This is a genomic window from Bacillus sp. 522_BSPC (genome assembly GCF_001076885.1).
Lineage (GTDB): Bacteria > Bacillota > Bacilli > Bacillales > Cytobacillaceae > Niallia > Niallia hominis.
This window is the reverse complement of record NZ_JVDT01000036.1, coordinates 1-42,098: the sequence shown is the minus strand read 5'-3', so window position 1 is coordinate 42,098 and position 42,098 is coordinate 1. Positions and strand designations below refer to the sequence as shown.

General features: G+C 33.8%; 42 protein-coding genes. 8 read left to right on the top strand and 34 right to left on the bottom strand.

From position 1 onward, the window contains the following. Window positions 1-99 precede the first annotated feature (99 nt). Both ADJ83_RS03305 and ilvA read right to left on the bottom strand, forming a co-directional pair. The gene (locus tag ADJ83_RS03305; RefSeq protein WP_031538135.1) at window positions 100-942 is read right to left on the bottom strand and encodes a DegV family protein; all 843 of its coding nucleotides are present in this window, start codon (window positions 940-942) and stop codon (window positions 100-102) included. A gap of 314 nt (window positions 943-1,256) precedes the next feature. Further along, window positions 1,257-2,522 (bottom strand): threonine ammonia-lyase IlvA, encoded by a 1,266-nt coding sequence (gene ilvA, locus ADJ83_RS03300; protein ID WP_031538136.1) that lies wholly within the window; start codon window positions 2,520-2,522, stop codon window positions 1,257-1,259. 200 nt (window positions 2,523-2,722) lie between these two features. Between ilvA and trhA the strand changes: the two genes are divergently transcribed. Further along, window positions 2,723-3,361, top strand: a complete 639-nt coding sequence (trhA, locus tag ADJ83_RS03295; protein ID WP_031538137.1) for a PAQR family membrane homeostasis protein TrhA — start codon at window positions 2,723-2,725, stop codon at window positions 3,359-3,361. A 68-nt stretch (window positions 3,362-3,429) separates the two neighbouring features. On the opposite strand, the gene ADJ83_RS03290 is transcribed toward trhA, so the two are convergent. From ADJ83_RS03290 to ADJ83_RS03260, 7 genes are all read right to left on the bottom strand, one after another. Next, the gene (locus ADJ83_RS03290) at window positions 3,430-3,921 is read right to left on the bottom strand and encodes a dihydrofolate reductase (RefSeq protein ID WP_031538138.1); all 492 of its coding nucleotides are present in this window, start codon (window positions 3,919-3,921) and stop codon (window positions 3,430-3,432) included. After that, on the bottom strand, window positions 3,918-4,712 hold the full coding sequence (locus tag ADJ83_RS03285; protein ID WP_031538139.1) for a thymidylate synthase: 795 nt from the start codon (window positions 4,710-4,712) through the stop codon (window positions 3,918-3,920). Before ADJ83_RS03285 ends, ADJ83_RS03290 begins: the two co-directional genes overlap by 4 nt. A gap of 40 nt (window positions 4,713-4,752) precedes the next feature. Beyond that, window positions 4,753-5,460 carry an anthrax toxin lethal factor-related metalloendopeptidase gene (locus ADJ83_RS03280; RefSeq protein ID WP_031538140.1) on the bottom strand — a complete coding sequence of 236 codons (708 nt, stop codon included), beginning with the start codon at window positions 5,458-5,460 and terminating at the stop codon, window positions 4,753-4,755. 226 nt (window positions 5,461-5,686) lie between these two features. Continuing rightward, a complete protein-coding gene (locus ADJ83_RS03275; protein WP_031538142.1) occupies window positions 5,687-6,265 on the bottom strand; it encodes a TerD family protein in 579 nt (192 codons plus the stop codon). Window positions 6,266-6,335: 70 nt separating this feature from the next. Further along, entirely contained in the window at window positions 6,336-6,947 is a 612-nt protein-coding gene (locus tag ADJ83_RS03270; RefSeq protein ID WP_031538143.1) for a TerD family protein, read from the bottom strand. Window positions 6,948-7,228: 281 nt separating this feature from the next. Further along, window positions 7,229-8,332, bottom strand: coding sequence for a toxic anion resistance protein (locus ADJ83_RS03265; RefSeq protein WP_396953873.1), 1,104 nt, complete (start codon window positions 8,330-8,332; stop codon window positions 7,229-7,231). Window positions 8,333-8,335: 3 nt separating this feature from the next. Continuing rightward, window positions 8,336-9,979 carry a YceG family protein gene (locus ADJ83_RS03260; protein WP_031538145.1) on the bottom strand — a complete coding sequence of 548 codons (1,644 nt, stop codon included), beginning with the start codon at window positions 9,977-9,979 and terminating at the stop codon, window positions 8,336-8,338. A gap of 233 nt (window positions 9,980-10,212) precedes the next feature. On the opposite strand from ADJ83_RS03260, the gene ADJ83_RS03255 reads away from it, so the two are divergent. Then, window positions 10,213-10,470 carry a hypothetical protein gene (locus tag ADJ83_RS03255; RefSeq protein WP_031538146.1) on the top strand — a complete coding sequence of 86 codons (258 nt, stop codon included), beginning with the start codon at window positions 10,213-10,215 and terminating at the stop codon, window positions 10,468-10,470. A gap of 136 nt (window positions 10,471-10,606) precedes the next feature. Here the strand turns inward: ADJ83_RS03255 and ADJ83_RS03250 are convergent, their stop codons facing one another. The 14 genes from ADJ83_RS03250 to ADJ83_RS03185 all read right to left on the bottom strand — a co-directional run bounded on the left by ADJ83_RS03250 (window position 10,607) and on the right by ADJ83_RS03185 (window position 27,188). Continuing rightward, on the bottom strand, window positions 10,607-11,401 hold the full coding sequence (locus ADJ83_RS03250; RefSeq protein ID WP_031538147.1) for an HAD family hydrolase: 795 nt from the start codon (window positions 11,399-11,401) through the stop codon (window positions 10,607-10,609). After that, window positions 11,398-12,516, bottom strand: coding sequence for a cysteine protease StiP family protein (locus ADJ83_RS03245; protein WP_031538148.1), 1,119 nt, complete (start codon window positions 12,514-12,516; stop codon window positions 11,398-11,400). Before ADJ83_RS03245 ends, ADJ83_RS03250 begins: the two co-directional genes overlap by 4 nt. 3 nt (window positions 12,517-12,519) lie before the next feature. Next, on the bottom strand, window positions 12,520-13,878 hold the full coding sequence (locus ADJ83_RS03240) for a phosphoribosyltransferase family protein (RefSeq protein WP_109767877.1): 1,359 nt from the start codon (window positions 13,876-13,878) through the stop codon (window positions 12,520-12,522). After that, entirely contained in the window at window positions 13,817-15,016 is a 1,200-nt protein-coding gene (locus tag ADJ83_RS03235; RefSeq protein ID WP_031538150.1) for an HpcH/HpaI aldolase/citrate lyase family protein, read from the bottom strand. Before ADJ83_RS03235 ends, ADJ83_RS03240 begins: the two co-directional genes overlap by 62 nt. Window positions 15,017-15,411: 395 nt before the next feature. Continuing rightward, entirely contained in the window at window positions 15,412-16,191 is a 780-nt protein-coding gene (locus ADJ83_RS03230; RefSeq protein ID WP_031538152.1) for a TerC family protein, read from the bottom strand. A gap of 34 nt (window positions 16,192-16,225) precedes the next feature. Then, window positions 16,226-16,807, bottom strand: coding sequence for a TerD family protein (locus ADJ83_RS03225; protein WP_031538153.1), 582 nt, complete (start codon window positions 16,805-16,807; stop codon window positions 16,226-16,228). Window positions 16,808-16,919: 112 nt separating this feature from the next. Then, window positions 16,920-17,510, bottom strand: a complete 591-nt coding sequence (locus ADJ83_RS03220) for a YpjP family protein (RefSeq protein ID WP_031538154.1) — start codon at window positions 17,508-17,510, stop codon at window positions 16,920-16,922. Between the two features lie 129 nt (window positions 17,511-17,639). Continuing rightward, window positions 17,640-18,416 (bottom strand): class I SAM-dependent methyltransferase, encoded by a 777-nt coding sequence (locus tag ADJ83_RS03215; RefSeq protein ID WP_031538155.1) that lies wholly within the window; start codon window positions 18,414-18,416, stop codon window positions 17,640-17,642. Between the two features lie 298 nt (window positions 18,417-18,714). Next, complete coding sequence (locus ADJ83_RS03210) at window positions 18,715-19,149, bottom strand: BrxA/BrxB family bacilliredoxin (protein ID WP_031538156.1); 435 nt, start codon at window positions 19,147-19,149, stop codon at window positions 18,715-18,717. A 97-nt stretch (window positions 19,150-19,246) separates the two neighbouring features. Further along, the gene (locus ADJ83_RS03205; RefSeq protein WP_031538157.1) at window positions 19,247-20,368 is read right to left on the bottom strand and encodes a conserved virulence factor C family protein; all 1,122 of its coding nucleotides are present in this window, start codon (window positions 20,366-20,368) and stop codon (window positions 19,247-19,249) included. Window positions 20,369-20,572: 204 nt separating this feature from the next. Next, complete coding sequence (locus ADJ83_RS03200) at window positions 20,573-22,459, bottom strand: ABC-F family ATP-binding cassette domain-containing protein (RefSeq protein WP_031538158.1); 1,887 nt, start codon at window positions 22,457-22,459, stop codon at window positions 20,573-20,575. Next, the gene (locus tag ADJ83_RS03195) at window positions 22,440-23,054 is read right to left on the bottom strand and encodes an HD domain-containing protein (RefSeq protein ID WP_048716868.1); all 615 of its coding nucleotides are present in this window, start codon (window positions 23,052-23,054) and stop codon (window positions 22,440-22,442) included. The genes ADJ83_RS03200 and ADJ83_RS03195 overlap by 20 nt, the downstream gene beginning before the upstream one ends. A gap of 193 nt (window positions 23,055-23,247) precedes the next feature. Beyond that, window positions 23,248-24,108 carry an amidohydrolase family protein gene (locus ADJ83_RS03190; RefSeq protein WP_031538160.1) on the bottom strand — a complete coding sequence of 287 codons (861 nt, stop codon included), beginning with the start codon at window positions 24,106-24,108 and terminating at the stop codon, window positions 23,248-23,250. 17 nt (window positions 24,109-24,125) lie between these two features. After that, complete coding sequence (locus ADJ83_RS03185; protein ID WP_231512565.1) at window positions 24,126-27,188, bottom strand: GNAT family N-acetyltransferase; 3,063 nt, start codon at window positions 27,186-27,188, stop codon at window positions 24,126-24,128. A 325-nt stretch (window positions 27,189-27,513) separates the two neighbouring features. On the opposite strand from ADJ83_RS03185, the gene ADJ83_RS03175 reads away from it, so the two are divergent. After that, window positions 27,514-28,107, top strand: coding sequence for a MerR family transcriptional regulator (locus ADJ83_RS03175; protein WP_031538163.1), 594 nt, complete (start codon window positions 27,514-27,516; stop codon window positions 28,105-28,107). Between the two features lie 92 nt (window positions 28,108-28,199). Here the strand turns inward: ADJ83_RS03175 and ADJ83_RS03170 are convergent, their stop codons facing one another. From ADJ83_RS03170 to ADJ83_RS03160, 3 genes are all read right to left on the bottom strand, one after another. Beyond that, on the bottom strand, window positions 28,200-28,682 hold the full coding sequence (locus tag ADJ83_RS03170) for a glutathione peroxidase (RefSeq protein ID WP_031538164.1): 483 nt from the start codon (window positions 28,680-28,682) through the stop codon (window positions 28,200-28,202). A gap of 12 nt (window positions 28,683-28,694) precedes the next feature. Continuing rightward, window positions 28,695-29,231: a hypothetical protein gene (locus ADJ83_RS03165; RefSeq protein WP_031538165.1), complete on the bottom strand. Its 537-nt coding sequence runs from the start codon at window positions 29,229-29,231 to the stop codon at window positions 28,695-28,697. A 122-nt stretch (window positions 29,232-29,353) separates the two neighbouring features. Beyond that, window positions 29,354-31,042, bottom strand: coding sequence for a formate--tetrahydrofolate ligase (locus tag ADJ83_RS03160; RefSeq protein ID WP_031538166.1), 1,689 nt, complete (start codon window positions 31,040-31,042; stop codon window positions 29,354-29,356). A gap of 334 nt (window positions 31,043-31,376) precedes the next feature. Between ADJ83_RS03160 and metA the strand changes: the two genes are divergently transcribed. Further along, entirely contained in the window at window positions 31,377-32,285 is a 909-nt protein-coding gene (metA, locus tag ADJ83_RS03155) for a homoserine O-acetyltransferase MetA (protein WP_031538167.1), read from the top strand. A 93-nt stretch (window positions 32,286-32,378) separates the two neighbouring features. Here the strand turns inward: metA and ADJ83_RS03150 are convergent, their stop codons facing one another. Continuing rightward, a complete protein-coding gene (locus tag ADJ83_RS03150) occupies window positions 32,379-33,083 on the bottom strand; it encodes an AIM24 family protein (RefSeq protein ID WP_031538169.1) in 705 nt (234 codons plus the stop codon). A gap of 198 nt (window positions 33,084-33,281) precedes the next feature. Between ADJ83_RS03150 and ADJ83_RS03145 the strand changes: the two genes are divergently transcribed. Then, entirely contained in the window at window positions 33,282-33,494 is a 213-nt protein-coding gene (locus tag ADJ83_RS03145) for a DUF3892 domain-containing protein (protein ID WP_031538170.1), read from the top strand. Window positions 33,495-33,574: 80 nt separating this feature from the next. On the opposite strand, the gene mntR is transcribed toward ADJ83_RS03145, so the two are convergent. The 5 genes from mntR to ADJ83_RS03120 form a co-directional block, all read right to left on the bottom strand. Further along, the gene (gene mntR / locus ADJ83_RS03140; RefSeq protein ID WP_031538171.1) at window positions 33,575-34,000 is read right to left on the bottom strand and encodes a transcriptional regulator MntR; all 426 of its coding nucleotides are present in this window, start codon (window positions 33,998-34,000) and stop codon (window positions 33,575-33,577) included. A 341-nt stretch (window positions 34,001-34,341) separates the two neighbouring features. Beyond that, the gene (locus ADJ83_RS03135) at window positions 34,342-36,492 is read right to left on the bottom strand and encodes a type IA DNA topoisomerase (protein ID WP_031538172.1); all 2,151 of its coding nucleotides are present in this window, start codon (window positions 36,490-36,492) and stop codon (window positions 34,342-34,344) included. Between the two features lie 334 nt (window positions 36,493-36,826). Continuing rightward, window positions 36,827-37,816, bottom strand: a complete 990-nt coding sequence (locus ADJ83_RS03130) for an aromatic acid exporter family protein (protein WP_231512564.1) — start codon at window positions 37,814-37,816, stop codon at window positions 36,827-36,829. After that, complete coding sequence (locus ADJ83_RS03125) at window positions 37,816-38,115, bottom strand: hypothetical protein (RefSeq protein WP_048716859.1); 300 nt, start codon at window positions 38,113-38,115, stop codon at window positions 37,816-37,818. Before ADJ83_RS03125 ends, ADJ83_RS03130 begins: the two co-directional genes overlap by 1 nt. A gap of 296 nt (window positions 38,116-38,411) precedes the next feature. Then, on the bottom strand, window positions 38,412-38,699 hold the full coding sequence (locus ADJ83_RS03120; protein WP_031538175.1) for a hypothetical protein: 288 nt from the start codon (window positions 38,697-38,699) through the stop codon (window positions 38,412-38,414). A 397-nt stretch (window positions 38,700-39,096) separates the two neighbouring features. On the opposite strand from ADJ83_RS03120, the gene cspD reads away from it, so the two are divergent. Further along, entirely contained in the window at window positions 39,097-39,297 is a 201-nt protein-coding gene (gene cspD / locus ADJ83_RS03115) for a cold-shock protein CspD (RefSeq protein WP_009332654.1), read from the top strand. A 148-nt stretch (window positions 39,298-39,445) separates the two neighbouring features. On the opposite strand, the gene ADJ83_RS03110 is transcribed toward cspD, so the two are convergent. Next, window positions 39,446-39,631 carry a zinc-finger domain-containing protein gene (locus ADJ83_RS03110; protein ID WP_031538176.1) on the bottom strand — a complete coding sequence of 62 codons (186 nt, stop codon included), beginning with the start codon at window positions 39,629-39,631 and terminating at the stop codon, window positions 39,446-39,448. Window positions 39,632-39,661: 30 nt separating this feature from the next. Further along, window positions 39,662-40,321, bottom strand: a complete 660-nt coding sequence (locus ADJ83_RS03105; RefSeq protein ID WP_031538177.1) for a reverse transcriptase-like protein — start codon at window positions 40,319-40,321, stop codon at window positions 39,662-39,664. A gap of 351 nt (window positions 40,322-40,672) precedes the next feature. Between ADJ83_RS03105 and ADJ83_RS03100 the strand changes: the two genes are divergently transcribed. Further along, a complete protein-coding gene (locus tag ADJ83_RS03100; protein WP_031538178.1) occupies window positions 40,673-41,062 on the top strand; it encodes a reverse transcriptase-like protein in 390 nt (129 codons plus the stop codon). A 16-nt stretch (window positions 41,063-41,078) separates the two neighbouring features. Then, window positions 41,079-42,011, top strand: coding sequence for a DMT family transporter (locus ADJ83_RS03095; RefSeq protein ID WP_031538179.1), 933 nt, complete (start codon window positions 41,079-41,081; stop codon window positions 42,009-42,011). The last annotated feature ends 87 nt before the right edge of the window (window positions 42,012-42,098 follow it).

Here is a 42,098-nt window from a genome sequence, read left to right as displayed (position 1 = left end):
TTAAATTACATTATAGTTCGTGTTTGTTGTTGATTGAAATACTTTTGTCCCAGCCTCTTTTATAAATGCATCTAAAATCTTATCAAGTTGGTAAGATTGCTATTCAATATAGTAGCTGAAACCAATAGCTCCGGGTCCTGTATGTGTTGAAATAACAGGTGTAGTATAATCTATATCCACTTTATTAAATCCAGTGGCCTTTTCTATTGCTTCCTTCAATTTAATGGCAACTTCAAGACTACCAGCATGTGTAATTCCTACACTTTTAATTTTCTTGCCAAGACTGTCTTCTACAAATGCACCTACTAAATACTTTACTGCTTGGGAGCGACTTCTAACTTTTGCAATAGGTGTATATACACCTTCCTCAAGCGTCGCGATTGGCTTAATATTTAGTAAAGAGCCTAGAAAAGCTTTTCCTTTTCCAATTCTTCCGCCCTTCATTAAATTCTCTAATGTATCGACTACTACAAAAAGTTTCGTATGCTTTTTCACATGATTTAATCTTTGCAATATTTCCGCTACATTATGTCCATTTTGCACCATTTTTGCAGCTTCTAATACTTGAAAAGATAACCCCTTTGAAATAAACTCAGAGTCTACTACAAAGACACTCGCCTTTGTTAATTGGCTCGCACTTTTAGCTGATTCTACCGTCCCACTCATACCGCCTGTCATATGAATGGATATAATATCATACCCTTTATCAGCAAGTTCATCATATTTTTCAATGAAAGTGCCAACAGAAGGCTGTGAAGTTTTAGGCAATTCATCTGATTCCATCATTTTATCAATAAATTCAGCAGGGGTAATATCAACCCTATCCAAATATGATTTATTATTAATATAAATTGATAAAGATATTACCTCAATTTCATATTTTTCTAATATTTCCTTCGATAAATCAACTGTTGAATCTGTTACAATTTTAATTTTTTTCATTTCACACGTCCCTATTTGTCATTCATTTTTTCATTAAAACGCTTACTTTATTATACATTTATTTTTTAGGATTTTCCTATGCTCACTCTATTGATTTTATTTTTTGAGCATATACTATTCACTATACCACAAATTATACTTTTCGTAACCTGTGAATTTTATCACATATCCTTGATGTTTCTTTAAGAATAAAATATGTGTACGCATTTAGAAAATTATTTCTACTTGTCCTTGTTTCATGTTAAAAATAGTTAAAAAAATGGCCATGCATGATTAAATTTCTCACGCATGGCCATTACCGATTACTTTAGATGTTAGACGAGCAAATGAAATAAATTAGAATCTCTATTCACTTCCGTGTAAGGAAAACCTTTTTTATCCATTCTTTCAATTAGTCCTTTATAGTCATCCCTATTCTTCAGCTCTAAGCCAACAAGCGCTGGACCATTCTCTTTATTATTCTTTTTGGCATATTCAAACCGGACAATATCATCATCGGGTCCTAACACATCATCTAAAAATTCTCTAAGCGCACCTGCTCTTTGGGGGAAATTTACAATGAAGTGATATAACAATCCCTCATATAGTAGAGAACGTTCTTTAATATCCTGCATACGATCAATATCGTTATTTCCACCGCTAATTACAAGTACAATGTTTTTCCCTTTTATCTTTTCTTTATATAAATCGAGGGCAGCAACTGGCAAAGCTCCTGCTGGTTCGGCAACGATAGCATGCTCATTATATAAAGAAAGAATAGACGTACAAACTTTTCCCTCAGGCACTAAAACAATATCATCAACATAATCTCTACAGATTTCAAAATTCTTTTGTCCAACACTTTTGACTGCTGCACCATCAACAAATTTATCAATCTTATTTAGTGTTACTACCTTATTTCTAATTAAGGCTTCTTTCATCGAAGGTGCACCAGCTGGCTCCACACCAATCATTTGAGTTAATGGAGAAACGCTTTTCATGTATGTACTTAATCCTGCCATTAAACCGCCGCCACCAATGCTTGCAAAAACATAATCAATTGGAACATCAATATCATTCATCATTTCAATGGCCATCGTTCCTTGCCCTGCAATGACATTCTCATCATTAAATGGATGAATAAATGCTCTTTCTTCTGCTTCTGCACAAGCAACTGCTTCTACATAGGAATCATCAAATGTATCACCAGTTAAAATAATCTCCACATTTTCCTTCCCAAACATTTTAACCTGCGTAACCTTTTGTTTAGGCGTTGTAGCTGGCATGAAAATTTTCCCATGAACATTTAAATAACGACAAGAATATGCTACACCTTGAGCATGGTTTCCTGCACTTGCACAAACAACACCATTTTTCATTTTTTCTATTTCTAGCATCTTCATCGAATAAAATGCACCCCTTAATTTAAAGGAACGCACATGCTGTAGATCTTCCCTTTTTAAATAAACATTGCAATCATATTTTTCAGATAATCGATAATTTTTTTGTAAGGGAGTATGGGCTACTATGTCTTTAATTCCTTGGTATGCAATAATAATATCCTCCAATTGCACCCATTTTTTCATTACATTTTGTTCCATTTCCACACCCTCATTTCTAACCATTTTAATTCGTACATTATACCATGAATTTTTCGCTTTCTCCTAATAAAATTTTAAATTTTCTTTTTTTTCATATATTTTGATTGCGTAGAATTTTTCCCAATAAATTCATCGCTGTATTTGTTTGTTTTTATGGAAGTAATACCTTACAATGAAAGAATAAGGAGTGACTTTCATTTATGAATTTTTCAATAAAAGATTTTTCGCTAAAAGAAGAGATAGCCAACAGTATAACCCATGGTATTGGATTACTTATGAGCATTCCCGCTTTAGTAATGCTTATTTTAAATGCAGCTGAAACTGCTAACCCATGGAGAATTGTAAGTTTTTCCATTTTTGGTGCTTCCATGATTATCCTCTATCTATGCTCCACATTATTGCATAGTATTACCCATGAAAAAGTAAAGGATTTTTTCGAGATATTGGATCATTCATCCATCTATCTTCTAATCGCAGGAACATATACTCCCTTTGTTTTAGTTGCCATTCGTGGTAGCTTAGGCTGGACCCTTTTTGGGATTGTTTGGGCATTAGCTATTATTGGGATTGTCTTTAAATGTTACTATGTCAAAAAATATATTGTAACATCAACAATCCTCTATGTTATTATGGGCTGGCTAATTGTGATGGCAATCGTGCCACTTTATCATGCAATTGGAATGACTGGTTTCCTGTTTCTCATTGGAGGTGGCCTGCTTTATACTGTTGGTAGTGTATTTTATGTCATGCAAAAAATCCCCTACTTTCATGCCATTTGGCATATTTTTGTTTTAGCTGGCAGTGCTTTAATGTATTTTTGTGTATATCTCTATGTTTAATTAATATAAAAGATTACTACAATCTTTCTATAAGAAAAAGGAAGGCGAATTCGCCTTCCTTTTTCTTATTATTCCGCTCTTTCATAGACATAAAACACATGAGGATACAAGTTTTTGTCATTTACTATCCCTTTTTGTTCACTTACAAGTTTCCATTCATGCCAATTTAAAGCAGGAAAAAAGGTATTTCCTTCAAATTCATGGTCGATTCGTGTAATGTATAATCGGTCTGTTTCGCTTAATGTTTCTGCAAAAAGCTCAGCACCACCAATTACAAATATTTCTTCCTCCTGATGGGCTTTACTCCATTTATAAAATTCATCAATCGAATAGAATATTGTACATCCTTCACAAATATACCCTTGATTTCTCGTAATAACGACATTTTCACGATTTGGAAGATTTCTGCCGATTGAGTCCCTTGTTTTTCTCCCCATCACAATTGGATGCCCTGTCGTTATTTTTTTGAAATACTTTAAATCCTCTGGCAAATGCCATGGCAATTGATTATTCAAACCAATAACATTATTTCTATCCATTGCAACAATTAAGGAAATCATACACTGACCACCCCTTTAATATGGGGATGTGCTTCATAATTAACGATTTCAAAATCTTCATATTTAAAGGAAAAAATATCTTTTACGTCTTTATTCATTTTCAACTGTGGTAATGTCTTTGGATCTCTCGTTAACTGAAGTTTTACCTGCTCAACATGATTTGTATAGATATGAACATCTCCAAAGGAATGAATAAATTCTCCTACCTCTAAATCACAAACTTGGGCGATCATATGTGTAAGCAGAGCGTAAGAAGCAATATTAAAAGGCACTCCAAGAAATACATCTGCTGAACGCTGGTACAGTTGACAAGATAATTTACCATCTGCAACATAAAATTGAAAAAGACAATGACATGGTGGCAAAGCCATTTTCTCCATGTCCCCAACGTTCCATGCACTAATAATTAATCTTCTAGAATCTGGATTTGTCTTGATTGCATGAATCAATTCAGATATTTGGTCAATTGTGTTCCCTTCTCTTGTCGTCCAAGAGCGCCATTGATGTCCATAAACTGGGCCTAAGTTACCTTGCTCATCTGCCCATTCATTCCAAATTCGAACATTATGATCTTGTAAATATTTCACATTTGTATCGCCATTTAAAAACCAAAGCAACTCATAAATTATGGAACGTAAATGCAGCTTTTTCGTTGTAATTAATGGAAATCCTTCTGAAAGATCAAACCTCATTTGATATCCAAAGGTACTAATAGTTCCAGTTCCAGTTCGATCTTCTTTTTTTACACCATTTGTTAAAACATGCTTACATAGATCTAAATATTGTCTCATTTTATACACCCTTTATATTAAATTGCGATTCCCTACAAGCTTATTGTATTGTAGCGATATACTGATATGTTTTCGGAGCTAGTTGCGAAAGTGTTTCCTTTTCCTTTCCTCCCATATAAAACATGGCAAATGTTTCTGCGAAATATTCTTCTGCATATTGAAGAAAGTATTGTCTATTAGGAAATAACTTCCCTTTTTCCTCGTTCCAAACTAATCTATATGCTTCTGTTTTGCTCGCATTGTTTAGAACTTTATAATCAATGGAATGAGCCAATTCATGATATTCTAAATTAACAGAGCTGTGCCCTTGTCCCTTTTCACTCGCACCTATTTTTACAAGAACCACTTTCCCGCCACCAATACCAGGAACATCATCCCACGTCTTTTGAGAGGTGTAGCCCCTTGGAATAATTCCAGCAAATTTCTGTGCTGTCTTATTATCTGTTAATTTTCCAGTAAATAATTTTACTTTTATTCCCCTAGATTGCACCTTATTTAATAGAGTAGAAGGCAATTGATTTAATCTTTCAATTATTGCAGCTGCTTCTTCTTGATCATAAGATTCTTCTGGCAAAATTATCATATTTCCTAAGTTTTCTTTTGCTTCTAGGGATAAATTCGCCTTAATAATGGTTAGTTCAGATAAGTTTTTTAAGTATATTTCATTATTCGGAAGCTGGGAGTTTCCCATCAAAATGCTCGTTGCTGCTATCATACATAATGGTGCTATTCTTTTGAGCCATCTCATCCATATCCCCCACAACTAATCTCTCTATGTTCTTTCTAAAAATAAGAAAGAGAGGAGAAACCTATTCTACTAAAATTATAGCATAGGTTAGGAATCTCAAAAACTAGATAAAATTACCTAAATTCTTCATAAAAAAATCCAAAAGAATGGATAGAAGAATCTTTTTGCAATTCTTCTACTTTCATTCTTTTGGGATATGACTCTTTTTAAAGACTTACAATTCTAGTTAAACTTCTAATCCATAATTACGGCACAGGGCGGCAAGTCCTCCTGAAAATCCACTTCCTATGGCATTAAATTTCCATTCCCCATTATGTTTGTAAAGCTCACAAACGATAACAGCTGTCTCGACAGAAAAATCTTCCCCTAAGTCAAAGCGTAGGATTTCTATATTATTATCTTCATTTACGACACGTACAAACGCATTGGAAACTTGTCCAAAGTTTTGTCTTCTTGATTCTGCATCATGAATAGTAACAGCAATGCCGATTTTATTAACGTGAAGAGGAATCTTCGTAAAATCAATAATGATTTGTTCGTCATCTCCATCTCCCTCACCCGTGCGATTATCACCAGTATGCTCCACTCCACCGCTTGGATGGACAAGATTATTATAAAAAATAAAATCCTCGTCATTAATAACCTTGCCGTTTTCATTTGCCATAAAAGCTGACGCATCTAAATCAAAGCCAGTTCCACCATCGTACTGGTTAATATCCCAGCCCAACCCAATGATAGCTCTAGTTAACCCTGGATTTGTTTTTGTTAAATCAATTCGTTGTCCTTTAGAAAGATTAATACTCATTTCTATTCCCCCATATCTGAATAATAGATTGATTTATAGACAGCAGCTTTTTTGTGCCTATTTGACAAAATTAGGAATAAGATTTAACAACTTCACCTAGACTACCTGCGTTTGTCCCTGTACCAATTGCCGCAAACTTCCAATCTTGTCCATGTCTATATAATTCACCGACTATCAAACTAGTCTTACCTGCATAATCATCTGTCAAGTTGTAGTGAATAAGCGATTGATTGGATAAAGGATTGACGATTCGAATAAAAGCATTTTGAATCATGCCAAAATGTTGTCTTCTTTTCACTGCATCATATATATTTACAACAAATATTAACTTTTGAATATGTGATGGCACCTTATTTAATTCAATATTTATTTGTTCATCATCCCCATCACCGTCACCTGTTAGGTTATCTCCTGAATGGTGGACACTACCATCGCGGCTTTTTAAATTTCCAAAATAGATAACATCATTATTTGCTTGAACCTTCCCCTGTTCATTGACCATAATGACAGAAGCATCACAATCAATACTTGCTGTCGAACCACCACCAAATAAAGATCCTAAAAGCCCTCCGCCTTTATTTTGCTGAACTGGATCCCAGCCAAGACCAATTAAAATTTTACTTAATCCTGGATTTCCCTTTGTTAAATCAACTCTTTGTCCTTTTTGTAAATTAATTGCCATGATTCTCACTCCTATGTATGGTAGTAATATTTGTTATCAAACTTTTTTTAAAGCTTTCAATAAATGAAATAATATTAATCCATGCTAACTTCCAAAAGAAATTTGCTATTAAAAGAAATGTGTTGATTGCAGAGAAAACAGGCATTCATAAGGAAGAAAGACGTACTTACTTAACCAACCCTATGTTTTCAACTTAACTACCTATAGAATAAAATGAAGTCACTACAATCAACACTGTTAGTCAAATACTTTAATAAATTGGCTCATAAATGAAGTCTGAATTACCCTTGAAGCTTCATTTGCTTGAAGTTATTTTGCAATTCTTCTAATTTTTTTGTTCCTTCTTCTCTTAAGCGTTTATTTTCTTCTTCAATCGTTTTTGTTTCCTGCATTCCTTTGATAATAATATTCCATGATTCTTCAATTGTCTCAATCTTAATGCTCGGGCTGCCTGCAAGCCTTGCAATATCTACACTTTGCTGGGAGATATTTTGAGCGTTTTTCACCAGCATTTCATTTGTTCTTCTATCCAATTCACTCATGCTGTCTGCAACTAACTTCTGTCTTTTGGCTGCAACAGCTTGAATAAGACCATTTTTAAAAATAGGTATAGTCGTCACAAATGCTGAATTGATCTTACCAATTAATTTAGTGTTTCCTCTTTGTAATAAGCGTATTTGAGGAGCAGTTTGTAAGGCAACCATTTTTGCCATTTCCAAATCGTAAACACGCTGATCTAAGAGCTCTATTGCATTTCTTAAGGTATCAAGCTGCATTCCTGCTAATTGATCACCAGCAACTGCTTTCGCCTCAAGTTGAGGAAGTACATGGGTCTTTAATTCTTCCGATTTCATGCCTCCTGCTACAGCATATTTTTCTAATGTTAAATAATATTGATAATTTTGCTCGTACATTTCATCGAGCATCGTTGTAGAATCAACCATTTCATTTTGATATTTTGAAATTTCTACATAGACTTTATCTATCTCTTGTCCCATAGACTGGTATTTTCCAAAAAGCTTTTCCATTATTTTTTCACTTTTTTTAAACAGTTTGCCAAAAAAACCCTTTGATGACTCTTCAAAATCCTTTTTGTCAAATTTATCCATGATTCTACCAAGCTGTTTCAATAATTCGCCAGAGTCTTCTACTTTAGTAGTTCTCATATTATTAAGGATTTTATCAGAGAATTTTGAGATTTGCGTTGCAGGTTCCTTCCCGAATTCGAGTATTTGAATTTGATCCTTTTCGTCAATCGACTGTGCCAATTTCTGTACTTCTGGCTCATTTCTAAGCGCTAACTTTATTTCCGACACTTTTTCTTCTGTTAATATCTCTGCAACTTGATTGTCTGCATTATTTACATTTGATGGTTGCATATTCATCTTTTATTCTCCTTTTCTATTCTTTAAAAATCCGCTAAATATACCCCTTTTTAAAAAGGATGGTTCTTTATATTCCATGTCAAACACCATATCCTCAAGCCAGTGTACATCAAATAATGTATCTTTTGTATAGTTCTCCATGTCTACATGTCCTGCAGGATTATAAATAATAATATCTACACCAAGTGTGTTCATTAATAGCAGCAAGGCTGCATCTTCTCTTGTAAACACACCATTTTGCTCTGTTTTAAACAGTACGATACTTGGTACTTCTTGTGCGTAATCAAACTTTTGCAACATTTTCAAGAAATCATCCGGTATTAATAAGCATTGTGAAAACAGAAAAATCGCTACATCTTCGTCTGATTCATTAGCCAGCTTCTTCAGAGATGTCCTTGTGCAAACTCTTGATATAGCAGCAGCTATTCCTTTCTGCAAACCTGCTGGCAACTGTTTATACTTCCAATAATGTGCTGCCATCATCTTATCTGGATCAAGTATACCATCTGTTCCAAGTGCACCGCGATAATGGTATCGAAAATCACTAATAATAGCTCTTGTGAACGGAAAACTTCGAATTAATAAAGTTTCCTCTTTATTCACGATAGCATGGATTCGATCCCAGTACTCTTTTCGATTCTTACTTACACCAAATATTTTAGCAAAAACAGACGGGATATGCACTTCTCCATTTTTAACATCAAAGTTTGGACGAATCATTGCCGGTTCTTTCTCAAGAAGAAAGATTTCATCATACGTAGTTTTTAATGTAATGGAAATCGGTAGATATTCTCTAAATTGCCACGGTTTATAAAGATTGGAACCTTCATGGTGAAGAATACTCTCAATCTCCCTTGACGCTCGATATGCTACAGTTGCTGTTCTTTTTCGTTCTTCTTTAGGAAAACTTTCAGGTTCTTTCATTCGTGGGTATTGATGTTGAAAAAATAATTCCTTATCCAATTTTAATTTTTCTAGAATGTCATCCCCATTAGGATGTACAATGACGATGTCACAACCAAAGGTAAGAAGATAGTAAATAAAATATGACTGACTTTTATTGGCATCACCATACCAAAGAAATTTAGGCATATTTTCATTTAATTGGCTTTCTTCTATAGCTGGTTGTAAATGATTGATGGACCATTTTATTATATCAACTACTAATCTTCTTAAATCATTATTTTTCAAGCCGTTTTCTTCCACTTCTGAAAAATGCTGAATGACTTTAATAAAGCTCTCTCTCAATTTTCTATGAATGGCAGGAATAGAGGATTTTATCAACACATTTTCTCCATCTAGAAAAGCAACAAAACGATTAATGGATAAATTTTGCTCCTGCATCCGATTAAATACTTTTTGAATAGATTGAAAATGCTGATTATCAATCGTCCGATCAAGCGATTCATCTGTCAGTAAATGTAAGCCTGTATTATCTTTATTTATCCAATCGAAAAGCTGATTATAATATTCATCCTCGTCTACTGGTATTCCAAGTAATTTTACTACAGCCTGACCGAACGTAAAAATGCGGTTACTCGTATCGTGTAGCGGTCGTTCTTTAACTGGCTTTAATAGAATATCAAACCAATTTTCCGTAGACAAAGGAAGGATAACATTATTGATTGTATAATAGTCTTTATTCATTTTCTCCACTTCCTAATTTTAAACCAATGATAACTGTCTACCTTTATCATAGCATAGCATTACGCTATGACTAAATATTCTACTTAATAATTCTTTACGAAAATGTTATAAAAAGGTTTCATTTTTTAGGCGAAAGGACAAGATTTTTCACTTCTCTCTTTCAATCGTGATGTAAGCACCTAATCTTTTACTCGAGCATATAATACAGTACATTAGGCGAGTAGGTGCTAACTATGAGATCATTTTTTCGAAAATACACGTATCATGAAATTGAAACAGATTTAAATTATGTACAAAATGTTCTATCATCAAATATGTATGTTTTTGTTGATTTAATCTTTATTTCTCTAATGATTAGTTTTTTTATGGCTATATTTTTTGAATCTATTTTATTCGGGGTTATTGTATTTATTTGCTGTTATTTATTTTTCATCTCCATTTATTGTTTATTGCTTAAATGGATTAAAGATCCGCCAGAAGATGAACTATAAGTAAACTTACTCTTATAAAGGGAATAACCATTATGATCGTTTCATATTACCATTCTAACCATCCATTACTATTGGATAAAGTATAGAGGCGAGTGTTTTCCATTCGCCTCTTTCTTCTAATCCTATTTATTCCTATTTAACAAATAAACTGTTTATGCACATTTCTCACGATTTCTTCACCAGCAAATGCTCCTTTTTGAATGGTTAGATGCTGTGTTGGATTTTTTATTTTTTCTAGAGTTAACTCTCCATGTCTTGGAATATAACCTATTTTACAATTATTTAGAAATGGTAAATCTAATAAGGAATCACCTGCGCCAATTGATTTCTCCACTCCTTCTCTTTCTATTATGTATTTAATTGCCTCCCCCTTACAGATAGGCTTTGGCATAAAATAAAGCTTTCTTCCTTGTAAAGATATATTCCATCCATTTTCTATTGCAACTTGGATTAGCTCTCTTTTGATATCTTCGTCTATATTTGTTTTTAATACATAATAAAAGAAAAGATTATCGGCAATTTTCAACTCGCCATGTAAAGAATAAATCTGTAGCTTTTGTAGTAATTCACCTTTCTCCATACAATCTTCTTTTAATCTGGTGTGAATGGTTTGTGCCCACTCCTTTACAAGCTCTCCTTTATAATGAATTTTTGCTCCATTGCTTGTAACACAGTATGTCATTGGCATTTCTTCATTGAAAATAAAAATTCGCTTATATTGTTCATAAGTTCTCGTCGTAACAGGAACGAAAAAATGCTTAGTAGCAATCTCCTTCAATAAATCATAACTATCTTTTGTCATATAAGAAACAGGTTCACCATTTTTCACTTCCACACCAATCATCGATTCATTCCAAGGTGTTTCCATTTCATGTAATGCACGTTTTGAATAAATTAACGTTCTGTCTAAATCTGATGCAAATAGATTCATCCTTTTCGCACTACCTTCTTAATTAATCCACAGCATGTATAGCTCATATTAGGATATGGAATTACTTCTACGTTTCTTTCTTGTGCTAATAAGACGATATGTTGAACATAAGGGCTATCTGGATCCTTCATTAATATCTTCCATGGCACCCTTCGTAACAATACTCTTGTTGTTTCACCGACACCTGGTTTTACATAATGGGTACTATCAATACCGAATTCTTCCTTAATGGTCAGAACTTCTTTCATTCCTTTAAAATCAACGGTTTGATCTAGTTCATTTGCACGAATACATTCCTCTATTTGGAGTGGATTTACTTTTGGAAATGCCTCTGTAATCTCGTCTAAATAGCTATTCGATACATCATATGGCTCTAATTCCTGATAATACTTCGCCCCATGAAAATCATCTTTTTTGATATACTCTTCATTTAACACAGTACGACTTACTAGTCCTGACACTGTTGAATTTAAACAAGCACTTGGAATCAAAAAGTCTTCTCTCGTTCCATAAAGTGTTGTACAGTATCCTGGATCAGCAAGCACTGCTAATGTATCATCTAATCGAATCTGATACTTTTGGTAAAACTCCTCACAGTTTTTCGTTAATTCAGTTGAAATTGCTCCTTTTCCTGTCCATCCATCAATAAATTGCAGGGCATAACCATTATGTGTTTGCAGCATGTAATGAATTGCATTTTCATCTATTCCTCTATCTCTTATAATAGAAATACTGTAGTGAGGAAGAGAAACGTCATATTTCCATTTCAAATAGCGTTTAATTAAGATTCCAATAGGTGTTCCTGCTCGTGCTAAGGAAACCAATACTGTTTGTTTACCATGTTTGTGATAAATTTGTTCTGCAACAATTGCGGTACAAAGGGCTACTTTGTCTTTATAAACATCGAGCGTCTCCCAAAAAAGCTGCAAATAATGTTCAGGTGGATTGTATTCGATTGGTAATGTTTCACTATAATGCTCTCCACCTTGAACCCTTTTTTCCCTTTCCTCGGTTGAGCCCTCTAATGTAACATTACTTAAGTCTTTTAATAGAAATATAACATCCTCTTTATCATAAGAACCGAACCTTACTAGATGATCTATGTTTGCTTTCATGATTTACCTCCCGTTACAGTATACAATATTTATTTTTTTCACTTGAACTGCTGTTAATTCAGCCAGCAACTCCGCTAATCTATCCTCACTAACCTTGCGCTCAAAAAATAAAAAGATATCGTCGTATTGCTTAGCATCAATATTGTATAAATAATGCACAATATCCAAATCTTCTGGATTTGAAAAACAGAATGCATTTTTAGCCCCATAATGCTCTTCATTATTGGGATAAATAGGACTTCTAGTCGTTGATTGATAAAATATATTTTCTCCCATATAGCTTGCTAGCTTCATTGGAATATACATAAACTCCCCTGTTCCAATGCAAAGCGTAGTACCCACACGCTTTTTCTTCAGGTCATTTGCTGCGAGTCTAATCCAATCGTCTGTGAGTTCCTCCATATGGATGCCAAATCTTCCTGTATCCTTTAAGTACCCATAGTCATTTCTTATCCCTGCCAAACTTGTGGAAGTGATTGGGACGATTCGCTCTTTCACATAATTTTCGAGACTAATATATTCAAGTTGAGGTTTCTTTCTATTTGTTTCAGTTATCTCCGTTTGCGAAACAAGATTAAGAGGAACACCAATAAGCTCAAAGCTACCTTTAAGTAAAGAGACGACTTGAACCTTAATTTGCAATTCCTGTTCAAGGGATTCCATCTCTAACTGCCATTTTTTGGAACGCCAATCTAGAATGGATACAACCGTATATTTATCTCTAGGATATTTCTGATGAATATCTCGGATAATGTTTATAGCTGTTTTGCCTGTCGTTAATTCATCGTCTACTAAAATAATTTCTCGTAGATTATCAAGAGTGTCTTCCTCAACATAACAACGGTGAGATGTTGCATGTGAATGCTCTTCTTCAAAAGTAATGATTGGCACTAGCTCATTTACGTTTTCTCTAGTTGTGTGGAAAAAAGTAGCCTGTTTAAATGCTCGAAAAAAAGAATGACCTAATCCCGTTGCAGTTTCTGCAAAGCCGATTATAATAGGATTTGCTTGTGTACTTGAAATAAATGGCTTGTCCAAAAACTGTGAAGCTGAATCACGATAAATAGCCATTATTTCCTCTCTTTGGGGAGAAATAGTGCCAGTAATAATTTCTTCATAACGTGCTGCCAACATAAATCCAGTAAGGAGCCCTTTATTTGGCTCAATCGGTAAATGCTTGCCTAATAGTTTACTAACAAATAAAAATGCCCGTTTCTTATTGATTCGTGCTGCCATTTTAAAAAAATCTTCTAGTGGAAGATGAAATGGATTTTCTTCGATGATGATGTCCATCTGTAAATTATGAATGATTGGTAATGAAATTTTCTTGTTTAAGTAAGTCAATGTATGTAAATCCTTCATGAAACACCCCGTAAACCTTTGATTTTAAAATAATTTTTTGTGCCCAGTAGAAATGAGGCTTAATTTCATTCATCTTATTTGAAAAACTACTTTTTACTACACCAATCTCCCCATTATTACTTTCTATAATATTACAAGCATCTAAATATTCCTCATAGGAAACAACATTTAATGCTTGCACTGGTTTTATATGTGTAGGATGAATAATTGTCTTTCCGGTTAAACCATTCGTAATATCCATCATAACTTCTCTAATTAATCCATCCATATGTTTATCTATGAGCTGTGTTCGCATATTCATTCCAGCTTTTCCATACCGCTTTCGGAATGGTGTCTCTCTCAATTGCGGAATTAGAACTCGCTCGCTCATTGTAAAATATTCCCAAACTGGTCCAGAAACAACATATGCACTATCCGCACGTGTAAATACATTAACAATATCCGAAATACAATCTCGAATAATCGCAACATCATATACAGTCGTTTCTGCATTTCTACGAATACCATACAATCCGCAAAAATCAGTAGCGCCAATCCGCACATTTAAAATGAGATGCTTATATTCATCTAGTACTTTCTTTATGGAAAGAAGTTCATCCATTCTAGTTTCTTTTTCAATTATTTTTTTTGTTTCTAAAATCGGCATCGCATATAAAGAATGCCCTAGCATATTATATTTTTCTAATTCTTTTAAAATGATCTCTCCCACTGCCGCTTCAAACTTAGGTATGACGATACCAGTTAATAAACTAATTTTTTCACCAAGCAAATCCATTAGATTTAAAAACTGAGATACAGAGCGTATTCTAATAAAAATCAATGGTAATTCATTTTTTATAAGAATGCTGTCCTCCAACGCTTGATATATGTTTGTTAATTCTTCGACTAATTTACGTTCAGCTATCTCCACTTCGTGATCACCTATGGAGTCCTCTAGACAAATTACCATGGATGTTAAAGCTGCGTGTTTTTTTGTTAATAAATCGTGGAAAATATTCGGTCTTGTTGCAGGCATGTATAAAGTGGAAGCAAGTGCATAGGATAATACTTCCTTCTCCGAAGTACTAAACACCTCTTCTGGTAATTTAAAGAAAAGACGTTCCATTTGTTTTTCATTTAAGTCAGAGAATAATTTCATTTCCTTTGCTCCATTCAATGATATTAACAACTTTTTTAATAATTATTCTGAAAATTCAAAAATAAGAATCGAATTTTATAGTAGGATAATTAATTATATCTTACAATAAAACTATTTTTTTGAAAATATTTACTTTATCATGGCGTTTTTTTAGGATGTTCCATATTGCCTATCGTAAGTAATGCGAAGGATATCCTGGGCAGGTAATAGGCGGAGGAGAAAAAATAAGATTACTTTTTTGGAAGGCTGTTTTCTTCCAAATTGTTGCTCTTAAATCTTAAGTCTTATAGTCATTTAACCGATTTAAAAACAACAATCTATTAGAAAAGAGTCTTAGGGAAAGAGGATATCTCTAGTTATCTTAATGTAATACTACTAGAAATATCCTCAAATAATTATGCTTCGCCCTGTTGTTCTGCTTTTTTCTTATTTCTAAAATGCACAACAAAGGTTGCACCAAATGCTATAACTAATAATCCAAAGAAATAAATATGATCAATATGAATATCAAATACTCCTAGCAGCATCTTAACTGCGATAATTAAGATAAGGATATATGCAGTTGCTTCCAGCTCTGGAATTTTATCGATTAATTTAAGGAAAACACCTGCGACACCTCTCATCATAAGAACGCCAAGGATACCACCAATTAATAATACCCATACTTGATTGCTTACACCGAATGCAGCTAAAACACTGTCTACAGAAAAGGCAATATCCATTAATTCAACAGAAATTACTGTTCCCCAAAATAGACCAAATGTACGGATTAGAATCCCATTTTTATTAATGCCTTTATTTTCTTCTTCATCTTCTGTTTCATTCGCTGCTTTTCTTCGATCCATGAAATACTTAATAGCGAGATATGCTAAATATGCAGCTCCGAGTATTTTCACCCATGAGAATTCGATTAAATAAACACCAATTCCAATTGCGATAAAGCGGAATAAATACGCACCTAATAAGCCATAAAACAATGCTTTTCTTCTTTGCTCTGGTGGTAGATGTTTAACCATTACAGCTAGTACCAATGCATTATCCGCAGATAACAGGCCTTCTAATATTACTAATGTTCCAATATAACCCCAACTTACTGGGTCAGTTAATACTTCTCCCCACATTTCCCAATTAAAAAACTGGGCATATGTATCAATAATTGTCTCAAATATTCCCATGAAAAGAGCTTCCCCCTATAATATGCTGATAAAATTAGCCAATTTCCAGACCAAAATCAGTAGCTAATGCAGCTAAACCGCCTTGGTATCCACTTCCAATGGCACTAAATTTCCATTCATTATTATGACGATATAATTCTCCAACAACTAATGCTGTCTCGATAGAGAAATCCTCGCCTAAATCGTAACGAATTAACTCTTCATTTGATTCCTCGTTTAAAATACGAACATAAGAATTAGAAACTTGACCAAAATTTTGATTTCTTCCTTCTCCATCATGAATAGTAATGGTAAATGCAACCCGTTGAATGTTAGCAGGAATTTCTTTTAATTCAACAATGATTTGTTCATCATCTCCATCACCTGCACCTGTACGATTATCTCCTGAATGAACGATGGAACCATTTCCACCTGATGGATTATTATAGAAAACGAAATCAGCATCATTTGTTACTTTTCCATTTTCTCCAAGTAAAAATACAGAGGCATCTAAATCAAAATCTTTTCCGCCATCATACTTATTTACATCCCAGCCTAATCCAATAATCACTTTTGATAATCCAGGATTTCCTTTTGTTAAGTCTACTTTTTGTCCTTTAGATAAACTAATTGCCATAACTAAACTACCTCCAAATTTTTTCATTATAGTTTCTATACGTAATCAGAAAAGAAAAGTTTCAACTTCTTTCATTCACAAGCAACAATTGCTACAAGTAAAGCCAACTCTTCTAACTCATCCACTTAGGGGGAGTATTTTTATCCCAATAAATTTCCCCAAGTGTATAATGTGTTTGGAATTGATCATGATACGTATGATAATGGAAGTTAAAATAATACCCTTCCTGTGGTGGTCGATCCCTTCTTACATGAAAACGAATAATGTCCTCATTTTGTCTTGAAATATGAAATATCCGCTCACTTGTTCCTGATGATGGAAGCTCAGTCACATTCAAATAGCTTAACTCCTCTTCCGGAAAAATACTCGTTACCTCACTAATTGCTTTTTCCATATTTGGGAGAACGACTAGTCGAAATTCATCTTCAATTACCGGTTTGATTTTCGATCCGAATTTTAAGTAACTTTGCTCTTCTGCTCGTTTAAGCATATCACTAATAAACTCTTCTCTTGATATGCCTTTACTATCTGTCAGTATAGCCTCTTCTATACTTTCTCTAGCAAAAGACATTTCTCTTTCATCAATTGGTTTCTTATCGTTATCACTGTTATTATTTAAAAATGTGGATGGTGATGGAGACACAAGGCCAAAAGTTAAAATAGAAACAAATACAACCAGGCTTTTACGAATCCAATTAGGCATTTATTACACCTCGCTTTCCGTTCATCCTGATGAGAATAAAATGTAATAAAATAATATTGATAGTCTAAGTATATATTATTTCTTATCAAATCATCTAGTATTATCCTATATAGATAGATTATTTTTTCATTATTCTTTTTTTAGCCAAATTCCATAGTGAAATTTGGCTGACTTACGTTTTAGCTGTTCAAATTGAAATCGATCAAATCTGCTACTTTTAAAATGATCTTTCAAAACGACCCTTTGTTTTGCAACCCGCTTTGCATGATTGATAATTTCTTCTGTCAATTCTTCATAATATGCTAGCTTTTTTAATGAATGGATACCATCAGAAGAAATTTCTTCTTCGAACATAGGATCCAAATAAACACAATCCATACTATTTTCTTCTTTTTTGATAAGCTCCTCTAATGCGTTAACATGCTTAACTTTGACTCTACGCATCGCATTATCGATTGTCGAATGACTTGTCTTCCATTCCTTTAAACCAGTTTTTACAAGGAAAGCGATTATCTCATTCACTTCCAATCCCTCTACATACCCATTGCTTCCAACGGCATAACTAGCAACAATGCTATCTGAAGCAAGTCCTAACGTACAATCTAAAAAGGACATCCCTTTCGATAAATTAGTTGCTTGGATAAAGGGATCATGTTCTTGATTGATAAGTCTTTTGATCCGGAATACCGCCGAATTCGGATGAAAAAAGAATGGTTGTGCTGTATTTAATGGATAATATTCAAAACGATTTTTGCCGATGATTAATATATCCATCATATAATACGCTTTAAGGTAATCAATTGAAGCCTTCTTTCGTTCTACGAATTTACATTGAAATTTTTCGGCAATTTTATTTGCGAGAATTTCCATTTCCTTATTCGTTCTACCTGCAGTAGTTATAATCATGTTGTTCTCCTATTTATCATACTTTTATTTTTCTAATAAAGGAAAACTTCCATCTAAAGAGGGATTCCTTATACTCTTAGAATGTTAGTGGAACCATTCGGATGGTTAGGAACATTGGATTTCCCCCCTCTCTTTTCTCAAATGCAGGATAAGCAAGAGAGGAGAATCATATTGAAGTTTAAATAAGGACAATAAAGAGTGTTTAATCCTGTTTATTGAAGGATGGTAACATGATAAAAAAAAAGAAGGTTCATGAGAGAAAGTGGCAAGCCCGCCTCTCTCATGAATCATTCTTTGTTTAGCAATATTGTTCAAAAGCTGATACTAGATTTTCCATAATTGCTTCCATGGAATTTCCTTCAATATCGTAACGGTGAATAAAGTGAACGACTTTATTGTCTTTAACAAGTGCCATAGATGGAGAGGATGGCTCAATATCGCCGAAGTATTCGCGCATTTTTGCTGTAGCCTCTTTATCTTGCCCAGCAAATACGGTAACTAAATGATCTGGTTTCTTTTCTGAAGCAAGTACTGCTTGTGTAACAGCTGGTCTTGCTAATCCTGCTGCACATCCACAAACTGAATTTACTACTACTAAGGAAGTCCCTTTATTTGTTTCTATAAATTGCTCCACTGCTTCTTCTGTTAATAACTCTTCAAAACCTGCTTGTGTTAGTTCTGCTCTCATTGGCTTTACTACTTGTTTCATGTATTCATCATATGCCATTGACATAATTAATTCCTCCAATTCCTCTATGTTTTATATCCCATAAATATACATTAGAAATACTCTTCCTGCAATCAAAAAAGCATTAGCATTACTAACAGCGTTATTTCCGCGCCTCTGTCATTTGTTTCCAAACCGATCCTTTTGCTTCCTCACCTAGTTCGATTCGTTCAATTGCTAATTTTATTTGCAGGCTAACTTCAAATTCTAGATCATCTTCATGAGCTTTCAATGCTGGAAGTGCTCTTTCGTCACCAACTTCATATAGAAACATAGCTGCTCTCCAACGAACTATCTTGCTCTTGTCTGACAATGCCTCCATCATTTCTTCCATTGCTTCAGGGAATCCTAAGTCTGATAAACAATCACCTGCAGTACGTCTGACAGTAACTGTTTTGTCCTTCAACGCCTTATACAAGGAAGGTAGAACAGCGGGATCTTCAATCATTCCAAGATATACAGTTGCAAGTCTGCGAATCGATGGTTTTTCATCATCAAGCGCCTTTGTTAAAACAGGAATATCGGCAACTGTTGGATCTTCACTTTGTTCAAGCTTTTGATATCTTACTTTCCAATCAGGATCCTCTAAATCGGCAAAAGTAAGCTTTGTTTTTACTCTGGCAGCATTTCCACTTACTTCCGTTTGAGGATTTATAGCATATTCGATGATTGTATTCAATCTTTCTTGTGGATATGCAGCAACGAGTTCTTCCACCATAACATTACCAATTTCTTCAAACTCGCCATATCGCACACCAGAATCTTTCCATTTTCTTGTCATCACAACATTATCTTCAGGCGTACGCACTGCTGAAACGGCTTGAATAAACGATTGAGGCAAGCCAAATCTCTTTTCTTCATTACCATCCGATAATTTAATTTGCATTGGTATGCCCTTATACATTTGAACTTGGACCTTAATTTCTCCGTAATGCTCATTTAGCTCCTGTGGATTCTGGGTTACTTCATCCTCACCAAAGACATTGCGCACTTTTGAAAGCAATTCCTTCCAATCATAGCGAGCATTTCTTTCAACTGCTAAAAAATCAGCTACATGATAGACCCCTTTTATCCCTTCAATGGAAAGGATATTTCGAATTAATTCCGGTGCATCTTCTACTGTTTCAGCCTTATAATTATTGCTTTTTCCCATTGGCAACTCTTGGTCTAAATTAATCTTCATTGTATTTGGACTTGGTGTTGGTTCAATAGAAATAATCCTCACATTCCATTCCCCCTTCTTACATCCTTTATATTATCATGCTTTTTTCCTTTTCAAAAAAGAAATAGCTTTCGGATTTTTATCGTTATTTTCAAAAATAGTACATCCTCGGCCTGAATAAACATTCTTCTTTCACCTGCATACAGCTAGGTCATTTGTTCATAAATTCCACTCTTTACGACTCTTTCCAAGACATTTTTCCTGTTGTTACGACTTATCCGCTATTTCCGATAAGTAGCTCCATCGTTCTATAAGATATTCTAATTTCTCATTTAATTGTTCTTGCTCTTTCATTAATTCAGCAGCTTTTTCGAAATCACTGCCTGTCTCGGCTAAGTCTGTTTCAATGTTTGCTAGTCTTTCTTCTACCTTTTCAATATCTTCATCTATTGTTTCCCATTCTCTTTGTTCATTATAGCTAAGTTTTACTTTTTTCGCTTTTGGCTCTTTCTTGACATTCGGTGTGTCGAATTTTTCTTTTGTTTGTTGTTCTTCTTTTCGCTCAACCTCTAAATATTCACTGTAGTTGCCATAATATGTGTCCGTTACACCATTTCCTTTTAATATTAATAGCTGTTCAGCTACTTTATCTAGAAAATAGCGATCATGAGATACGGTAATAACGACACCATTAAAGTCGCCTAAATAATCTTCTAGAACCATTAATGTTTGTGTGTCTAAATCATTGGTTGGCTCGTCTAATAATAGTACATTTGGTTCTCCCATTAAAATTTTCAATAGATAAAGCCGTCTTCTTTCTCCACCAGAAAGTTTTCCAATAATGGTCCCATGTGTATGAAGGGGAAATAGAAATCTTTCTAGCATTTGAGCAGCTGTAATGACTTTTCCATCTGAAGCCTCTATTACTTCTGCAGTTTCTTTTAAATATTCAATCATTCTCTTGGAAGTATCCATATCTTCGTTTTCTTGTGTATAATATGCAACCTTTACAGTCTGACCAATAATTCTTTCACCAGCATCAAGAGATAAATTGCCCGCCAAAATATTTAGGAACGTCGATTTTCCTGTTCCGTTTTTACCGATTATCCCATATCTATCTCCAGGTTTCACAAGTAAATTAAAGTGATCTAAAATGATTTTATCCTCAAAACGCTTGCTAGCATCAACCAATTCAAATACTTGTTTTCCTAATCTGCTCCCTTTAAGCGAAATATCTAATTTATCTTTTCCTTTAACATTCGCTAGCTTATCGTCCAAAGTATCAAAACGTTGAATTCTTGCTTTCTGTTTTGTGGAACGAGCCTTTGCTCCTCTTCTAATCCATTCCAATTCTCTTCTAAATAAATTCTTTTGTTTTTCAATCGTCGCCGCTTCATTTTCCTCGCGAATAGCTTTAGCCTGCAAGAAATCTCCATAGTTCCCTTTATAGCTATAAAGATTCCCTCCGTCCAGTTCAAACATTCTGTTCGTTACACGATCCAAGAAGTAACGATCATGTGTTACTAGTAAAAGGGCGCCGGTATATCGACTTAAATAATCCTCCAGCCATTTCACAGCCTCAAAATCGAGATGATTTGTTGGTTCATCTAAAATAAGTAAATCTGGCTCTTGGATGAGGACTTGTGCCAACGCAACACGTTTTTTTTGTCCTCCGGATAATTCGCCGATTTTTATATCAAAATGCTCTATCCCCAATTTCATTAAAACAGTCTTTGCATTTGTATGAACTTCCCAGCCGTTTAAAGCATCCATTCTTTTTTGCAGAACAAAAAGCTTTTCATGGAATTTCTCATTTTCAGGGTCATTGTTGATTTGGATCAACAGGGCTTCATACTCTTTTATAAGCGTTAATACAGGTGCATCACCAGCATATACTTGATTCAAGACACTAAGCTCAGGGTTTAATTCAGGACTTTGTGCAGAATAGGCAATCTGATAATCTTTCGGTGCAGTTATCTCTCCTTTATCAGCAATATCCATTCCAGCCACTATTTTTAATAAAGATGATTTTCCTGTACCGTTTATCCCGATTAAACCGACTCGTTCTTTTTCACTTATCGAAAAAGATATATTTTCAAATAGTTTTTTCTCTCCATATGTTTTTGTTACATTTTCAATTAAAATACTCTTCATCCTGTACATTCCATTCTTTATAAAATTCTTGTAAAAAGGTTTCCATAAACAGATGCCTTGCTTCTGCCATTTCTCTGGCACTATCTGTATGTAATAAATCTCTTATTTTTAATAGCTTCTCATAGAAATGATGAATAGAGGAAGAATTATGCTTCCGATATTCTTCTTCCGTCATCTTATCTCTTATTGGTAAAGCGGGATCATATATAGGACTTCCAGTGCTTCCACCAAAAGCAAAAGTTCTCGCGATTCCCAAGGCCCCAATCGCATCTAAACGATCTGCATCTTGGACTATTTTCGCCTCTATGCTACTTGGAGGTATTCCGTTTCCGCCTTTAAAGCCGACAGAAGAAATAATGGATAAAATAACCTCTTTATCTTGATTATCTACCGGAATAGTATCAAGTATAGACGCTAATTTCCTTTGCCCCTCTTCTTTTGATTTATTCAATTTTTCATCTGAAATATCATGTAATAATGCCGCGAGCTCGATAATAATCGAATAGCCTATTCCCTCTTTTTTCGAAAGGAATAAAGCCATTTTTCGAACTCTATCGACATGATACCAATCATGTCCACTCGTATCTTTTTCCATCTCAATTTTCACCAAATTTTCTACTTGGTATATAATATCCACTTATTCTCACATCCAGCTATGCTTCTATTTAACTTATTGTATCATGAAACGCAGTTATTCGAATAAGAAAGAATATCACTTGTTCTAAACAAAAAATAGGAGAAGAATGTTTTATCCATTCTCCTCCTGCTTTCTTTTTTGTATGATATTTTTATTCATCCTTTAAAAACGGTTTAATTTTCGGAAAAACTTTCAAGGCTGTCCGATAAAATACATCTTTATGAAAGGTCTCTGGTATAAGTTTTTTAATAAATTCAATATAAGGACCAAATGGCGCTAATGGCCAATCTGTGCCAAAAAGCAATTTATCATAGGAATGGGAAAAGACTAATGCATGACGCAAATGGTCAAGAAATATTCCTTCATGTGCTTCTTCCAATTCTTTTTTTGTTCCAACAATTAAACCAGATAGGTCTGCATATACATTCGAATTCTTGTAAATAATCTCAGCACCAGTTAACGTCCATGGATCACCGAAATGAGCCATCATAAAATTCACCTTACGATGTTTTACTGCCACTTCATCAATTGCAAGAGGATGACTATATTTTAATAATCCTCTTTCAGAATACGTATCTCCTGTGTGAAAAACGACAGGAAGATGATACTTTTCTGCAAGCTTGTAAACTGGTTCATAAACATCATCATAAGCATAAAATGGATAATAGCCTAAATAGATTTTCATTCCGACAACATTCGGCTTTTGAATCTCTTGTTCCAAACGTTGAATTGCTGACATATCCATATCATATGGATTTATGCCAGCACAGTAGACTATATTTTCAGGAAGAGTTGCACTTAAATCAAGTCCCATCGGCGTTTGCGCATGGTAATCAGGAAAACCCATTTCAGGAGTTTCTGTAACGCCCATTCCAATTGCAAGGACAACCTTTGCCTTCTCCATCTCCTCTTTAACTCCTTCAAAGCTATAATCAACTAAGGAAAGATTTTTTGCAGTATCTTTGAATGTGTCTATATTCGAATAATGAATATGTGCATCAATTATTTTCATTAAAAATATTCCCTTTCTTAAAATGCAATTCTTCTTACTTGTTTTAATAGACTGGTAGAGATTTCCTCTTTCGCAAACAGTAAATAGTTCGGTTCTGTATATAGGCGGTTTGTTTTTCTTTTACATTTGTCAAAGGAAATTAACTGTATCGCATCTTTATTACTATAATATTCTGCATCCTTTGCGTCTTCACTTGTGATAAAGTAAAACTTATCTTCCCCTAATGATAAGTAGTAATTATCCTTTACATTTGCTTCCTGCTCTTCGTCAGCAACGATAAATCGCTTATTTGCCACCGAATCGCTCATTATATGAAGCACACACTTTTCTTCCTCGTTACATGCCATAAATAGATTGGTATGCCAATCTTCTTCCGCCATACGTTTTCCAGCATCATTCATTATTTCTACAAATGTAATAACTAACGGTATGCCTGGCATTGTTACATAATATTGCACATACTTTAAACCCTTCCATTTTTGATGATGATTAATCGTTGTTTCCAGCTTTATTCCAGACCAGACATTGTGATGGATATCCTTTAGACTAGTAAACTCACATATTGTATGTTCTTTTAATAAAGAAAAGACATTTAACTCTGGTGGACCATTTTTTATGCCACCACACCACGGATTCCACCAGCTTTTTGCAATCGGTTTTGGAAAAGAGTGCTCCAGCCAGTGTTTCCCGTTCGCTTCAAGGGAATAAACACCGGGATAATAGGCAGGAGAAGCTTTAAATGTCACTACTCCGTTGGAAACCTGATAAACAGCTAATCCTTCTTCTTCTAAAAGATGTGTAGTTATCCCTTTTTGATTCGAAACAAAAAACAAATGAGCTGTGTCCATATCCTTTGTTGCTGACGCTATAGTAGTAGTCATTTTATTTAGACCTAATTGTATGGCATTTTGATGGTTTACTCGGTAAACTTCTGATTGCTCTGTATTGATCTGAACGCAATCGACCTTATTATGATTTATTCTAAAGGTAGCATCACCAATTATTGGTTGATTTCTAAAGTTTTTTAGAGATACTTTAACATCTTCATCTTTATCCCAAATCATATTTCCATCGTTATATTCAATGATTAATTCCTTTACAACTTTTCTTTTGTGTTCGTCCTTCATTCCCTCCGCAGCTAGCTGCCATTCTTGCCATTTGCGATAAGCACCGATATTTATGCAAATAGGGGGGAAATCGACTGATTCATTTGATTGAAGGAAGTGTGTAGACTCTATATGCATTTTCCAATTATCCATTTTTATGCGAGCGTCTTTATCCCATGCTACTCCAAAAGGAAACACTGTTGGAGTAGAAAAATACCAATTACCCGTTATATCCTTTGATGCGATTTCAAATGGAAGTACAGTATTTAATTCACAAAATGACACAACTTCTCCTTTTAAAGGGAGAAATAAATTATGCCAAGAATCATAGAATGTTTCTTGTAGGCTTATTTCTTTTTCTACCAAGTTATTATTATTAATTGTTACCAAACGCTTTATTAAACCTTCTGCAAAAAGTTCATTCGTTAAAATAATTTCCATACCAGGAAAATCGCTAGACTTAAAGAATAATTTTATTGCAATACTGTTTCCAGCTTTATCTGTGTTCACCAAATACGGCTTTAGTTTAGACAGTTCACTAGAAAAAGGCTTTCCGATTGCTGGTGCAAAAAGAGTGAAATCTGTATCAGCAATTTCCGTTGTGTGATCAACTTTACTTATAGAAAGCTGATGTGGACCGTTATATACCTTCCAGCTCTTATCATTTTCCACTACAAACTGTTCACCAATCCCTTTTAATGCAAGGGTTATCTCTTTCTGAATACTTAATAGCTTATTGTCATTACCCATCATTTCACATTGAAAGTATTCTTTAAAGCAGCCACAACTCTTCACTTCAACAGGAATTCTAATCCACTTTTTCTCTTTTTTTGCCAGAGTGAAAGAATACTTCTCCCCATCAAATTGAATATGTTTATTCATCGGTATCATTAGGTTAGCGCTAATGTCTTTGTTTAAATTGTTTTGGAGTTCCAAATCTAAGTAAGTATTCATTCCTTTAGCTAAAATGGCATCTATTTCTTTTGTCTCAATAGAAATTGGCGACTTAGGCAATATCCCCAATTGTAAACTTGTTTCCAATTCGTTTATGCTGAGATCAACTTTTAACGACGGGAAAGTTTTCCCTTCTACAGGCTCCTCTCCTACCTTTACTACAAAAGGAAATGGAACAATCAACTCTTCCTTTTCCTTTACTGTAAATGTGTTGGAGAAACTGCAGCTAATTCTGCCATCATTATCAGCCCTAGCTTGCAAGGAAATTGGGTTTGCTCCTTTATTTTTAATTTTCAAGGATACTTGCTGTTCTATTTCTTCTATACACTCATGATTTTCCATTATTAATTCCAACTGAAAATCCTTTGTTTCAATATAGCTGATTCCTCTACCTGTTTTTTCGAATTTAACTACAACACTTTCCCGTTCTTTTTGCCAAACATATTCATAGTGTGTAAATCCATGAACAATTTCTCCATCTGGTCTAATTTCCAGGTTTCTTTTTAAATCATCATACCAATCCATGTCTTTTAAATAATGATTGATTAATTCATTATTGCGAACAGTTGGAATAAAGTTCATTAAGTGAGTATTTTTATCGTTATCCTCCCAAAAGAAACCACAGCGCTTATATAAAGGAACTGCCTTTAAGTTACCTGCCCATGTATATAAATCAAGCCTTGGCCATTTTTTGTCTATTGCCATGTTAAGGGCATGTAATAATAACTTTTTACCTATTTTCTTTCCATGATAATCTGGGCGAACATTTAACAACGGTACATATAGCGCTCCAACATCTTCCTTATAAACAGAAAATCCGCAATATCCCACCACTTCTTCTCCCAACACAGCTAAGAAAGTGTCAAGATTATCGGAACTTTGCTGCTGCTCGAGCACTTGCTCCTCTGTTTTACCTGAACCTCCCCAAGATTCCTTACTCTTTGTCCACATATCAGCAACACTTTTGGCAAGCCCATCATGATAGCTAACGATTTTTATTGTTTGTGTTTCATCCTGCATCTTTTCCACTAAGAACCCTCATCCCTCTTATTTTGAATTTTTGTTTGCATCGATACTTCTTTGTGGTTTCGCATAGTACCTCCTCCTTTCATTAATATAGGAATGTTTTTCCAACGTTCCTTTCTTATCGTATTATTATTAAGAATGTTTGTAAAGATATTGCAATAATAATTTTTCTGATAATTAAATATGATATCCAACAAAACTAGACAAAGCTCGTCAAAGGATATTTTTCTCTTTTCTCGAAAGATATAAAGACAAGGCCTTTAAACGTCCTTCTTGCCAATGGTTTTGCTTTGATTATGATTATTGAGGGGTGTGTAGAATGTTAAGTGTACAAACAAAAGAACTTTCTATTAAGGATGAACAAACAAAATTATTAAGTGTGAAAGAAGCAGCGGAATATATTGATGAAGGTCCTGGGGTTCTAAGAAACTGGTTAAGAGAGTTAAAAACCCTTATCCCAGTTATTATTGGAGAAAATGGCTATCGCTATTTTGATCAAAAAAGCTTGGATATTTTAGTAAAGGTGAAACAACTGCGAAATGAAAAGCAACTGTCTTTAAGACAAATTGAAGATGAGCTTACATGCCCTGTCCCTACCTCTATCCCAATTGCCACCGATGCCACGGAAAAAATTCTTCAAGATTTACAAACAATCAAAGAAGAATTAGAACTTCAAAAAAATTTCAATCAAGTATTAGTGCAACAATTAAAAAAACAACAGGAGCATATTGAACTTCAGCAAGAACATATTGTCAGCCAAGAAAAAAAAATAACACGATTAGAAAATCCGATTATCCACCAAGATAAAGAAGATAATCTTGCTAAATCAAGAAAAACAAAACAAAATTTCATAAACGAAAAGGAAACGAAACAAAAAAAATCAGGTTTTATCCGCTTATTTTCTTATCGTTAATAGAGTAAAAATATGTATAAGAAACGGGGTTCTGCCTTTCTTGAAGTAAAATTACGTCTCCACTAAATTTCGAGCAGAATCCCTTTTTTATTTTAATGATTCAATAGCTTTTCAATGTCTTCTTTTAATTCGGATGGCTTTGTATTTGGTGCATATCGCCCAATAACTTTTCCATCCTGATCAATTAAAAATTTAGTGAAATTCCACTTAATCGCCTTTACTCCGAGCGTACCAGGTGATTCTTTTGTTAAATATTGATATAGTGGATCAGCCGTTTTTCCATTTACATCAATTTTAGCAAACATCGGAAATGTTACACCATAGTTTATTTCACAAAACGACATAATCTCCTCGTTTGTTCCTGGATCCTGATTTAAAAACTGATTGCTTGGAAATCCTAATACAGAAAATCCCTTATCTTTATACGTTTGATACATTTCTTGTAATTCTTTAAATTGAGGTGTAAAGCCGCATTTACTAGCTGTATTTACAATCAATAATACTTTCTCTTTATAATTACTTAATGATTGTAAGTCTCCATTCATTGTTTTAACTTCAAAATCATAAATATTCATTTTATCATCTCCTTATACAGTTAATAATGCATCAACAGAGTAAAGGGAAAGAAATGTTTTTTCCATAAATTCCATCATAATGATCATATCATCTATTTGTTCTTCGGTAATGAAGCGTTTAAAATCAATAGTAATATGATTATTTACTATTTTATCAGCATTAAGTGGATTATAACTAATTTCCTGGACAATCATCATCTCTTTTCCCCATATATCTTCGACTTTATTTTGCAAGGTATGATATAGTATATCTGACTTTTTATGGCGTAAATAAAGGTGAATATAAATAGTCGCACCAATTAAGGCTTCCTTGTTTGTATTTGGCAGTAGCTCTGCAGATAAATTTTGCAAATCAGCCGATAGTTCGAATGTTAACTTTGCGTTTTGCTGATTTTTCAACCTAAACGTAATCGTATAATTTCTTGATAATTTACTACTATTAAATAAATCATTCCGGTCTAAAACGACAATTTTCCCATCTAAATCACTGTCATAAATAAGGCCTTCCATTACGGTTCTCATGTTTTCAAAGGCAGTGGGATCAAACATTCATTTTCTCCTTCTTTACTTTTTAAAAAGCGCAAGAAACTTCCCAATAGCAGCATACAAAAAAATAACGCAGCTACTATTGGCAACGAATACTTGCACTTGATTGCTAAATTTATCTTTATTTAAAATAGCCCTATTGCTTTCCCGTTCTCGTCTACATCCATTTTTAAGGCAGCGGGTTTTTTTGGTAATCCCGGCATTGTCATAACATCACCGGTAAGTGCCACGAGAAATCCTGCCCCGATAGAAGGCTTAAATTCACGAATCGTAATCGAAAATCCTTGTGGTCTGCCAATTAACGAAGGATCATCTGATAAAGAATATTGTGTCTTCGCCATACAAATTGGAAGATTAGCCCAGCCATATTTTTCAAAGTCTGCTATCTGTTTTTTTGCTTTAGAAGAATATTCAACACTTTTTGCTCCATAAATTTTCGATGCAATTGTATGTATTTTTTCTTCGATAGAAGCATCTAATGGATAAATATGTTCAAATTTTTGTTCCTTTTGCTCCAATATAGCTAACACTTTTTTGGCTAATTCGACACCTCCATCTCCACCATTTTCCCACACTTCTGTTAAGGCAACTGGAATTTGCGCTTGTTCACAAAGCTGTTTCAGTACCTCAATTTCCGCCTCTGTGTCTGTCACGAACTTATTAATCGCAACAACAAATGGTAAACCAAATTCTTGAATGCTCTCCACATGCTTTTGTAAATTTGCAAAGCCTGTTTTTAAAGCTTCAGTATTTTCTAAAGAGAGTTCTTGTTTTGCAACTCCTCCATGCATTTTTAATGCACGAATCGTTGCAACAATAACGACAATTTCTGGGTTTATCTCTTTATTTCTCGACTTAATATTCAAAAATTTCTCTGCACCTAAATCTGCTCCAAATCCTGCTTCTGTTACTACGTAATCGCCTAATTTAGCAGCTGTTGTTGTTGCGATGACACTATTACAACCATGGGCTATATTAGCAAATGGCCCCCCATGGATTATGGCTGGAGAATGTTCAATCGTTTGAACTAAATTTGGCTTTATCGCATCTTTCAACAATAAAGTAAGTGCCCCTTCTACTCCCAAATCACCAACAGTGACTGGCTCTTTATCTACATTATAGGCAACAACCATTTGGGATAATCGTTTCTTTAAATCGGTGATATCTGCTGCCAAACATAATACAGCCATAATTTCAGATGCGACTGTTATGTCAAATCCATCTTCTCTAGGTACTCCTTGTAAGGGACCTCCTAAGCCGATTACTACTTTTCTTAAGGCACGGTCATTTAAATCGACTGCTCTTTTCCATACAATTCTTCTTTGATCAATGCGGCATTCATTGCCTTGATGAATATGGTTATCAACTAATGCAGCCAAAGCATTATTAGCAGTGGTAATTGCATGAAGATCTCCAGTAAAGTGAAGGTTAATATCTTCCATAGGTAGCACTTGGGCATTTCCGCCGCCTGCCGCTCCTCCTTTTATGCCCATTGTGGGGCCTAAAGAGGGTTCTCTCATGGCAATGACTGCTTTTTTTTGCAATTTATTTAATGCGTCGCCTAAACCAACTGTCACAGTAGATTTCCCTTCCCCTGCAGGAGTTGGATTAATAGCCGTCACAAGAATTAATTTACCTGATTTATTTTTTTTCAAGTCAATCAAGGCTTGTGAGGATATTTTCGCTTTATATTTTCCGTATAATTCAATATCATCGTCAGATAGGCCAATTTTCTCGGCAATATGTATGATTGGTTTCATTACTGCTTGTTGAGCAATTTCGATGTCAGATTTCATTTCTTTCTTTACCTCCATGATTTTCCTCTGCAATTTTAACCTTCCATTTTATTGTACAATAAAAACCATGTTATAAGTACACGTTTCGACAAAATCACTTTCATGTATCAACTACCATGGCATTCCCTTAATAAAAGATTTTCGATATAAACATAGAAAATATGCTATCATTTAAAAAATTCCAAACATTATGATTGCGACATATTCAAATCAATTTTATAATAAGCTATGTTATCGGTTATAGAAAGTTCCTACCGTCAAACATATATAAACACCAAACATTTTATGTAACACTACTATTTCTACTATGGAAATACAAAATAAGATGATTATTAGGAGGAGACATACCTATATGCCAATAAAAATCCCTCATCTTTTGCCAGCACGAGAAATACTAGAAGATGAAAATATATTTATTATGGATGAAGGTCGGGCAAAAGCACAGGATATTCGCCCATTAAACATATTAATATTAAACTTAATGCCTGAAAAAGAAAAAACAGAGGTTCAAATATTGCGCTTGCTCGGAAATACGCCTTTACAAGTAAATATTTCCTTTTTAAGAACAGCTTCCTATGAATCAAAAAATACGAGTCCATATCATCTTGAACAATTTTATCGAAACTTTGAGGCAATAAAAACAAATAGATACGATGGTATGATTATCACAGGAGCTCCTGTAGAATTAATGAGTTTTGAAGAAGTCGATTATTGGGAAGAATTAACGAAAATTATGGAATGGTCAAAGACTAATGTTACTTCTACTCTCCATATTTGTTGGGGAGCCCAAGCAGCTCTTTATCACCATTTTGGAATAAATAAATATAAATTAGATCAAAAATGTTATGGAATTTATTCTCACTATGTTTTAAATCCATCTGATAAGCTAATGCGCGGCTTTGATGATAGCTTTTTAGCCCCTCATTCAAGACATACAAATGTATCGATACAAGAAATTAAAGAACATCCTGATTTAGAGCTATTATCTGCCTCAGAAGACGCTGGAGCTTTTATCGTTAGCGCAAATAGTGGCAAACAAATTATGGTGACTGGCCACTTAGAATATGATTCTGTTACATTAGCAGAGGAGTATAAAAGGGATAAAGAAAAAGGATTAAACATCCATCTTCCGCTGCATTATTTTCCAAATAACGATCCGAGTGTGCAGCCCTTAAATAGTTGGCGCTCACATGCCCATTTATTGTTTTCTAATTGGCTGAACTATTATGTCTACCAAGAAACACCTTACGAATGGAAATAAAATAGAGAGCTAGCTTAAGAAGATACAAAAAAAGCGAGGGTAGAAGTCGATTGACCCGCGAACCCCCTCGCTATTATGCCATTCCCAACCAATTTAGCCATTATTATTGCTACCACTTGTAAAATAAACTTCTTCATATGGTTGAATAACGACAAATCCCTCTCCTGCAAATTTCATCTGTATCGATTCTCCACTTCCTCTTCCGAAAAAGGTTTTAAGCGAAATATCTGTTACAAACTCTGGCTGCAAGTTTCCAGACCATGCAACAGTAGCATTCGGATCTGTAAAAACAGGGTTATGTGGAGTAACTCGTAGCGTAAGTGGTTCGTAATGAGATGTTATCGCAACCATTCCTCTTCCAGTTAGATTTATATTAAATAAACCACCAGAAAGCATGCCTGCAATTCTTCTCATTAGCTTGATATCCCATTTGATTGTTGGTTCAAAAGCGAGAAGATCATTACCGTTTACAAAAATGGAATCTCCATTTAAATGCAAAATAGAAATTTTCTTTCCTTGGTCTGCTAAATATAGCTTCCCACTCCCTTCTGCTTTCATTAATGAAGCGCCTTCTCCTGTAAGTGCTTTCTTAAACATCTTTCCTATACCATGCTCCAAAATCCCTTCCCGTGTAAATCGAATATTTCCACGATATGACACCATACTTCCAGCTTTCGCCCATATTTGACTCGCTAAATTTATTTCAAGCATTCTTTCTGTTTCTAACTCAAAAACTCCCTCATTCTTATCTTTTTGCTCTGTCTTTGCCAAGAATTCTTCTAATTCATATCTTCCCATGCTCTCACCTCTTCAATAAATTGTTAATTTAAGGATATCATCTAGTAAGTTGCATGAAAATATATAAATAGGGTAGAAATAAATATATTTACTACTGTAAATGTAAAATAGAGTATGATAATTCCCCTTACATTTGTAAATACTATTGTTTAGTAGAAGGATAAGATTTATCTATTTACTAGGAAGGAGCAAAGTAGAATGGAAAAAATTATCGCTGTTGAAAGAAATTATATGGGAGACATTATTAGTTTTAAAACTTCAAACGGAAGAGTTATTTCTTATCGTAAAGCATTGATGGATATTGAAACAGGTGTTATAGAGGGGGTAGAAATCACTGAAAATGTACAAGAGGAAGAGGATTTATCTTTTTCCATTATAGATAGCTTTGACAATTATCCATCTATCTTTTAACTGCTTTCAAAAAAAATAAGGGCAATTCTCTGTCGGCATCATGCTGCTTTAGCATATACCTAGAGAGAATTACCCTTTCTTTATTCTAGCGAATCATTTTTTTGCTGAATTATTTTTAATACTTTCGTATACTCTGGATTTTCCTCAAAAAATTGAACTAAATCACCAATTCGATCAATAGAATCCCAGCTTAAATGATGCTCTATTCCTTCCACATCTTCATAAATATTCTCTTCTTTTACTCCGATAATTCTAAGTAATTGTTCTAAGAGTTCATGTCTGTATACTAAGCGTTTACCGATTTTTTTTCCTTTTGGTGTTAAAACCAAGCCTCTATATTTTTCATAAACAAGATATTCATCCTTATCCAATTTCTGAACCATTTTTGTCACAGAGGAGGGATGTACAGATAAGCCTTCCGCAATATCTGATACTCTTGCATATCCTTTATCTTCAATTAGGTTGTAAATGCGTTCAATATAGTCTTCCATACTAGGTGTCGGCAATTCAACCCCTCCTTTACCAGGATTTCTCCTTTTTCTATTCTATTCGAAAATATTTGTTTGCGTTTTTATCTATGTATGTACTGCCCATTAAAAAAGGACTCCCACTATTTGAATATCAAAAACTTTTATCGAACAAATATAAAGCAATTTTAGTGGAAAGAAATAGCCTTTAAAAAAGGCATGGATTAAAAGAACATTTCTTTAGCATTTTACTATAAAAAAAAAGGGGAAACAAGATTCTTTCAAACGTTAGATTTTTTTATATAGCTGTCTTGCTTCCACTAATAGGATAAAAATTGCTTTATTCACCTATAGTATTACTGAGATAATTCGAGGAAAATCTATTCTGGGAATTCCATTTTCCAACTAAAATATTCATTATCTTGATTCTTCTCATATTTCATCATTGCATCAAATTTATTCCCTTTTTTACTCACTAAACCTTTAACAGGAGCTTTACCATTTTTCAGTAAATGTTTAACCATTGTTTTCGTCGGTTTTTTCTTCATAGTTGCAAGAAATTTATCATTCTTCCAAATGACGAATTTACAACCATTCTTCCAATTACTGCAGCCAAATCCTTTTTTTCCTTCCACTACAGAATGTCCACAAACAGGACATTTCCCCAACACTTCTGTCGTTTGTTTAGCATCTGTTACTTCTTGAATAATGACATCTGCTTCGTTTTTTATCGTTTCCACTGCGCTTGATGTGAAGTTACTGATCATTTGCAAAAATTGCTTTTTGCTAAATTGCCCTTTTTCCATATCATATAGATCTTTTTCTAGTTTCCCAGTAAAATCTAAATTAAATAGATCTTTAATTGGGAATGTATCAACTATTCTTCTTCCTAAATCAGTGCAGACTAAGTTCTTATTTTTTGCCTCAATATACCCTATATCCTTAAGCTTCTTTATTGTTTCTGCACGTGTTGCTGGCGTTCCTATACTAAAACCACTTAAGATGGTTAAAACATCTTCTTCATTTTCCGCATCAAAATTTTTTCCGCATGTTTCCATCAGCCTTAGTAATGTCTTTTCCGTATGCTCTTTTGGAGGCTGGGTAGTATGAGTTGTTGTTACTGCATCGCTAGTGAAAACCTCTTCTCCTACTTGTACCATTGGAAGCATAACATCTTTCGATTGAATTTTCTCTATCTTTTTCCAGCCTTCTACTAATTGAACCTTACCTTTCGTTATAAAGCTACCTTTAAGTTCTAGAAGATTTATACTTGTAATGATTTTTGTCTCTTCTACCTCAGCAACTGGCATAAACTGCATTAATAAACGATTTTTTATCGCCTCATATACTTGTTGTTCCTCTTGGCTTAATCGTTTAGGCAATACATACGTAGGAATAATTGCACTATGACTCTCTACTTTTTTATTATCGAAAATTCGTTTGGATGAAAAAAATTTAACTTCCTCTTTAAATGGTAAATCTGCCGCAAGAAGATTTACTACTTTTTCCGTTTTCGAAATAAGGCTTTCTTCTAAAGCAATGCTTGCTGTTCTCGGATACGTTATATATTTTTTTTCATACAGACTTTGTGCTACCTTCAATACTTTATCTGCTGTCCAACCTTTATATTTACTAGTTATATAGCCTTGAAGATTAGAAAGATTAAATAAAAACGGTGGATATTCCTTTTTCTTCTGCACCTTTTTATCTGCTATAATTGCGGTTTTCCCGTTAATCTGTTCCTCTAACTCTTTTAAATATTGTTCCGACTTAAACTTTTCTTCCCTATTTTCTATATAGGCACCTAAATAACTGCTTCCGTTTTCCGTTAAAAAGGTTGCTTGTAGTTTATAATAATTTTCTGGAACAAAGGTTTCAATTTCTTTATCACGATCATAAATGATCTTAAGCGTAGGTAGTAAGACTCTTCCGATATTTAAAGCCTTCCCTTTGCCCTTTTGATATTTTAAAGTGGCAACAGATGTTAAGTTAATCCCGATTAGCCAATCTGCCCATTGTCTGCTAACACCTGCATCTTGTAAGGGACGCAGTTCTTTGTTGGAACGAAGATTTTCTAATCCATTTAATACTTCTTTAGGCGTCCATTCATTCAATAATAAACGATAAACTTCCTTTTCGGTTCTTAAATTATAAATAATACTATCCCCAATAAGCTGTCCTTCTCGATCATAGTCACATGCAGAAATAATTGTATCTACATCTGATCTTTTCATCAGTCTGTGGATGATTTTAAGCTGTTTTTCGGCGCCACGATCTGGCTTATCTTTATTTTTAGAATCTGACTTCACTTTATATTGAAACTTACTTGGGATAAAAGGAAAGTTTTCTAGTTTCCACGTAGCCATTTTTTCATCATAATCTTTTGCATCATTTAATTGCAATAAATGTCCGAATGCCCATGTAACAATATAGCCATTTCCTTCAAAATAGCCATCTTGTCTATTTTTTATTTTTAATGCATCTGCAATATTTTTAGATACAGATGGTTTTTCCGCCAATATTAATTTCATCTATATCACCTTTTTTCATTTCTTACATTCATTAATATTTTTTATACAAGATAACATTATAATCGCAAAAAAGAGAAATGTATAGAAAGGGGTAAATTTATAAAAATGCAAATGGAGTAAGTTAGAGGTTTTTATTGACTTCATTATATATGTTCATTTTTCTTACCTTTTACAACGAAGAGAATTAAAAAGAAGATAATGGTGTGGGGGAATGTTGAGCTATCAAATTACGCTCATTATTGTTTTTTTTCCATGCTATACTAAATTAATTAGACGGAGACCATAACTGTATTAGAGTCCCCGTCCATTATAAAGTTTAAGAAGGAGCATAATGTTAATAGGCTACCTTTAAAGATTTTTTTATTTGTAAATACTGTTCTAATTCTTTTATGACAAAAAAGACATGTGCTTGTTCCTCAAAAGAACGCCAATCATTCGGTAGTTTATCGTGTTTAATCATTTCCTCTAGTCGCTGAAGCTTACTTAAAAACAGTACAGCTGTATTACCTGAATGGACACATAAACTCAGTTCTTCTAAAAAGTCAGCTACAAGCTCTCTTTGATTATCAAGCGTTTCGACAGTTATAATCCGATCAAATAGCCTAGAAATGATTTCTAGTTGCTTTTCTCTAATCGTAAAATATTTATAATAATAATTTTCTTTTCTAGAAAAATGATTTTCGACATCACGATATGCAACGGATTTAGCAAATTGCACTTCATCAGATGCTTGTTTTAACTTTAATGCAAAATCTTCTTTCATTTCCTTTGTGCGAAGATACACAACCATATCCATCAAAAGAGCTTTAAAGTATTGCTCGATATCTTTTTGATGTACTTTCATTTCTTTATCGAGACTTGGCATATAACTATTAACAAGTAATGCTGCACCAATTCCAATTATAATTAAGCCTAACTCATTAAATACAACCTGCCACGACATTTGATTGGTAGAATAAATATGAAGAATAATAACCGTACTTGTTACTACACCTTCATTTACCTTTAATAAAACCGTTGTTGGGATAAATAATAATAGTAACAGCCCAATAATATAGGGCTCAAAAGCAATTCCCTCAAAGAAAATATACGAAAATGGAATAGCAAGCATACATGCAATAAAACGCGATAAGGCACTATGAAGTGATTTCTTTTTGGAATTTTGTACACACAGGATTGTTATTATCGCAGAAGATACATAGAAATCTAAGTGGAAAAACTGAGCAATAGATATACCTATGCTAACTGCCACTGCTGTTTTAAATGTACGATAACCAATTTTATACTTTTTTAATTTTTGCAAAGCTCTTTGCATTTGCATCATTAATCACAACCAGTAACTAGTAAATCATCCTGTAAAGAAGCTAGCCTCGTATTTATGGCAATTTTATCACCAGGCTTTACTAATAATTCCACAACAGATCCACTAAAAGGAACACTTACATCTTTTATTTCCCCTGCTAAAGTTCTAATAGTTAAAATCGTTTCCCACTCATAAAAATAAGCTTTTTCTTTCATTAGAATTTCATTTACAGTTCCTTCAAACGGGCTAAGTATCATCTGATTTTCTCTGGATATTTCATAATACGGACTTTGACTGCTCTTTACAATCGTTTCAATCATTTTAATAAATCTTCCCTTTTTATTTATAGTTTTTTACCTAATGACATTCGTTTATTTTATCCAAAAATAAACTTGGCTTAATTATTGTAATCATGTTAATAAAAACACATTTTCCCCTATAATTCAATAAGTTCGAGAATTATTTTTTCATAGGAAATTTTTGCAAGAAAAAATTCATAGAAAATCCCACTCGTATTCGATTTTCCACGTTAAGAAATGAAAGCGGAATCAAGTCTGTTATATCAAAAGTTACCTTCAATCACATGATATAATAAAAAACTAGCTGGTTAGCTAGTTCACATAAAATACTTTTTTATCTTACTGTCTGTTTGGATATACCAATTTTCTTTTTCAATAATATTCGATACAGTTAAAATAAGAGATGGGATCTTTTCTACATTGAATACGATTAAGCCGATTTTTTTAACCATAATGACAAAGGACTCCCCATGTGAAAAAGTGGGTAACACATTCCCTAATTGAAGAATGCTTTTTACAACTGCCTCCTTGCTGCCATCCTCTAATACAGTATTCGGTGTAAATCGCAAAATCCAATTTTCATTTTCAATCGAAAATCGATACATTATAGCCACCTTCTTATTCTATTTCCTTTAAAAACAAAACTGCTACTTCATCATATGTTGAAAATGAATATTTATGAAATATTTTATCAAAGTCAAGAAATGATATAAATTGATGAAAAAGGAAAGACTTCACACTTGAAGAAATTATTAATAGTATTTTTGGTTTATTGTATCCGTTTTCTATCTAATTTTAACCAAGTAAGCCTTTTCAAAATTTCGGTGAAGTTTTCAGAAAAAACGCTTAGAAACCTTGACTACATATAGGTTATCGTGTATATTATAGACATCATTTAACAAAATTCAGAATAATTATTTTCTATTATTATTTTGTTCTATGAAAATATTTATTTTATAGGCACCAATCATGTGTCTTGAAAGGCTTAGGAGGAAATTTAATATGCAAAACGGTAAAGTAAAATGGTTCAATAACGAAAAAGGATTTGGATTTATCGAAGTTGAAGGTGGAGACGATGTATTCGTACATTTCACTGCTATTCAAGGCGAAGGTTTCAAGTCATTAGAAGAAGGACAAGAAGTTTCTTTCGAAATCGTTGAAGGAAACCGCGGACCTCAAGCTGCTAATGTTGTTAAACTATAATTAATAAACAAATATATTAATAATAGTAGTCAGGGGATTTTTCTAGAAGTTTTCTTCTTGAGAAGTCCCCTTTATTTTTGCCCTTATTAATACAACTAGTTCTTTTCGAATCTTAATATAAGAGAAAAAGGTGGAAGTATGTTCCCCCCTACTTCGCACCAGATAACTTTTCCCCGTATTCCTTTAGCTTATATCCCACCGTACACTGCGAAATACAGAAGCGGTGAGCTCCTCTTTTTCCTAACTCTAATTTATTTTGTCGATATAAAAAACAATCTTTGCAATAATCTTTCATTAACTCATCTGCTTCTTCAATCAGTTTCTTTCGTTCCAAGCTCCACCCCTCCTTTATTTATAACGATCATTAAATCAATTGCATTTTACTATAGATACGCTTTCCTTCTAGGCTTTGCGTTGCAAGCTTATCCGCTTCTTTATTTTCATTTCTTCCAATAGAAGTATATATCATATTTAAATGTAATTTTTTTATTTTAGCTTCAATTCGATCAAGCCATCTATTTAAGTCCTCTTCATAGCATGGCCATTCGCCTTCTAATTGCTTCAATACTACTTGTGAATCCCCTTTTACTTCACAAGTAACATCCCTTACCTCTAGTTCCTCCAAAAGATTTAAAGCGTGAAATAGAGCTGCGTATTCTGCTTCATTATTAGAAAGAATATCATGAAATAGTTCATTTGCCCGAACTCTAAATTTCTTTTTGCCCTGCTGAAAGAAAAGAACAACACCGATTCCTGCTGTTTTTGTTTCCTTGTGGTAGCCGCCATCAAAATATACCGTAAAATCATGTGGCTCCTCTTCCATTTCTTCATTCAATTTTCGTAATTCCTTTAATGTCCAGCTTGTTCCTTTTTCATCATAAAAAATTAGATCCTTTGTATCATTTCGTTTCTCCAGTTCTTCCCCCATTTCAAGAGCAAGAGCTGATTGAATCCAATCAGAAGTAAAATGAATACTTTCCTTCTTTTTCTTCATCTGAAATGTATATTCCAATTTGTATTTCATAACGGTACAACCTTTCTATAAGTAAAGTAACTTTCGAAGCTTCGAGGTCTTATTGCTTAGTAGTTGGATAAAAAGCTACTCCTAAAGAAATTATAAAAAACATTACCATCACAACTTTTTTTCATTTATAATATTTTACATCGTTTCATTTATACATTGTACTTTTTACAGTAACCCTTGCTTGTCATTATATCATTTTTCAATTCATCAATAGGAGCCTATCTACTATTTATTAACTAGGTTACATATTTAATGATATATATACAGCTATTACGTTTTGTATGAAAACTAAATGTAAAATAACTAGTACAGTCATTGATTAATCATATCAAAATTTCAGGAGGTATCAAAATGATTGAAGTTTATATTGATGGCGCCAGTGCTGGAAATCCTGGTCCTAGTGGCGCTGGCATTTTTATAAAAGGGCATGGTTCTGCAGAAAGATACTCCTTCCCACTTGGGTTAATGAGTAATCATGAAGCAGAATATTATGCACTCATTAAAGCTTTAGAAATCTGCATTAATCAAAACTATCGCACAGTGAGCTTTCTTACAGATTCTGAATTAGTAAGTCGAGCTGTTGAAAAGGAATTCGCTAAAAATAAAAAATATGCTCCTCTCCTTGATCAAGCCTTAAAGCTTATAAGAGAATTGGATTTATTTTTTATTAAATGGATTCCAAGTAATGATAATAAAACAGCCGATGAATTAGCAAGACTTGCCATTAGAAAAAATAATTAAGGAAAGGAATCATCCGTTGAAAATACTTACTTCCCAAAGATTTGCAGATTTATCCCTTTTATTTGTTGCTCTAATATGGGGTTCGACCTTTGTAATCGTTCAAAATGCAATAGCTTTTTTACAACCACTTATCTTTAATGGGATTCGCTTTTTCCTAGCTGCTCTTTTTTTATTTCTATGGTTACTTCTATTTAAGCCTTCCCAACTGAAGCAAATAAATATACATTGTTTAAAAGCCGGAATTATTTTAGGTATTTGTTTATTTATCGGCTATGCTTTTCAAACAATTGGGCTTGTCTATACTACTAGCTCGAAAGCAGGTTTTATAACTGGACTAAGTGTTGTGCTTGTTCCTTTATTTATGTATCTTTTTATGAAACAAGCTTTATTGATCAACCATATTATTGGTGTTATTATTGCAACAATTGGCCTCTATCTCCTAACGATAAGCAATGTATTTTCTTTTAATATTGGTGACTTTTTTGTATTTATTTGTGCGATAGGCTTTGCATTGCAAATCATCTTAACAGGAAAATATAGCAAACAATATCCCACATTATTATTAACAATTATGCAACTTTTGACAGTTTCAATTCTTGGGTTTATTGGTAGCTTTTTATTTGAAAATCCAAAAGCTAATTTTAAAGTGAATATCCTTTTTCACAAAGAAGTAATAATTGCTTTACTCATAACTGCTATCCTTGCTACTGCTGTTGCATTTATAATCCAAACAAGCTTACAAAAATATACCAATTCTACTAGGGTTGCGTTGATTTTTGCAACCGAACCAGTATTTGCAGCAATGACTGCATACCTATTTAATAATGAACAGTTAACAGCTAGTGCTACGATTGGTTGTATGCTGATTTTATTAGGAATGGTTTTTTCCGAATTACCGAGGAAAACACTGCTTGCAGCATTTAAACGGGGTAGCTTTATTGAGAAATAATTAAATCATGTCCTTAGATTTACTGTACCTCTCCACATTAATGAAGAGGCTGGGACAAAACTAAATAACTAATCTTTAAAGACGAAC

What these genes read in the sequence shown, in the direction of transcription:
- metA (WP_031538167.1), top strand. Translation starts at nt 31,377, where the DNA reads ATGCCAATAAAAATCCCTCATCTTTTGCCAGCACGAGAAATACTAGAA.
- ADJ83_RS03210 (WP_031538156.1), bottom strand. Translation starts at nt 19,149, where the DNA reads ATGTCAATGGCATATGATGAATACATGAAACAAGTAGTAAAGCCAATG.
- ADJ83_RS03120 (WP_031538175.1), bottom strand. Translation starts at nt 38,699, where the DNA reads ATGTATCGATTTTCGATTGAAAATGAAAATTGGATTTTGCGATTTACA.
- trhA (WP_031538137.1), top strand. Translation starts at nt 2,723, where the DNA reads ATGAATTTTTCAATAAAAGATTTTTCGCTAAAAGAAGAGATAGCCAAC.
- ADJ83_RS03250 (WP_031538147.1), bottom strand. Translation starts at nt 11,401, where the DNA reads ATGAATCTATTTGCATCAGATTTAGACAGAACGTTAATTTATTCAAAA.
- ADJ83_RS03255 (WP_031538146.1), top strand. Translation starts at nt 10,213, where the DNA reads ATGAGATCATTTTTTCGAAAATACACGTATCATGAAATTGAAACAGAT.
- ADJ83_RS03135 (WP_031538172.1), bottom strand. Translation starts at nt 36,492, where the DNA reads ATGAAATTAATATTGGCGGAAAAACCATCTGTATCTAAAAATATTGCA.
- ADJ83_RS03240 (WP_109767877.1), bottom strand. Translation starts at nt 13,878, where the DNA reads ATGAAGGATTTACATACATTGACTTACTTAAACAAGAAAATTTCATTA.
- ADJ83_RS03265 (WP_396953873.1), bottom strand. Translation starts at nt 8,332, where the DNA reads ATGAATATGCAACCATCAAATGTAAATAATGCAGACAATCAAGTTGCA.
- ADJ83_RS03150 (WP_031538169.1), bottom strand. Translation starts at nt 33,083, where the DNA reads ATGGGAAGATATGAATTAGAAGAATTCTTGGCAAAGACAGAGCAAAAA.
- ADJ83_RS03160 (WP_031538166.1), bottom strand. Translation starts at nt 31,042, where the DNA reads ATGGAGGTAAAGAAAGAAATGAAATCTGACATCGAAATTGCTCAACAA.
- ADJ83_RS03285 (WP_031538139.1), bottom strand. Translation starts at nt 4,712, where the DNA reads ATGAGACAATATTTAGATCTATGTAAGCATGTTTTAACAAATGGTGTA.
- ADJ83_RS03215 (WP_031538155.1), bottom strand. Translation starts at nt 18,416, where the DNA reads ATGATTATAACTACTGCAGGTAGAACGAATAAGGAAATGGAAATTCTC.
- ADJ83_RS03245 (WP_031538148.1), bottom strand. Translation starts at nt 12,516, where the DNA reads ATGAAAGCAAACATAGATCATCTAGTAAGGTTCGGTTCTTATGATAAA.
- ADJ83_RS03175 (WP_031538163.1), top strand. Translation starts at nt 27,514, where the DNA reads ATGTTAAGTGTACAAACAAAAGAACTTTCTATTAAGGATGAACAAACA.
- ADJ83_RS03275 (WP_031538142.1), bottom strand. Translation starts at nt 6,265, where the DNA reads ATGAGTATTAATCTTTCTAAAGGACAACGAATTGATTTAACAAAAACA.
- ADJ83_RS03260 (WP_031538145.1), bottom strand. Translation starts at nt 9,979, where the DNA reads ATGAATAAAGACTATTATACAATCAATAATGTTATCCTTCCTTTGTCT.
- ADJ83_RS03270 (WP_031538143.1), bottom strand. Translation starts at nt 6,947, where the DNA reads ATGGCAATTAATTTACAAAAAGGACAAAGAGTTGATTTAACAAAGGGA.
- ADJ83_RS03100 (WP_031538178.1), top strand. Translation starts at nt 40,673, where the DNA reads ATGATTGAAGTTTATATTGATGGCGCCAGTGCTGGAAATCCTGGTCCT.
- ADJ83_RS03190 (WP_031538160.1), bottom strand. Translation starts at nt 24,108, where the DNA reads ATGAAAATAATTGATGCACATATTCATTATTCGAATATAGACACATTC.
- ADJ83_RS03290 (WP_031538138.1), bottom strand. Translation starts at nt 3,921, where the DNA reads ATGATTTCCTTAATTGTTGCAATGGATAGAAATAATGTTATTGGTTTG.
- ADJ83_RS03170 (WP_031538164.1), bottom strand. Translation starts at nt 28,682, where the DNA reads ATGAATATTTATGATTTTGAAGTTAAAACAATGAATGGAGACTTACAA.
- ADJ83_RS03225 (WP_031538153.1), bottom strand. Translation starts at nt 16,807, where the DNA reads ATGGCAATTAGTTTATCTAAAGGACAAAAAGTAGACTTAACAAAAGGA.
- ADJ83_RS03185 (WP_231512565.1), bottom strand. Translation starts at nt 27,188, where the DNA reads ATGCAGGATGAAACACAAACAATAAAAATCGTTAGCTATCATGATGGG.
- ADJ83_RS03235 (WP_031538150.1), bottom strand. Translation starts at nt 15,016, where the DNA reads ATGAAATTATTCTCTGACTTAAATGAAAAACAAATGGAACGTCTTTTC.
- ADJ83_RS03105 (WP_031538177.1), bottom strand. Translation starts at nt 40,321, where the DNA reads ATGAAATACAAATTGGAATATACATTTCAGATGAAGAAAAAGAAGGAA.
- ADJ83_RS03125 (WP_048716859.1), bottom strand. Translation starts at nt 38,115, where the DNA reads ATGATTGAAACGATTGTAAAGAGCAGTCAAAGTCCGTATTATGAAATA.
- ADJ83_RS03280 (WP_031538140.1), bottom strand. Translation starts at nt 5,460, where the DNA reads ATGAGATGGCTCAAAAGAATAGCACCATTATGTATGATAGCAGCAACG.
- ADJ83_RS03130 (WP_231512564.1), bottom strand. Translation starts at nt 37,816, where the DNA reads ATGATGCAAATGCAAAGAGCTTTGCAAAAATTAAAAAAGTATAAAATT.
- cspD (WP_009332654.1), top strand. Translation starts at nt 39,097, where the DNA reads ATGCAAAACGGTAAAGTAAAATGGTTCAATAACGAAAAAGGATTTGGA.
- ADJ83_RS03195 (WP_048716868.1), bottom strand. Translation starts at nt 23,054, where the DNA reads ATGGAAAAAGATACGAGTGGACATGATTGGTATCATGTCGATAGAGTT.
- ADJ83_RS03220 (WP_031538154.1), bottom strand. Translation starts at nt 17,510, where the DNA reads ATGCCTAATTGGATTCGTAAAAGCCTGGTTGTATTTGTTTCTATTTTA.
- ADJ83_RS03230 (WP_031538152.1), bottom strand. Translation starts at nt 16,191, where the DNA reads ATGGGAATATTTGAGACAATTATTGATACATATGCCCAGTTTTTTAAT.
- ilvA (WP_031538136.1), bottom strand. Translation starts at nt 2,522, where the DNA reads ATGGAACAAAATGTAATGAAAAAATGGGTGCAATTGGAGGATATTATT.
- ADJ83_RS03165 (WP_031538165.1), bottom strand. Translation starts at nt 29,231, where the DNA reads ATGTTTGATCCCACTGCCTTTGAAAACATGAGAACCGTAATGGAAGGC.
- ADJ83_RS03200 (WP_031538158.1), bottom strand. Translation starts at nt 22,459, where the DNA reads ATGAAGAGTATTTTAATTGAAAATGTAACAAAAACATATGGAGAGAAA.
- ADJ83_RS03305 (WP_031538135.1), bottom strand. Translation starts at nt 942, where the DNA reads ATGAAAAAAATTAAAATTGTAACAGATTCAACAGTTGATTTATCGAAG.
- ADJ83_RS03145 (WP_031538170.1), top strand. Translation starts at nt 33,282, where the DNA reads ATGGAAAAAATTATCGCTGTTGAAAGAAATTATATGGGAGACATTATT.